This is a genomic window from Streptomyces sp. NPDC006326, assembly GCF_040612915.1.
Classification (GTDB): domain Bacteria; phylum Actinomycetota; class Actinomycetes; order Streptomycetales; family Streptomycetaceae; genus Streptomyces.
The window spans coordinates 1-56,917 of record NZ_JBEXRC010000010.1 but is presented as its reverse complement, the minus strand read 5'-3'; the positions used below and the strand labels follow the sequence as shown (position 1 = coordinate 56,917).

Genomic DNA, 56,917 nt, shown 5'->3' with positions numbered 1-56,917 from the left:
TTCGCCTGGACCACGGCACCGCCCTGATCGGTCGGCTCGCCGACTCCATCTCGGTCCTCGGCGGGGCGCGCCCCGGCCGCCAGTGGAGCAGGGCCGTCACGCTCTACAGCGTGCTGCGCGGTGCGATGTCCCGGATCATCGACTACCAGCGGGTGGAGCTCCACTCGGTCTCCGAGGTCGCCGTCGTCGGCCCCGTCGTCGAGCCGTTGATCCACACCCTGGCCGAGCTGCTCGACAACGCCACGCGGTACTCGCCGCCGCACACCCGGGTCCACCTCACGGCCGTCGAGGTGCAGTCGGGCGTCGCCGTGGAGATCGAGGACGGCGGTCTGAGCATGAGCGAGGAGGCCCGTCGGCGTGCCGAGACGATGCTGGCGCAGGCGCAGACCGGCATCGACCTCAACGACCTCGGTGAGACACCGCGGCTGGGCCTCGCGGTGGTCGGCCGGCTGGCGCAGGCGTACGGGTTCCAAGTATCCCTGCGCTCGTCCGCCTACGGCGGCGTCCGCGCCGTGGTCATCGTCCCGCAGCACCTGATCACCACGGCGTCCGCGGCGACCGGTCTCGCCCACGGCATCGGTTCCTCCTCGGGCCCCCGGGCCGTCACCCCCGCGTCACGCGAGCACCCGGTCGATCGCCTCTCCCCCGGCGTGTCCGCACCACGGTCGGCATCTGCACCGGCACCGGCACCGGCACCCGCACAGGCTCACGGGCCGGCACCCGCACAGGCTCCGGCACCGGGGCCGGCGCCCGTCACCGGCTGGCCGTCCGAGGAACGCACGGCGAACGGGCTGCCGCAGCGGCGGCGGAAGGACCGTGCCACCGCCTCCGACACCCCGCCGCCGGTGGAACGGCAGTCGGCGGAGGATCCCGGCCCCGGCATGTGGCTGGAGGCTTTCCACAGCGGACTGTCCGGCGCGCCCGGCCAACCCCACCAGGACGCCCAGGATGCGTCGGGTACAGCGACCAAAGGGGCGTGAACGATGATGACTCAGCGAAGCAGTATGGACTGGATGCTCAAGGACCTGGCCGTCGGAGTGCCGCAGACCCGGCACGTGATCGTCCTCTCCGCGGACGGCCTCTGCGTGGCGCAGTACGGAGCCGAGACCGACACGGCCGACCGCCTGGCGGCGGCCTGCGCCGGTCTGCAGAGCCTCGCCGGAGCGGTGGCGGCCGAACTGCCCCGCTCGGAGGGCAGAATGCGCCTGGTCGTGATCGAGATGGACGGCGGGTTCTTCTACCTGATGGCCGCCGGTGACGGCTCCTACTTGGCGGTCCTCGCCGACGAGGGTGTCGACGCCGGGCTGATGGGTGCCCAGATGCGGAACCTGGTGACCCGGATGGGGGACCACCTGAGCAGTCCGCCCCGGCACGACGGGCAGCCGGCGTGAGTGAGCCCCCGACAAGCTGGGAGGACGGCAGTCCGGAGCGGCTCTACGTCATCACCGGCGGACGCAGCGGACCCTCCACCACCGTCCCCCTCGACCTCGTGACCCTGGTCGTGGCCAAGGCACCCGTGAGACCCGAGATGCAGCCCGAGCAGGCGGCCATCCTGCGGATGTGCCGGTCACCGCTGTCGGTGGCCGAGATCGCCGCGTACGCGGGCCTGCCCGTGAGTGCCGTCACCGTGCTGATCGGAGACCTGATCGCGGGCCAGTTCGTCCATGTCCGCCCACCCGTCCCCGCCGCCCAGCTCCCCGACCTAGCTCTGATCGAGGCAGTGATCGATGGACTTCAGAAGCTCTGACCCGCAGGCCGGGCCGCGCCAGGCGGACATACTCCCGCAGACTGCTGCGGCCGCCGTCAAAGTCGTCATCGTCGGCGGTTTCGGCGTGGGCAAGACGACGATGGTCGGCGCGGTCAGTGAGATCAAGCCGCTGACGACCGAGGAGACGATGACCAAGGCGGGCGTCGGCGTCGACGACACCCGGGGCGTGGCGCGCAAGACGACCACGACCGTGGCCATGGACTTCGGCCGCATCAGCATCAACCAGGAACTGGTGCTGTACCTGTTCGGGACACCCGGTCAGGAGCGCTTCTGGTTCCTGTGGCGCGGTCTGTTCGAGGGCGCGCTGGGGGCGGTCGTGCTCGTCGACACCCGGCGGCTGGAGATCAGCTTCGACGTCATCGGCCGGCTGGAGGAGCGCGGCGTGCCCTTCGTCGTGGCCGTCAACTCCTTCCCCGGCGCCCCCGAGCATCCGCTGGCGGAGCTCCGTGAGGCCCTCGACCTGCCCCCCGACGTACCGATCCTCGTCTGCGACGCCAGACGACGGGACTCGTCCCGCGATGTCCTGCTGACCCTCATGCGCTACCTGTACTCCCAGGCAGCCACCCAGGAGGCAATGTGACCACCCACCCCACCCCGCCGCCGGAGTGCCCCGCCCACGCGGCGTCCGCCCCGGGCGGCTTGTACCGCCTCCACGGACCGGAGGCCCAAAACGACCCACTGGGCCTGTACGAGAAGCTGCGGGCCGAGTACGGGCCGGTGGCCCCCGTGCTGGTCCCGGGCGACCTGCCGGCCTGGCTGGTCCTCGGCCACCGGGAGAACCTGGACGTGGCGCGCACCCCTTCGCGCTTCGCCCGCGACCCCCGCGGCTGGCGCGACATGCGCGAGGGCCGGGTGCCGGCCGACACGCCGCTCGGTCCCATGGTCTCCTGGGTACCGGTGTGCAACTTCACCGACGGGCCCGTCCAGGAGCGGCTGCGCGGAGCCGTGGTGGAGTCCCTGGAACGCTTCGACAAGCGCGGCATCCGCCGCTACGTGACACGCTTCGCCAACCAGCTGGTGGACCGGATCGCCGACGAGGGGTACGCCGACCTCGTGTCCGACTTCTCGGACCAGCTCCCCATGCTGGTCATGACGCAGCTCGTCGGGGCGCCCGACGAACACGGGCCCAGACTGGTCAACGCGGCACGCGACATGCTCCAGGGAACCGAGACGGCTCTCCAGAGCGACCGCTACGTCACCCAGACGCTGGAGCAGCTGGTCGTGGAACGCAAGGCCAAACCTGCCCACGACCTCGCCTCCTGGCTGATCGAGCACCCCGCGAACCTGACCGACACCGAGGTGCTGATGCACCTGCGCGTCGTCCTGATCGCGGCCTACGAGACCACCGCCAACCTGATCGCCAACACCCTGCGGACCGTACTGACGGACCCGCGGTTCCGAGCGAGTCTCTCGGGAGGGCAGATGACCCTGCCCGACGCCCTGGAGCAAGTGCTGTGGGACGACCCGCCGATCAATACGGTCATCGGGCGCTGGGCCACCGGGGACACCGAACTCGCCGGCCAGCACATCAAGGCCGGCGACATGCTCCTGCTCGGCCTGGCCGCGGGCAACGCCGACCCGCAGATCCGTCCCGACCGGAGCGTTTCCGTCTACGGCAACCGCTCCCATCTGGCGTTCAGCAGCGGAGCCCACGAGTGTCCGGGCCAGGACATCGGCCGGGCCATCGCCGACACCGGGATCGAAGTCCTGCTCGACCGGTTGCCGGACCTGCAGCTGGCCGTCGGCGCGAGCGAGCTCCAGTGGCGCGGCACCCTCATGTCGCGCCATCTGCTGTCACTGCCGGTACGGTTCACTCCGCGCTCCGTGTCCTCTGCGCAACCGGGCCCCGAGCAGGCGTACGGGTACCCGCCGGTTCCGCCGCAGCAGTCCGCGGTGCCCGCGGCTGCCGGCTACCGGCGCCGCGCCGGCTGGTGGCGGCGGCTGTTCGGGCTCCGCTGAGCCGATCTTCCGGGCGGAAGGCCCCCGGCCGCGCCGCCGGGGGCCTTCGGCACGTCGCTCAGTCCCGCAGCCACTGCCACCAGGCGGCGAGGGCCGGCAGGTCGGGCGGTTCGGTCGCGGCGTCGCTGGGCACATCGGCGAAGCGGATCGTGAACCGGGCTTCCCCGACGGGAAGACCGTACCGATTGCGGGGGCTCGCGTACCGGGGTGCCTGGCTCTGCCACGCGATGCAACCGGCCACGTAGTGGTCCAACGCCTCCAGGTAGGAGCGGAGTTCGTCGTCCGCTCCCTGCGCCAGCCGGGCCCGGAGCCGCAGGTAGAGGACCATGACCCGGTCCCGCAGGGCCACTGTGGGCGGGACGGCCTCGGCAGGCGTGCAGTTCTCCTGGTGGGCGAAGACGTTGACGAGGTTGACCTCCTTCGGCTCCAGGTGGTCGTCCTTGTCGTAGGAGAACAGGTCGTTGTCCGCGCTGACGATGAACCCCGCCGCATCCGTCAGCGCGGTCAGGGCGGGCGAGCAGAGCAGCTCCACGGGCAGCCGGCCCCCGCGTGCGACGTCGGACCACGTCATCGAGAAGCGGGTGCCGTTCGCCAGCGGCCCCATGGCGACGAAGTCGTTCAGCCCTGGCATCCTTCCGGCTTCGGCGCGGGCCGCCCGCCAGGCCGCACCGAGCAGCCAGTCCCGTGTCCCCTCCGCGAACCTGCGCAGCTCGAACGCGGACAGCATGGCGTGGGTACGGCGCACCAGGTCCACCAGCGAGCGGGTCATGGGCCCCTCGGGAAGCACGGACGCCCCCGGGTTCTCGATGGTCCGCAGCAGCCGCACGCCGTGCTCGACGACGGCACCCGCCCCCACCTCGTCGGAGCCGGAGTCCTGCCAGTCGTCGACGGCGTTGGCCCAGTAGTTCCACTCGGTGAAGAGCAGCACGGCCTCCACGTCCCCGTCGGGGATGATGCGGCAGGAGAAGTCGGCGCTGTGGGTGGCCAGCCCCCACGCACGCTCGACGGGATCGGGGTACAGGCCGAAGGAGTCGACCCATTCGACCGCCCGTGCCTCTATCTGCTTGGCCTCCGGATGAAGGAGGTCGCGCTGCAGGGGACAGTAGAAGGCGGGGAGTTGCGCACCGAGGAGCGAGGGACGCGGGGAGGTGGTCATCGGCCGCCCCCGGTGCGGAAGCGCATCAGCCGCGTCTCCACTGCATGCTCACGCCAGAGGCGGAAGAGCCTGCTGTGCGCGATCGTCGACTGCTCCAGCCGTGCCCTGCTCCAGGCGCCGGGTTCGCCGCCCGCCCGGAGCCGATCGAGTTCGGCGGTGTTCCATGCCATGGACTGCACCCAGAACTCCGCCACCCGGTCGGTCACGTCCTCGTCGTGCGTCAGCTCGAAGCCGGACGCCTCGGCGGCAGCCAGGTACTCCTCACGCGTTCCCAGTCGCGTTCTGTAGTAGCCGTCTATGAACTCGCGGTGGCCGGGGCGGCACAGGAAGTGCTCCTGGATGCCGAACCATCCGCCGGGCATGAGCGCCTTGGCGACCACGTCGAAGAGGCGCGCCCGGTCGGTGTAGCCGCTGCTCTCGTTGGCGTACGCGGCGTCGTACGCGTGGGTGACGTCCAGGTCGTGGACGTCCACCTGGAGGAGGTCCACGAGCTCCTCGACCCCTGCCTGGCGGGCGAAGCGACGGACGATGGGGATGTGCTCCGCCGCGACGGTGAGGCCGGTGACTGCCGCCCGGTGCTCCTGCGCCCAGTACAGCGAAGTGCCGCCCAGGCCGCAGCCGATGTCAAGGATCCGGCGGGGTGGTTCCTCGTACGCGCCCCAGGAACGGGCCGCGTGCTCGACTATGCGTTCCTGTGCGTCGAGCAGGTGCTGCTTCAGCGTGCTCTGGGAGACGGCGGTATGAGGTGGGAGCCTGTCGGGGAACAGCCCCACATGGAAGTGCACGCGGGGACCCGGACCGTACTTCTGGAGGATGTCCTGCGTCTTGCGGCTGTAGTAGAGCCGCACCTGTTCGTCCTCGACTGAGCCCCGGCCGCTGCCTAAGAACGCTCCACGAGGTGTAACGCGCATGGGATGTCCGCCCTTTCGTGGCGTAGGGCTGGTCTCGGCGACGCGACGTCACAGCTCTCCCCGCGTCCCGAACCGGCACACTGTTGAAGCACGGATCATCGTGGCACTTCACGCGTCCCACGTCAGCCCGCTGGACCGGTGCAGATCATCCGAGGGCGAGGGCACATGAGTTCTGTCCGGCCGAGGCGCACAACCCCCGCCCGCCGCGCTGCCCCCCGGGGGCGGGGTGAATCATCTGCTGGTGGGCCTCCTGGACGGTCACCCCTCTGCTCGTGGTGGCCTCCCGACTGCACCTACGACACCCCGCCCTGGCCAGGGCACGCCGATGGGCCGGATGGATCGCGCCGCTCCCACCCACGATCACGATCCTGTTGAGCCTCAGCCTGTAGACGATGGCCTGTCGGCGGCTCCGGTCGCCGCCGATCCCAAGGGCCGCCGTGTCCTCGGCCGATCTTGATCGTTTGAACCGGTGTGGGGATCAGCGCTGAGGTACGGGCGACAGGTTTGACCTGGTCGGCGGCGGGGGCCGTGGTGGCGGTGCTGCTCACCGGAGGCTGCTCGTCCACGACTCGGCTGGAGCTCCCCGCGTCGGAGCAGGGCCGTAGCGACCTGATCAAGGCGGCCCAGCAAGTGCTGGTGGACCGGTGTTTGACGACCCGTGGTGCTGCCGGGCCGCCGCCGCGCCAGGATGCGCTCTTCGGTACCGGCCCGGCCGAACTGTCGATCACCCTTGCCACCGGCTACACCGTCCGCATGCACACGGACGGCTGCCTGGCCGAAGCCCACCGCTTCCTCTACGGAGACCAGGCCCGCTGGTTCCGCGCCGAGGTCACCGTGAACAACCTGCGCCCCGAGGCCCAGGCCCGACTCGCCGACGACCCCGGCTACCGGGCCGCCCTCGCCCGCCGGGCCGCCTGCCCCGACGGGGACACCTCCTGTGCGCGGGCGAGCGGCCTGGAGGAGCTGCGGGCCCGGCTGGAGCCCGTCCGGCTCGCCGAGGTCCGTACCGCGCACCGCGAGGAAATCGCCACCTACCTCCGTCTACGAGACCGCGCCCTGCACCGCTCTGCCGGACTGCTGGCCGGCCGACCCACCCCCCACAAGAAAGGCCATGTCCCCTCATGAAGAAGAGCAGGCTGCTCACCGCGACCGCCGCGGTGTTCCTCGTCCTCACCGGCGGCCTCGCCGCGGCCGGTCCGGCCGGCGCGGCCGACTGCCCCAGCGGCGAGTTCTGCGTGTGGGAGAACGCCGACTACAAGGGCCAGCGCGCCAACTGGTCGGGCGACGACCACTGGTGGGAGAGCTGGATCGCCGACGAGGACTCCTCCTGGGCCAACCACGGCATCAGTGGCCCCGGCGTCAAGGACCACGTGAAGGTCTACTCCCGGGCGAACCTGGGCGGGGAGATGACCATCTGCCTCACTCCCGGACAGGAGGTCAACTACAACGGCGTGGCCAACGACAACGGCGACTCTCACACCTGGGCAATGACCTGCTGAGTCGTGGCGCCCCCTCACGCGAAAGGGTCGTCCCGGGCCTGCCGTGCACCACGGCCGGACTCCCCTGACGCGACGCTGCGGCCCGGCACACCTGGTGGGTGCCGGGCCGCAGCGAGTCGTCCGGACCAGGGTGGCCTTGGGCAGCTCTCGGAGCCGTCGGGGAGGACGGGGGTCGTGCGCTGCCGGCGGGCGGTCGGTCAGGTGATGGCGGGGCTGCGGCGTTCGGCGACGACGTCGCGCCAGGTGCCGCGGTGGCAGCCGATGCGCTCACGGGTGCCGATAACGCGGAAGCCGGCCCGCTCGTGCAGGGCGAGGCTGGCGGTGTTCTCGGGCGAGCAGGGCGGTCAGCAGGGCTAGGCCCACGCCGTGGCCGCGGGCGTCGGGGTGGACGTAGACGGAGTGCTCTTGCAAGGTCGACTGTATCGACACCAGTCGAAACAAACCGTCCTCGGATGGGAGCCCGCCATGTCCCGTGTCCAGCTCGCCCTGCGCGTCGCCGACCTCGAAGCGTCGATCGCCTTCTACTCCAGGCTCTTCGCCATCGAACCCGCCAAGCGTCGCGAGGGCTACGCCAACTTCGCCGTCACCGAGCCCCCGCTCAAGCTCGTTCTGATCGAGGGTGAGGCCGGCGAGGAGACCCGCCTGGACCACCTCGGCGTCGAGGTCGCGACCACCGACGAAGGCCGGCGCCGGATGCGCCTGCACCGACTGACCCGAACCGGCCCGGCCCACTTCGGGTCGGGTTCGGCCGTCGATGACGTTCTTCATGACGAGTGCGACTGCAGGACGCTGGGCTCCGGGGCCGCCGCGAGGCCGGCTCGGCAGCCACCGCAGGAGCGCAATCCGACGCGGTGGCGTCCTGGCCCCCACCGTCAGTTGTATCCGCGTGGTTCGTCGGCTGCTGTCTTGACCTGCTTGCGGTAGGCCCCCGGCGGCGATCCGAAGTGTCGCTTGAAAGCCTTGGCGAACGCGAACTCCGACGTGTACCCCGTGTGCTGCGCGATGATGCTCAGCGGGGCCGGCGATCGGTGCAGCAACCGCGCCGCGGTGGCCATCCGCCAGTTGGTCAGGTACGTCAACGGCGGCTCGCCGACCACCGCGGCGAAGCGGCGGGCGAACGCCGCGCGGGACAACCCGGCGCGGGCGCCCAGAGACTCCACGGTCCAGGGATGGCCGGGGTCGTCGTGGATCGCCTTCAGGGCGGGGGCGACTGCCGGGTCGGTCAGCGCGGCCGTCCAACCCCTGGCCCGCTCCTTCGGCAGTTCGGCGTACCACGACCGGAGGATGTACAGCAGCAGCAGATCGATGAGCGCCGTGACGACCGCGTCGGAGCCCGGCTGCGGCGCGTGGAACTCGGCGCACAGCTGATCGACCGCCGAGCGCAGCACCGGGTGGCGGCCGGGAACCGCGGGGAGGTGGATGACCTCCGGTAGATCGCTGAACAGCGGATGCGGGCGTTCGACGTCGATCGCGTACGCGCCGCACACCAGCACCGTGCGCGGCCCCGGTCCGTCCACGGTGACCTGGCCGATCGGCGAGGAACGGTCCACGCGCTCCGGTACGAAGTCCACCGGAGCGCGGCCCGGCACGTCGCACAGGGTGTGTCCGCTGCCGCGCTGCAGGAACACGATGTCGCCGGGTCCGAGCGCGAGCGGTCGGCCGTGCGGTGGCAGCAGGTGGCAGTGCCCTTCCACGACCACGTGGAATCCGGCTCCTGAGATGGGTTGGAACTTCAGGGCCCACGGGGCGTGCGCGTCGGTGCGCGTCACCATCGGGCGTCCCGTGCGCAGGACTTCGAGGGTGTCGCTCAGGATGTCCATGGCGCCACTCTAGTGCCTGTTTGGTGAGACGATGTGACAGGGAATCGAGATCCGAAGTCATTCATCGTCTCGATGTGCAGGCGTACGTTCTTGCCATGGCGGTTGCCGAACCCCGGCACTGCATGGACGAAGGAACGGATCCCATGTCTCTGGTTGGCAAGAAGATCGTGATCATCGGTGGAACCTCCGGCATCGGCTTCGCGGTGGCCCGACAGGCCGCGGCGGCCGGCGCGGACGTCGTGGTCGCCTCCAGCAATCAGGACCGCGTGGACGCCGCGACGAAGCGGTTGGGCGAGCAGGCCGAAGGCCGCCGTCTGGACGTCGCCGACGGCAACGCCATCGCCGCGTTCTTCGAGCAGGTCGGGGAGTTCGACCACCTCGTCTACACCGCGGGCGAATCTCTGCTGATCAAGCCGTTGGTCGAGACCACCCCGCAGGAGGCCAGGGCCGTCTTCGAGCGCCGGTTCTGGGGCGCGTTCCTCTCCGCCAAGTACGCCGCACCGCGACTGCGCGACGGCGGCTCGATCACTTTCAGCTCCGGCGTCCTCGCGATCCGCCCCCTGTCCGGAACCGCGCTCACGGCAGGTATCACCGGCGGCATCGAGGCCCTGTCCCGGGCACTCGCCGTCGAACTCGCCCCTCTGCGCGTCAATGTGATCCAGCCCGGTGTGATCCGTACCGAGCTGTGGGACGGCAGTGTCCCGGACCCGGAGGCCTTCCTCCAGGGCGCCGGGTCCGAGCTGCTCACGCGGCGTGTCGGCACTGCCGAGGAAGCCGCGGCGGCCTATCTCTTCGTCCTGGCCAACGCCTATGTCACCGGCACCACGCTCGCGATAGACGGCGGCGCGGCACTGGTGTGACATCGGTGCCCCCGCACGACAGCGTCGGGGACTGAATGCGCGGGCGAGACCTGCGCCTTCCCGCACGCCGGGTACGGCCCACGCGGGGGGGCGGGGGGCGGGGACGGCCTTCAGCGCAGCCGGTGATCCGGCGGGACTCGGGCTGCCACCCCGCTGAGCCGCACCGGCTCGTCCGAACGTCTGGCGTTTGATCATCTTGATGTGATGGCCGCGGCTCTCACGGGGCCTGAGTTGCGGCGTGCGCCCACGCCGTGGGGCACGGCATGCCCGTCCCCCACGGCTTACTTCCGCAGAAGGACTTGATTGACATTCCCAACCATGCTGACTTACGTTCTGCACATTACTTGATGACATGAATCATTCAGCTCTTAAGCATCCCTCTTGAGGCAGAACCGTGCAGTCACCGCCGCGCATACGGGAGTCCCGGCTGTCTGGGACCCGAGCGGGCCGGGATGCGGGGGCGTCACCTCGGAAAGGACATCGGCTTGAACCCCGCCGACCATGGCGCGGCCGTCGCGGCCGAGACCGCCAGATTCGCTGCCGCGGTCAAGGCAGCCGACCTCTCCACCCCGGTGCCTTCCTGCCCGGGCTGGACCCTGACCGACCTCACCCGGCACACCGGACACGTGCAGCGCTGGTTCACCGACCTGCTGCGCCGGCGCATCCAGCAGCCGCCGACCAGCCGCGAGGTGGACCTGCGCCTTCCCGAGCAGCCCGACGGCTACCCGGACTGGCTGGCCGAGAGCGCCGCGCAGGCCGCCGAGGTCTTCGCCGTCATCGACCCGGACGCCCCCATGTGGGCCTGGGGACCCGACCAGCACGCCCGGTTCTGGATCCGCCGCATGCTCTTTGAGACCCTCGTCCACCGCGCCGACGCCGAACTCGCCCTCGGACTGACACCCCACATCGACCGCACACTGGCGGCAGACGGCATCGACGAATTCCTCACCAACCTGCCGTTCGCCTCCCCCTTCGCGCCGCTGACAGCCGAACTGCGCGGCCCTGACCAGAGCATTCGCTTCAGCTGTACCGACAGCGACGACGACTGGCTGATCCATGTGCGCCCCGACGGCTTCGCCCTGGCGACCGACAGCACCGAAGCGGGCACCGCAGACGCCACGGTCCAGGGCGCGGCAGCAGACCTGCTCCTGCTCCTCTACGGCCGCTTCGACCGCACCAGCGGCGCCTTCCACCTCCAGGGCGACGCCGACCTGCTCACCCACTGGTTCACCCACTCAGCCTTCTGAGCACCCCGGCACGGACGGCGGCCGCCGGCCATCCGCGGAATCAGCGGCGGCGGCACATGCCCCTACCAGCCACCAGGCCGTTCCAGTCGGACCGCAGTGAAAGGCGCCGGGCAAGAGCCGGCAGATCGCTATTCGGCCGGCGACGGAGTTCCGCTGTGCCCGCACCGCCCGGGCGCCGCGGAGCCGCCGGCGCTGTCGCCCGCCACGCGGCGCCGGACCTGGTCCTCCTGGGCGAGACGCCGCAGCAGCTCGAACACCGGGGCGCAGATCGCGAAGACGATGACCGCCCGCTCCGCCAGGGCCACGGGGTCGTCGAGGCCGGCCGCGCGCTCCAGGTCCAGCCGGGCCACCGACTCGGCCAGTCTCGCGTAGGCGGCGAGCTCGCCTGGGGCGTAATCCGCGTCCAGCCGCCGCAGTTCCTTCAGCGCCACCGTCAGCCCCTGCACATGCGGTGACGTGTCGGGCGCCCGCCAGTCCAGGGCCGCGAGCAGCTCCGCCACCTCGGCCCCGGCGGCTTCGTCGGCCTCCGCCTCCTCCTCGCCGCCCGCCGGGCCCTGGGCCGCCACCGGCACCGGCAGGGCGTAGCTGACCGCGCCGAGAGCGCCCTCGGAGGTGTCTGCCTGGTCGACCGCCCCGAGCACGTCACGGGTGGCCGCGATGGACAGGCCGCCGAGCGTGGTCAGCGCCTTGATCAGCCGCAGCCGCTCCGCATGCTCCTCTCCGTACTCGGCCAGGGTCGCGGCGGTCGCCCGCCCTGCGGGCAGAAGCCCCTGCCGTCGGAAGTACTTGATGCTGGCCACCGGCACGCCGGTCCGCCGGCTGAGCTCCGAGATCTTCATACGGCTTCCCTGCTGGTCACGCGGTGCGGATCCGTCATGGGCGATTGGACATCACCACAAGATACTGCCACTATCCAGTACTGGATACCATCAGTATCCAGTACCGAAGCGCCGCCGCACCGGAGAATCGATGCCCCACCCCACGCCCCCCTCCGTGCTCCGCCGACCCCAGCTGTGGATCGGAACGGGACTCATCGCCGCAGTGGTCTCGATGTTGTTCGCCCTGCTCTACGTCGGCGGCAACGTCAACCCCAGGGGCAACCTGCGCGACCTGCCCGTGGCCCTGGTCAACACCGACGGCGGCGCCGACGCGGGCGGACGCCACGTCAACCTGGGCGAGCAGATCGTCGCGGGCATCCAGAAGACCGCCCAGGGCGACAAGAGCATCGACTGGCAGGTCGTCAGCCGCGAGGAAGCCGACAAGAGGCTGGGCCGCGGCAAGGTCTTCGGCGCCCTCGTCATCCCCAAGGACTTCAGCGCCACGGTGACCGCGCTCAGCGCCCCGCAGCCCGCCCCCCAGAGCAAGCCCGCCCCGCCGACCCTGACCGTGCTGACCAACCAGGCCGCCGGCAGCATCGGCTCCTCCATGTCCTCCCAGGCCGCCCAGAAGGCCGCCCACGCCGCCTCCGCCCAGCTCGGCCAGGAACTCCTCAAGCAGGCCACAGCCCAGAAGGCTCCGCTCCCGACGGCCGCCCAGCTCAAGCTGGCCGACCCGGTGACCGTGACCGTCGCCGACGGCCACCCCCTCGGCTCCCGCAGCGCCATGGGCCTGAGCGCCTTCTACTACGCGCTGGTCCTGGTCGTCTGCGGCATGCTCGGTGCCAACGTGGTGAACTCCCAGGTCGACACCGCCCTCGGCTACCTGCACACCGACTTCGGCCCGTTCCGCAAGCGCGAGCCCGTCCAGCACACCAGCCGCGTGCGCACCCTGGCCATCGGCATGGCGCTCATGCTCGGCCTGTCATTGGTCATGGGCACCCTGGTGGAGGTCGCCACGGTCGGCATCCTCGACATGGACGCCTCCCACCTGGGCCTGCTGTGGCTCTACTCGGTCGCCACCATCGCGGTCGTCGGCATCGGCAGCCTGGCCCTGTTCGCCGCCTTCGGCACCCCCGGCATGCTGCTGGCCACCATCGTCTTCGTCGCGATGGCCGTCCCCTCCTCCGGCGCCACCGTACCCGTCCAGGCGCTGCCCGGCTTCTTCCGTGCACTCGCGGAGTTCGAACCGCTGCGCCAGATCACCGAGGGGCTGCGCTCCCTGCTCTATTACGGAGCCCAGGCCGACGCGGGCCTGACCCGGGCGTGGGCCGCGATGGGGATCGCCCTCATCGCCGCGCTGGGCTTCGGCTTCGCCGTCACCCGCCTCTACGACCGCCGGGGCCTGCACCGCATCCCCCGGCCTGCCGTCGGGACCGAGGCCCCCGCGGAGACTGCGGAACCCCCTGTCTCTGCCGAGGGCGAGGCGCCCGCCACGGCCTGAGTGGTCTCGACGCGCCGAGCTGAGGCGGCCAGCCACTCCGCCCCCTGGCAGGCGGCCTACCCAGGCTGCCTGCTGAGGGCAGAGTGGAGCGTGAACATCTATCTGACCCGCCTCGCCACCGATCGCCCCGACCGGGCATGGCAATCGCTCGTGGGTGGGTTATCTGTCGGCTTTGTTTCCGGGGCGCCGTACGAGGGGCTGCGCGATAGAGCCGGCTATCAGCCGGGTGAAACCGTACCGACGCCGTCGTCAGCGCACGGCCGTTGGCCTCGTGGGAGGTCTGGCACCTGCCCGTCACGCGGGGCGGGGCGGCTCATGGCCAGTTGCCGGCCTCACCCGTCCGGATGCGCCCAACGCGCCGTTGCCGGGCGAGGTCGGCTTACCTGGACGGTGGCAGCGCATTCCCTCGACTCTTTCGAGGAGGCGACATGTACGTGATGTGCGCTGGACTCGCGTTGGACAATGCCGGCCGCCTGGTCTGGCACGTGATGGCCAAGAACGACACGATCACCCTGTGCGGGCAGCCCGCCCCCGCCGATGACGGGGGCGGGGAAGCCGGGCGCAACTGCGCCACCTGTATGGCGAGAGTCCGCGAGAAGATGCAGGTCCGCTCGGCCTGAAACCGTGCCGCGGTCACGTCCGGGCTCAGCCGGGGCCGCCCGCCCCGCCAGATGGAGCCGACAACACGGCGTGGCGCGGCATGGCGGCGTTGTCCTGGCTTGTCTCAGCGACGACAGCCGGGCCCGAGCCTCAGGGCGCAGGACACCGGCCTCTCCGAGCTCAGACGGCGCCGTGCGTCACAGGGCGCTCTTCGTCGCGCTGACGATGACGCATTCCTTGTACTCGCTGCCGTCGCCCTTGCCGCTGTACGTACTTGTGGCCTCGGCCTGCTGAGAGGCACCTGCCTTGACCGTGAGGCCGGTGACATTAGCCATGGCGGTGTTCGTGCCGGAGCCGGCGTCCGGACGGAATTTGACGGTGATGTTGTACGTGTAGTCCAACGAGCCGCTGTTGGTGACGGTGAGCCGGGCGACCAAGTTCTTGCCCGCGTCGTTCAGCCTGCACTTGTCGATCTTGATGTCGCGCTCGGCCTTGTCGTTGCTGCGGGAGCCTCCGGGGGCGGAGACACCGCCCGAGCCGCCGTTGGTGTTGTCGTTGTCGTGGCTGCCACCGGTGCTGCTGCCACTGGAGTTGCTGTGGCTGGAGCCGTGGCTGCCGCCCCCGCAGCCGGCGCCGTGGGAACCACGGGCTCCGGTGAGTGCGACAACTGCGATACCGAAGACGGCGACCGCGCGAACATGACGAAGCTTCACGTTCAACCCCCGTTGAAGTGTGTAGGAAAGAAGGCCCGATTGACGGGCGCACGTCACCCTAACAGCGATACGGAACTACCCGTTCAGCACGCCTCCGCGTGCAGGTCGCGGGCCCTGGGCCGACCTCAGAAGCCGCGGGACCTCGATCTTGTCGTGGACAAGCCCTGGCGGGCCGGCCCGGCGCGGGCCTCGCCGGTTAAAACATCCATCCCACGTCGCCAGCCGGAGCGGTTGGGGGCCTGGCACGGCGTTCTTGGCCTTCGGCTCCTATTCCATGCAAGACGTGGAGAGCGATCGCACGTAATGAAATGATGGACAGTCACATGGCGTGCACTCTGGGCTATTTCACTATTTGACGGCGCGTCTAATGAAGGGCAGCCCACCATCAAGTTTGAGTAAAGTCCACGCGTTCGTCGGGTCGCCGCGATGGCCTGGACCAACGAGTCGCCGTCAGTTAACTAGCCTGCAGCTTAGGTAGATTGACGGTACGTCACTCTATTGCGGCTGATGGTTGAATAAGCGACATCTTTGCGCGTAGAGCACCGGCGTTTAAATCCCCCCTTTCTCTCTGGCAGGATTCCCGCACCCCAGCCACTCAAGGAAAGCGGTGCCGTCATGTCTGGTCGTAGAAGCGGGTCACGTCGCGGCACATCCCCCGTGTGCGGCCGGCCGTAGCAGCCTTCGCGGACGTTCGGACCTCACCGGCATGTGCCTCGCAGGTGACGCGGCACCGGCGTCCGAGCCCACGCAGGGCGAGGCACCCCGAGCGGTGGCTCCGATACCTCAGCTTCGCCACCGGCCCTCGGCCCCGGACTCGGTGTCTTGACGTCGGGCTGCCGCCACCGGACATGAGTCAAGTCCCGGCGGAGCCCTTCTCGTGCGCGCCGCCCGTCCCGCAGCCCGGTCGACCGGCCGGCCGGCGACCGAGCGAGCTCTCGCAATTCCCGGATCAAGGAGCATGATGCACAAACGTCGCACGTCCCGCCGCAAGAAGGCGCTGATAGCCGCGGTCACCGCCGTACTCTCCGGTGGTCTGCTGTTCGGCTTCGGTGCCCTCGCCCAGGCCGATGCGGTCAGCGGCACGGTCATAGGCGGGCAGGGCAACTACAGCACCGTCAACCATCGCGCCAAGCCCTCCCTCTCTGCCCAGGTCAACGGCTCCTCAAGGGTCGGCGACAGGATCCTGATGTCCTGCCGGACCACCGGTGACACCGTGGAGAACAACCCGCGGTGGATCTACACCGGCTCGTACTACATCGCCGACGCGTTCATCCGGGAGAACACCACCGGCCTGCCCGTCTGTGGCTCGAACCCGAAGCCGACCCCCACGACCGCGAAAACGCTCCGCATCGACATGCAGAAGCAGGTCAGGACCCAGTGGTGCTGGGACGCCTCCGGCGTGACCATCGCCAAGTACTGGGGCCGCAGCGTCAGCCAGGAGCAGTTCTGCCAACTCGCCGCCCAGGGCGGCTGGGTGAACTGCAACAACCAGCCCGCGACGCTGGAGGACATGGCCAACGGCCTGGCCAGGCTGGGACTGGGCAGCAGTGGCCGCAGTCTCTACCGCAACGCCTCGTTCAGCGAGTCGACCGCCGAGATCGCCTCAGGCAGGCCGTTCGCCGTCCGGATCGGCTGGCGCAGCGGCGGCGGCCACATGAACGTCATCTACGGCTACGACAGCACCAGCAACATGATCGCGGTCGGCGACCCGTGGCAGACGACCCAGACGTATACGTGGTGGAACTACTCCATCTACGCGAACAACAACTCGTTCCAGTGGACGCACTCCCGCGTCGGCATCCAGGGCTGAGGAGAAAACCCACCATGCAGACCATGCGACGCACCAAGCGCACGGCAGTCCGGGCCGCCGTCCTCGCCACGACCGCGCTCGCCGCCACCTTGTGCGGAAACGTTTCCGCACAGGGTGCGGACGGCGACGGCATCGCGGGTTACCAGTCCGCCCAACAGACCCTGCGGAGCGACCAGCTCCGGGGCGCCGTCTCGCGCTTCCTGGTCTCGACCCGGCAGCCCGGCAGCGCCGCCGCCGCGGACGGCGGCACCGTCGGCACGCCCCGAAGCGCACCCTCCGCAGCCGCCGCGCCGCCCAGGTTCGATCTCAAGGACCCCGTGCCGATGTTCGAGATCAGCCCTGAGTTCGTGGCCGGCAAGACCCAGGCGAGCCCGCAGACCGCTCTGCGGCTCTCCTATCTGGCTTCCCGGGTGACCGCCTCCGACGGCCACCAGGCCGCCGTGATGCTCTCGCCCCAGGGAAACCCGGCTGCGACGGGAAGCGGCGGGCAGGGCGGGCAGAACGTCGGTGCCGAGGGCTGGCAGCTGGCCGGCATCCGGGACGGGGACGCCGAGCTCCGGCTTGCCGAACGCGGCACCCCCCAGGCCCGCACCTTCACCGAGCCGCAGATCCACGCCTGGTACCGGCTCACCGCCGAGGGGTCGGTCGAGCCCCTCAACGAGGAGGCGACCACCAGCCTCGGTGGAAAGCGCTCCCTCACCCTCGCCGCCTACCAGAAGCTGGTCACGACCCGTTACGGGGACAAACTGCCCGGCACGGAGTACGACCGCAAGGGCCTGGCCGGCGGATACGCCGACCTCGTGGAGGACCAGCCGGCCCCGCCCCCGCCCGCGTCCGCTTCTGCGGGACATGCGGCCGAGGCGTCCTGGCAGCCGGCAGCCGTAGCCGGGGCCGCGGCCCTGGCGGCGGCCGGCGGTGCGGTGGTGTACGCGCGCCGCCGAAGGACGGCCGCCACTGGCTGATTCGGGGACGGATGCGGCAGGCAACGCGATCGGCCGCGTCGAAGCCGCGCTCGGCGTTCGAGGGCGGCTGGACGACCGCAGGCCCCCAGATCAGGACCGGGACCGCGTCGATCACCTCAGGTGATCGAGCCACCGCCCACACCTCGGCGCCCGGTCTGGTGGCCTTGCGGGAGGGTTGCGGTCAGGGCCGGACTGCCGTTCGCCCGTACGTCCTCCCTCACGAGGCTAAGCGGACCTGCGGCGCAGGACACGGCTGATCCCGTAGACGACCACGAGCAGCAGGACGACGACGACCGCGACGATCACGAGCTTCTTGATGAACCCGCCGCTCTTCTTCTTGCTCTTCTTCTTGGGCTTCTTGTCTGCGGTGGTGACCCGTACCGGGGACGACACCGATGTACTTGAGGCAGCCGTCGAGTGGGTACGTGCGCTGGGCAGTTCGCCGGGCGTGAGCACCGTCGAGGCTGCCGGCGCCTGTCGGACGACCGGTACGGCCGCCGATGCGGTCGCCGCAGGGCCCAGGAGCAGTCCGGCCAGTACGAGGACCGGAAGGAGCGCCGAGGCTGCGGCTGCTGTCGGGAACGGCTTCACACCGTGGTGTCTCTTCATGTTTTCCCCTTGTTCTGCGCTGACTCGACCGCAGTCTCCGAGCATCGTCGGTGACTTCGACCGCCCCGGCAAGGACATCGACCACTGGGAGCAGTCGGTCAAGGCAGGATCTCCACGTACCCGTCGGTGCCGTGCACGCGGATCCGCTGCCCGTCCCGGATCAGCCGGGTTGCCCCCTCCACACCCACCACTGCGGGCAGGCCGTACTCCCGGGCGACCACCGCGCCGTGCGTCATCAGGCCGCCCACCTCCGTCACCAGGCCCGCGATCCCGACGAACAGCGGTGACCAGCTGGGGTCGGTGAAGGGGGTGACCAGGATGTCGTCCGCTTCGAGATCGGCCTGTGCCATGTCGAGGACGACGCGGGCCCTTCCCTCGACGGTCCCGGCGGAGACCGCCACACCGATCAGGGCGTCGGCTGGAACGTCGTCTCGCCGGTAGGCGCCGGTGAGAGCCTCACCGTCCGAGGTGAGCACCCGGGGCGGTGTGAGCGCGTGGTAGCTCTGGAATGCAGCCTTCCGCTCCTGGATGAGCTGCTCGTCAACCTGGTGCGAGCGCACGGCGTCGTGAAGTTCCTGGAACGTGAGGTAGAAGGCGTCCTCCGTTTCGCGGAGCACCTGGGCGTGCACGAGGCGCTCAGCCTCCGCCAGCAGGGCCTGCTTGTAGAGGAAGTAGCGGCTGATGACGCCGTACTTCGGGTACTCCCGGTAGCCGATGAAGGTGCGGACCCGGTCGACCATCCGCTTGGTCTCGTCGGCCTTCTGCTCCCCGTCCGGCAAGGCGCGCAACCGCGTCAGTACGTCCTCTTCCTTCTCTTGTGCCCTCCGCCGTCCTTCCTCGAAGCGCCGCTCGGCGGCGCCCGGCGCGAAGTTCCGTGCGTGGTCGAGGAGCACGGGCACGAGCGCGCTGGGGCGCTCGCGCCAACGCGGCCTCGTGATGTCGATCTCGCCGACGCAACGCATGCCGTACCGGTCGAGGTAGTCCTCGATGGCGTCGCGCACTTCGGTCCCGCCGGGGAGCTTCGCCAGCTGGTCCAGGTAGGCGTCGTCGTCCCGGACGCCCTGCAGGAAGGCCACCACCTGCGTGTGCGGGCGGATCACGTCCGCGACGTCGAGCAGGGCCAGTCCCATCTCGGAGGTGATGTTGCCGGGGGCGGACAGCGTGAGGACGTCGGCTCCGTTCGTCTCCCCCAGCCATTCCAGCAGCTTGTCGTTCAGCCACCAGGTGGCCTGCATCCCCGCCATGATCGCCTGCATGCTGAGGGGATCGCCGAGGACCCTCTTGTGCTCCTCGAAGGCTTCCAGCAGGAAGTCGAACAGCGCCGGTCCGGTCTTCGTCCGGATGTCGCGCTCCAGGGTGGCGACGGACCGCCGGCTGCGCTCGATCAGCTCGGTGACGATGGCGGGGTCGGTTTCGATCGGGGTGGGCGCAGCACCGGGCGGCGGCCCGCCGGGACTCGTGTCCGGAAGCGACGCAACGAAGTCGTCGCGGTCGAGGACGGTCTCCAGAGCATCCCTGGTCAGCGGATCACCCCTGCCGATCAGGTCCAGGAGGCCGGCGCGGCTCGCGGGCGAGGCGAGCCGCGGCGTGACGTCCACGAACAGCCTCCCGCCGGCCTCGTGCATCGGCACCATGGCCGTCCGCCGCCACATGGACAGCCCGAGCGGCTTCATGGGATCGGTCATCATCTGCCCGTGGCCGACGGAGACGTAGACGTGGTTCTCCTGGTCGCCGCTGTCGGGTACGGGGAAGAGCGTCGTGATCGGCCTGCTCTGAACGATCTGGAAGCCGTCATCGGCCAGACACCATTCGATGTCCTGCGGGCGGCCGAAGTACGCCTCGATCCTGCGCCCGATCCGGACGAGCTCAAGGACCTGCGCATCCGTCAGCGCCGGCTGCTCCTGCCGGTGCGGGTCGACCTGGACTTCCCGGGTACCGCCGGCCGGCAGCGCGTACAGGGCACGCCGTTTGGCGGCGATCGTCCTGGCGACGATCGTGCCGTCCCGGACGGTGAAGACGTCCGGGTTGACCAGGCCGGAGACGAGGGCCTCGCCGAGGCCGAATCCGGCGTCCACGGTGGCCGTCTTGCGGTGGCCCGAGACGGGGTCGGCCGTGAACAGGACGCCGGCCGCCCGGGGCAGTACCATCCGCTGCACGACCACGGCCATGTGCACCGTACGGTGGTCGATACCGTTGCGCCGCCGGTAGGTGACCGCCCGCTCGGTGAACAGCGAGGCCCAGCACCGGCTGACGTGCCGGAGGACCGCCGCCGGGCCCACGACGTTCAAGTAGGTGTCCTGCTGGCCGGCGAAGGAGGCCGTCGGCAGGTCCTCGGCCGTCGCGCTGGACCGGACCGCGCAGGCGGTCTGCCCGCCGAGCCGGTCGAGCGCGCCGGTGATGGCCGCCGCGACGTCGCCCGGGACCGGGACGTCTTCGATCGTGCGGCGGATCTGCGCGCTGAGCGTGCCGATCGCCTCCCGGTCCTCCGGGGACACATGCGCCAACTCGTCGAGCAGACCATCGATCGACGGAGTCTCCTTCATGACCCGGCGGAAGGCGTCCGTCGTCACGCAGAAGCCGCCCGGCACGTCAACGCCTTCGATCCTCGACAGCCCGCCCAGGTGCGCTCCCTTGCCCCCGACGACCGCGCCCTGCGTCTCGTCGGTCTCATGGAGATCCAGCACGTACTGCTCACTCATCGCGCCACCTCCGCAGGGGCGGCGATCGGTCGCACCGGGGTGGCCGACCGGGTCATGGGCGCCGCCGCCTCGGTCGCACTGCTTATCGAGCGCCTTCGCATGGCTGGATGTCCTCTCCGCAGGTGGTGGCACAAGGCGACGATTCTGCGCTGCGACCGGGGCCTTGTGGCAAGCCCCCCAGTGCGCTATAGGTTGAGAGAGGCAAGGAGATTGGCCTCCTTGCCGTGGGCGTCGGCGCTGAAAGCCTTTGTCACCAGCGCCGTTGACCGGGAGCACGCCGTCGAGGCCGGCCCGGGCAAGAAGGCCGGCGCTCCCCGGAAGATGCCGCCGCTCTCGGCGAGCTCGCCACCCGCGTTCCCGACGCCAAGTCCGGCAGTCCACCGCTGCGCCTTCCCGTCAGGGCCGGTCCGGCCGCCGTAACTTCTGGTGCCGTCCGGGCGATGTCGGCTCGTACAGGGGCCGGCACGGCTTCCGTTCGGGCGCTGCGCGGGGTGTCGGCGGGCCTCGTGCCCAGGACGTTCACGGCGGTGATGGGGCCCTCGGGCTCACGGACCGGGTGCTGGACGCGCTCGCCCGGGTGGGGCCGGCCGGACGCGAGCTGCACCGGCCCGGCAGCTGTCCGGCGGGCAGCAGCAGCCGGTGGCTGTCGCCAGGGCGCTGGTCTGGGGCGCCCCCGGTGCTGTTCGCCCGACGAGCCGACCGGCGCGCTCGACCGGACCATCGGCCACGAGATCCTCGCCTTGCTGCGGGCAGGTGTGGCCCGGGACGGCCAGACCTGCGCGGTGGTGACCCACGACCCGGTCGCCGCCGGAGATGCGCGCGCCTGGGCAGCACTCGGTCCGCGGCCGTACATCGGAAGCATGCCTCCACGAGGCCCGTATCCGAGCGACCGGTCCCACGCGTCCGCTTCCGCGACGATCTTCTTCTCGGCATGGATGCCCTGGCTCGCGGCGGGTACCCCGCTCGACTCGCGCCGACGGTGTGAGGCGCGACAGCATGGAGGGAGGGCGGTCGACCGGGCCGGCCCGCGTAAGAGAGCGTTACAGAGTGTGACCAGGCAGCGCTTTGCGTTCTGCGGGGCCGAGCTGGCCGCTGTCTACGTGGTCGCCGAGGGCCGCGGAGAACTGCACCTGGCCGAGATGACCGGAAACCGCTCCATGCTGTACGGGCTGCCCGCGGTCCTCTCCGTGGAGGGGCACTCCCCGGCCGCCGAAGCCTACCGCTCGGGCCGCCCGCTGTGGCTGAACCCGAAGGAACTCGCCGCATACGTGGAGGAGGACCCGCACCACTTCCCCGGGCGGGTGCGGGACGACTCCGTCCAGGCGGCGCCGGCCAGTCTCTCGCTCGGTGCCCTGCCGCTCGGGCACGGCTCCCAGGAGCTGGGATGTCTGATCGTCGCGGGCAAGGTCCCCGACGGGTTCAGCGGCGACCGCCGCAGCCTGCTGGAGCTGTACGCCGACCAGGTCGCCGCCGGAGTGGAATCGGTGGCCGCGCACACGTCCCGGCGCACGGCTGCACGCCCCGTGCTGGGACACACCCTGGTGCCGCTGCGGGGCGGCGCGTTCATCCTGGACCTCGGCTCCGGCCGTATGGAGGCGCACGCGCGCGTGCTGGAGCTGCTCGGCATCCCGCCCGACCAGTTCAGCGGCAACGTGGAGATGCTGCTCGCGAGTGCCGTGCCGGACGACATCCCCGCACTGATGGCCATCGTGGAACCCGACAGGCTGACATCGGAGCCGCAGCAGCTGGCGTTCCGCGTCCGCAGGCCGGGAGGTGAACTGCGCTGGCTGGGCCTGCGGTGCCGGGTGATGACGGACGACGCGGGCAGCCCCGTGCGGGTCCTCGGCGTGGTGGCCGACGCCTCTTACCTCCGCCCCAGTGCCGACGAGGTCTCCATCGTGCAGCGGCTGTCCACCAAGCTGGCCGGGGCGACCACCATCAGGGACGTCAGTCAGATCGTCGTGAACGCCCTGCGCACCCCGCTGAACGCGAGCCGGGTGGCGGTCGCCGAGCTGGAGGGCGACCGGCTCGTGGTCACCGTGCTCGACCCTCCCGAGCCGGGCGCCTGGCCGGGTATGTGGCGTTCGGAGTGGCGGTCCGAGTGGCCGGACGCCTCGATGCACGACCTGCCCACGCTGCAGAACGCACTTCGGGAGGGCCATGTGAGCCTGTGGCCGCCGGGTGCGGACCTCGAACCCCCTCTCGCGGGGATCGGGCCCGGCGGGCTTGCGATCCTGCCGCTGCCGGCCGACGGCCGGATGGTCGGGGTCTGCCTCGTCGGGTGGGACGGTGAGCACCGGTTCGGACCGGAGGAGCGGTCCCTGCTGACCGCCACGGCGGCGCTGGTGGGGCAGGCGCTGATGCGCGCGCACGCGCTGGACGCCGGCCATGAGCTCGCCACGATGCTCCAGCGCAGCCTGCTGCCGCGCAAACTCCCCTCCCTGCCCGGTGGAGTGGCCGTCGCGCGCTATCTGCCCGCGACCGTAGGGCTCGAAGTGGGCGGCGACTGGTACGACCTCATCCCGCTCGGCGACGGCCACGTGGCGCTCGTCATCGGCGACGTGCAGGGGCACAGTGCCGGAGCTGCGACCCTCATGGGCCAGATACGAACGGCCGTGAGGGCCTACGCAGTGGAACGCCACCCGCCCGACGTGGTCATTGCCCGGGCCAACCGGCTGCTCGTCGACATGGAGACCGACCTGTTCGCCACGTGCCTGTACGTGGATCTGGACATGGAGGAGGGCATCGCCTGGTGCGTCCGCGCCGGTCACCTGCAGCCGGTCCTGCGCAGCCCGGACGGCAGCACCGAGGAGATGACGGTCGAAGGAGGACCGCCCCTGGGAGTGGTCACGGACGCCGAATTCCCCATGACCGAAGTCGACTTGCTCCCCGGGACCGTCCTTGCCCTGCTGACGGACGGCATGGTGGAGTCGTCCAACGTCCGTCTGGAGGACGGCATGCGCCGGGTGTGCGACGTGCTGGCCACGGCGGACCCGGAGGACCCGGGGAGAGTGGCCGACGAACTGCTCGCGCGGGTCAACCGGCGGGACGACGACGTGGCGCTGCTGCTCCTGCGCTACGACGGCACCCGCGTCCGGCCGATGCGGACCAACTGGACCGTCTGGCGGCTCCCCAACGCCGTCCATCACGCTCGCCGTTTCACCGCGCGCACACTGCGCTCGTGGGGCGTGGAGGAGGAGATCGATGTCGCCCTGCTGGTGGTGTCGGAGCTCGTCACGAATGCGGTCGCCCATACGCAGGGAGAGGTCCGGCTGGACCTGACGCTGTCCGCGGACCGGCTGCGGATCGCCGTGAACGACGCTTCTCCCCGCAGCCCGGTCAGGCCTGCGGACGTGGACTGGTCGGCAACGGGCGGCCGCGGGCTCCTCATCGTCGAGGCGACGACGTCGTCGTGGGGCTCGGTACCGCTCAGCGGCGGCAAACAGGTGTGGGCCGAGGTGCCGCTGACCACTGCACGCGGCTGACCAGCCGGAACCAGACCGGGGGCGTTCGCACCCACGTCGGAGCAGTCACGAGGAGTCCAGGCAGGTGAAGAATCCGGCTCGTGCAAGCCGTCCTGCGTGGGGGCGCCCGCGTGCAACTCCAGGCTTGCTCCATGACCTCGGGTGACACAGCAGGTGGCCGGGCTCGACGCGGGCGGCTGGAGGCGGCCCATGTGTGGACGGCCACCCTGACCGGTGTGGTGGCGTTGGGTATCTCGTTGTTCAACCTCGCCGAGTTGCAGCGGGGCCCGGATGTGGACGTCACCTTGCCCCACGTGATTCGGATCGAGCCCCACGCGCCCGGGGGGACCGTTCACTTGTTCGTTCAGCCCACCATCGCCACCCGCTTCCGCGCCGAAGACGTCGAGATCATTACGAACATCGGTCTGCATCTGCTCCCCGCCGGGAAAGGCCAGCAGCCGCTGTTCCATTGGAACGAGGTCGGAGCCTGGACGTACGACTTCGCCTCCAACCGGCTCAACTACAACCGGACGGCAGACCCCTCACCTCTCGTGGTCAACCAGGACAAGCCACAGCAACCCACATTCCTTTTCCACAGCAATGACTGGCATCTGCACGCCGGCCGCTATGACGGAACTCTCGTCTTGAGCCGGTCCAGCGACCGGGCACCGGTGAAGAAGCCCTTCTGTCTGGACATCTCCAAAGACGCTCTGCAGACTTTCGCCAAAGCGCCGGAACGCCAGTTCTACGAGCTGCGCAACGACGTCAACCCGGTAACCGGGCGTCCCCAAGGCGAGTCCAGCTGCTACGCCTTCTGAAGGCAACGCCTCATGGCCGGCCGGCTTGCACGCCCCTGCCCCGCTTCAAAGGACGCTGCCCGATCCGCAGTGCCGTGCGCGCACACGGGCACTCCGAGGTGGACACCACCGGCCAGGGCTGCCGCCTGGCCGCCGACGGCGACTGCCGGAGAAAAATCTCGTGAGCCTTGCCCGCTCCGCGGTTATCCTGCGTTGCCCTGAACAAGCGGAGGTCCCCACCATGAGCAGCACCACGTCGTCCTTTCCCGAGCGGATCGAGCTCACGGGGAAGGGGCTCGTCCTCCGCGACTGGACGGAGGCGGACCTGGAGGCGATGCCGGAGCTGTTCGACCACCCCGACATCGCCTACTGGACACCGATCGTCTCCCCCTTCGACGAAGCGGCCGCCCGCGCACGGCTGGACCGGGACCGGCGGTTGCGCGCGGAGGGCACGACCCTCCTGCTCGCCATCACCGTCGACGGCGGCGCACCGCTCGGCGAGGTGATGCTGCGGCGTGCCCCCGAGGGGATGGAGATCGGTTACGCGGTCGGCCCGGCGCACCGCGGTCAGGGGCTGGCGGCGCGGGCCGTGCAGGTGATGGCCGCTTACGCCTTCGAGGAGCTGGGTGCGGAGCAGGTGATCCTGGAGCTGGAGTCCGAGAACGCCGCCAGCGTGGCCGTAGCCACCAAGACGGGCTTCAGACTGCTCGACGTGCCGCTGATCACGGGTGAGGAGAAGGGGCGGCCCTACGCCCTGCAGACCTGGGCTCTGGACCGCCCCTGACCGCTCCGGTCGTTCTCGGGTCGCTTCGCCGTCCGGCCCGCGTGACGGAGGCGATCAGCATGGAGAGGGTGAAGGTCGCGATGAGGCTTACCGTCATGACCATGCCTACGCCGACCATGAAGAGGCCGCTGGCGTCGTCCGACCAGTCGTAGGAGGCGGCGGCGGTCAGACCGGTCGTGATGCCGAGCACGGCCTGAGGAACGCGACGCCGGGACGCAGCCCAGTAGACCGGTGCCAGGAGGGTCAGCGCCAACCCGATCACCTGCCAGGCCGCATAAGGGCCGCTCACCGAGCCGTCGGGGTGGACGTCATGATGCTGGTCCCAGCCCAGCCAGGCGCACCACGCCGCCACAGATATGCACGGCATCAGGTACGGGGTGAGTTGCAGTGATCTCTGGCGCATGGCTCAAGCATCCCGGCCCGCCCCGGTCCTGCGGCAGAGCGCACCTACTCACCTCCCTTTGAGTAGCCGGACGCCCACAGGGCCGGCGGTGACCTCAGCACCCACCGGCCGCCGGCCCGGTGGTACGGGTGACCAGGACGAGTGGGATCTCGCGGCCCGCCGAGGCGCGGTAGGCCGCGTACGAGGGCATGGCCGCCACCACTGCCGGCCAGAGCCGTTCCGCCTCCGCGGCGGTCGCCCGCCGGGCGACCGCCGGGAAGGTCAGGGTGCCGACCTGGAGCGTGACGGCCGGGTCGGCCGTCAGGTTCAGGTACCAGGCCGGATGACGCTCGGCCCCCGCGTTCGAGGCCGTCAGGACGTACGCGTCCCCGTCCCGTACGTACGCGAGCGCCGTGCGCCGCAGCACCCCGGAGCGGCGCCCTCGCGTGGTCAGCAGCAGGTCGCGGATGCCGGGGCGCGGCACTCCGCCGGTCTCCTCGAAGCGGCGGATGTGCTCGGCGACCCAGGGGTCGGGGCTGTCCGTCACGTGTGCGGTCACGCCGCCCGCACCCCCGCATGCGTGGCGTGCACGGTCGGGGCCAGCGCCTCGTCGAGCACTGCCCGTGCGAAGTCCGCATGGGTGATCCGGTCGTCGGCGTCGGCGTCGGCGGCGCAGAAGGCGTAGCCGCCCGTGGATGCGGCGGCGGCGAAATCACCCGACGGGCTCAGGACCGCCCAGTCGAGGCCTTGGGGCGCAGCCGCCCGCAGGGCCTCCGTCCCGGCTGCGTGGCCGGCGTAGAACGGCCGCCACTCCTGCGGGTAGCCCGGTGTGTCCATCAGCAACGCCCCGGCCTCGGTGGGCAGTACGGACGCCAGCCCGACGGACACCAGGCGCCGCACCCCGGCCCCGGACAGGCCCGCCGCGAGGGCGCGTGCGGCTGCGGGGAAGAACTCCCCCGGGTCTGCGGCCAGGTCGTACACGGCGGCCACGGCCAGGTCGTGCCCGGCGGCGAGGCGGGCCACGTCCGCCGCCGACGTGATGTCGCCGTCACCGCGCCCCGCCTCGGTGACTTCCAGGCCCCGCGCCCGCGCCTCGGCGACGACGGCCCGGCCGACGCGGCCGCGGGCGCCGAAGACGACTACCTTCTGAGTGGTCTTTTCCTGCTTCTTCCCCTGGTTCGTCATGCCCCCGACCTTAGGAGGAGGGCTGGTTACCGATCGGATACCGCACTACGGTGGTGATCATGACGCAGCCGCCGCTGAACCCGCCGCCCCTGGACCCGGAGATGTTCGACCCCGTCTGCCCTTCGCCTCTGGTCCCCTTCCGGATCGGCGACAAGTGGGCCACGCTGATCCTGCGCTGCCTCCAGGACGGCCCCCGCCGCTTCTCCGAACTCAAGGTCCCGCTGCGTGAGATCACCGCCAAGTCCCTGACGCAGTCGCTGCGGGGGCTGGAACGGGACGGCTTCGTCGCGCGCACGGAGTACGAGGGCCCGGCGCGGCGCGTCGAGTACGCGCTCACCCCGCTCGGGCGGGGACTCCTCGGGCCGCTGGACGCGGCGTGCGAGTGGACGCGGGAGCACTGGGACGAGCTGCTGGACGCCCAGGAGGCGGGGCTCGCGGGCGCCCGCCCGGGCGACGCTTCAGGCGGATCCTCGGGCAGGCCCTCCTGACGGAATGTCGTCGGGCAGGCCTCGGGCGACCGCTCGGACCCTTGGTCGAGCTGATGACGGCCCTCGAAGGCCGGGGTGTCGCCGGTCGCCTTGTACAGTGCAGGAAGCCGGTAGGGGGCCCGGCGGAACGGGGGGTCCGGTGGCTGCGGTACCGGAGGAGAGGTCCGGGGTGGGTGCGTACGAGGAACTGACCCCGAACCAGCGGATGACCAACCGGTTCCACCTCGCCTGCCTGGCGACCCTGATCCCGTACCACCAGCGGCCCGCCGCCCTGGACGCCTGGCTGGACGTCGACCCGGCCCTGTTCTTCATGGGGTTCGACCCGCCCACCCCCGTCACGGAGGCCGTCTTGCGGCTGGGCGGCACCCGGCTACGGGCCGCCCTCGCGCACACGGCAGGCAACGCCGCCACCCAACGCGCCCTGTTCGACCTCGACGTCCCCGAGATCGATGCGGCGCTGCTGGACAACCACCGGCTGGGGTACGAGACGCGCTGCCTGTTGCAGGTACGGGACCCGATCGCTGCCGCGACCGGCCGTTCGTACCACCAGGACCACCACCGCCGGGCCCTGTTCTCCGGCGACGCGGACCTCGCGGCAGCCGCCCTCCTCGACCGGCGCGGCGAGCACCCGCCGACGGCTCGCGCCACCGCCTGGGAGACCGTACGGGCCGCGGGCGGAGCGGCCCGGGTACGGGCACTTGCCGCACTGCTGCCCGATTGTGGTGACCCGGCCGACGCCGACGTCGTCGCGGCCTGCGCCGAGGCTGATCCGGAGCCGTTCCTCGACTCCGCGGCCGAACGCCGGCTCGGTACCGGCGCGCTGCTGCGCCGCCTGCGCGCCGCACACCGCACGGACTCCCCGCCCTGGGAGGTACGGCGCGTCATGCGGTCGGTCCTCAAGGAGCCGTACCGGATCGACTGGCGGCTGGTCGCGGCGGCCCGGCTCGGCCGTCGGCTGCCGCGTACGGCAGCGGAGGTGCTGCGCTCGCGCCCCGACTGCCCGCCCGAGGTCGCCTTCGTCCTCAGGACCGGCCGGCCGGCCGTCCCCGGCCGCCCATTGCCTCCTCCTGCTCCCGAGCCGGAGGCACCGCAGCCGTACCGGCGCCCCAGCAGCCACTGGGTCCCCCCGTGGCAGCCGCCCGGCGACACCGGGCCGTTCGGCGACACGGCCGAGTCGGCCCGCCAGGCCCTGCGGACCATGACCGTCGTCTACGACGCCCACCGGGATCCGGCCTCCCCCCACCTCGGCCACCTCGGTGCGGTCCTCGAACGCGGGCAGTTGTCGGCGGCGGAGGCGGTCGCCCTCATACGCCCCGCGAGCCTGCTGACCTCGTGGGTCGGCCAGCAATCCGGCTGGACCGACGTCTCGCGCGCGGCCTGGAGCGGCCGCTCCGCCCTCCACGTGGAGACGGCGGCCCTGCTGGCCCGCTGGAGCGCGGGCGGTGTGCCCGCCGAGCGGTGGGCCGCGCTCCTGCCTCGGCTGTGGCACTTTCCGGGCACGCTGCCCGAGCTGCTCACCGAGGTGTCGGCTGCGCAGCCGGACGAGCCGGATCGAGCCGGACGAACACGATGAGTCGGACGAGCGCGATGAGTCGGACGGACCCGCAGGCTCACGTACGACGTGCTTGGCCCGGGTGCACGGCTTCTTACACGTCAGGAACCGGTTCGGCGCCGGTGTTACCTGCTCGCCGAGCCGGCCACGGCCCGGGCTGATGCAGGGGGGTACGAAGCGGATCAGATCGGCAGATGGAAGACGTCGTCCTGGATGTTCGAGATCTGCGTGTTCCGCTTGATCACGTCCGACATCTTCGTGCGCTTGATGGCGGCGACCTCGGCCGGCGTGAGGGCCGGGTCGTTCTCGAACCAGAGGCGGTCGCCGGCTCGCGTCCGCGTGAGCTGGTCGGTGATGACCGCGGTGAAGAGCGGACCGAAGGCCGTGCCCGGGACGTGGGGTTCGGCGAGCCCACCGATCAGCGGGTCGACCAGGTGGATGTCGCCGTACGCGGCGCTCAGCTTCGCCTGTACCACCGGGTCCGGCGTCAGTTCGGCGAAGGTGCGGCGCGGGGACAGCCCGTACGCCTCGCGGCACCGGTTGTAGTCCGGGACACCGTGGTCGCGGGCGCGCTGGATGTCCACCGCCACCAGGTCCAGCGGCGGCGCGCCCGTCAGCTGGATGCTGCGCATCGCCTCGATCACCGAGACGTCCACCTCCTGCATGATCTGCGACGCGAAGCCCTTGAACACCGGCCCGATTCCGTACTGGTTGACGATCCCGATGTTGAGCAGCGCCTTGGCGTGCGGCACGGTCTGCAGGACCTGGCCGCCGTTGTCCACGATCAGCAGGTCGGGCGAGAGCATCGAGTGGCCGAACCGGAAGCCGAACGTGGCGAACTCGGCGCTCATGGTGGGGTCCACGTGGGGGTCGTAGCCTGCGTACGGCCCGATCGCGTCGGGGCCCAGGATCGCCGGGATGAACTCCTGGAAGGTGATCGACCCGATCAGCGCGCCGACCCACTTGCGGGCGTGCTGGTAGACCTGCTCGGCGCCGGCCGAAGGGCGCTCGGCAGCGATCAGCGCGGCCAGCCGGTTGTGCTCGCGGACGAACAGCGAATGGATGCTCATCAGGCCGTACCCGGTGTTGGCCCGTTCGTCGCCGGCCAGGAAGAAGCCGGCCGCCGGCCCGACCGTCTGGTTGAACAGCCCGGCCGTGTTCAGCGGCAGGACGGGTCCGTCGACGCCGGCGCTGGTCTTCAGCCCGCTGGTGTAGGCGGCTATCGGCCCGAAGTTCTGTATGGCGCGCAGAGCCGCGGCCCGGCCCTCGTCCGGGCCGTACACCTGGCTGCCGTCTAAGTACGAGTTGGAGCTGTCGATCTGCTGGCGTGGGTTGTGCGGTCCGGTGCCGGTGGACGGGTCGTACGCCGAGCGCGTGAGCGGGATCTGGCTGCCCGGCGGGAACGCGGTGTCGTCGGCGGGCACGGGGATGCCGAACGTCTCCAGGGGATCCGCGGCCGCGACGAGGTTGACGTCGTGGTTGAGGAACTGCCCCCACATCCACGTCAGGTCCGTCAGGCGCTGGGCGTTGAGCGTGCCGGCCTCCTGCCGGCACACGATGTTGCTGACCACCCGGGCGCTCGGGCGTCCGGCGCCCGCCGGGGCGCTCACGCCGTCTTCGTATCCGACGGGCGCGCGCCGCAGGAACGCAGAGCCGGTGGCCCCGCGCGGGGGGTGTTGGAGGTTGTTTCCGTAGCCGCTCACCGACCGGTTCGTCGGCGGCTTGGGCCCTGCCGGCGTGCCGCCGCCGGTCGGGACCGCGCCGCCTTCGACCTCGATGGCGGCGCTTGCCGTGGTGTCCGGTGCGGCCGCGCCGAACAGTGGGGCCGCGCGACGGTTGCCCTTGGGGTTGAATCCTTCCATCGGGGAACCTCCCGAGAATACGAGGAGCGTGACCGCCGATCGTCCGGACGGCTACCGGCGGTCGGCCAGGGGATGAGCCATCGGCTCGGGGACGAGCAGGTAGTGGTTCCCGACCACCCTCGATTTCGAAACTGCGGCGCTCCGAGCCTGCGCGGCCGCGACGGCGCCTCCTCCGAGACGCGCGCGCCGGCAGTCGGCCTCCGACTCCCGGATGTCGACGCCCGAGGGAACGGCACCACCTCCTACGACGCTACGTCCGCCCGCGCCGGGCGGCGAACGGTATGGAGGCGGGCGGGCAGCAGTTACTGCTCCTGACCACCCAAGCGGAGCCACGAAGTCGGCCGACCCTGGCGGTGGTTCATCCCTTTCCCGTAAGTCGGACAGGTGGCAGTGGCCGGGATGACAGCCGGGACGGGGATGCCCCGGAACAGGCCGTCGGGCCACGCGCGGCCCCGGAGCGACGAACGGACTCTACGTGCTCCTGTCAAAGTCATTGAAAAGCCATGTCACATGTGCCATTTTACAGCGCAACCCGTCGCGGACGGGACCGCCAACTCCCCTCCCCAGGAGTGACTCTTGCGCGCCATGGCCGTCGCCACAGCCCTGCTCATAGCCGCCGTCGCGGCTTCTCCCGCCCAGGCCTCCCACGCCGATCCCAAGCCGGACCACGTCTTCGCGGACCCGGGCCAGCGCCCGGCCCACGGCAACCTCAAAGGCGCTCCAGGCGCCACCGGAACCACCGGCAGCAGGCTGGAATCGCGGATCCTGCCGATCGTCCACACCTGCAGCACCACGCTGCGGATCCGCGCCCAGGAGATGACCGCCGCCCAGTTGACCGCGACCTGCGCGAGCCTTGCCAACCAGGACGCCTACTTCCACAGCACCGTCAAGGACTCGGGGCCGGTCGCGAACGACTACAACACCACCCTGGAGGTCGATGTCTTCAACTCAAGCGCCGACTACAAGGCCTACGCGGGGAAGATCTACGGCATCGATACCAACAACGGGGGCATGTACCTGGAGGGAGACCCCGCCCGGACGGGCAACCAGCCGCGCTTCATCTGCTACGAGCGCACCGACGTGAGCCCCGGCTGGCAGATCTGGAACCTCAACCACGAGTACACCCACTACCTCGACGGCCGCTTCGACCTGTACGGCGACTTCGACGCCGGCCAGACCACTCCGACGGTGTGGTGGGGCGAGGGCATCGCGGAGTACATCTCCTATTCCTACCGCGGTGTCACCTACTCCAATGCGCTGGCCGAGGCAGGCAAGCACACGTACTCGCTGCGCACGCTGTTCGACACCACCTACGCCAACAGCGACGTCAACCGCACCTACAACTGGGGCTACCTGGCGGCCCGCTACATGGTCGAGAAGCACCCGGCCGACGTCACCACCGTCCTCGGCCACTACCGCAGCGGAAACTGGGCCGCCGCCCGTTCCTTCCTCACCTCCCTGGACTACGAGAGCGACTGGAACGCCTGGCTGACGACCGTGGCGACGGTCGCCTGACCCGTACGCCCAGGCTGACGATCACGCTTCGGGCAGCGCGGGCCCCTGCCGATCGGCAGGGGCCCGTGGTGTGCAGAGCCGGGGAGAGCCGGGACAGGACCCCGGCCCGGCAGCCCGGCAGCCCGGCTTGAACAACACAGAGGCAAGACCCGGTTCCCAGGGTGCCCGGCCATCGGACGCGTGATCTGGGCCGCCGGCCGCCTGGAACGTATGATCAAGCGATGTCTGACATGACGGAAACTACGCCCGGCTGGCTGACCAGCGACGAGCTGGACATGGCCAGGGCACGGATGCCGATCCTGTACGTCGAGGCCGTTCCCGTACGCGTGGACGACACCGGCGAAGTCACCAGCATCGGACTGCTCCTGCGGATCGGCACGGACGGAACGATCAGCCGCACTCTGGTGTCCGGCCGTGTCATGCACCACGAACGGGTCCGTGACGCGCTGCTGCGCCACTTGGAGAAGGACCTGGGCCCGGTGGCGCTGCCCCGCGTCCCTGCTTCCCTGCAGCCCTTCACGGTCGCCGAGTACTTCCCCACAGCAGGTATCACCGCGTACCACGATCCTCGCCAGCACGCGGTGTCACTCGCCTACGTCGTGCCGGTGACGGGTGATTGCCGTCCCCGGCAGGACGCTCTGGACCTCGTCTGGTTCAGCCCGCGGGAAGCAGCCTCACCAGCCGTGCAGAACGAGATGCCGGGCGGCCATGCAGTGCTGCTGAAGCAGGCCCTCGCGCATGTCGGACACGCCTACTGAGCTCGCCGCGCACCATTCACCGGACCTGGTCCGCGACCGTCGCCGGGCACCTTCGCAGGCGGTGTTCGCTTCCTCGCGGACCTTCTCGATCCGCGCCCGCAGGTCCTCGGCGGCTGAGGGCGTGCGGCACGCGTGGCCGCCGCATCGACCCGCGAGACCGCCTCACACCAGTTCGGGTTTCCGTTCGCCTCGCGGTTCCGGCACGTGCACCGACGCGGCCACCCGTTCCCACTGCTTGGTGGTCCGTACGAAGCCGTAGGCCACTGAACTCATCGCCAGGATGAGCAGTGGCCCGAAGACCCACGGATACGTGGCCATCTCCAGCGACAGACAGCGATACGACGCCAAGAGCGCAACGAAGACCCCGGCACCGTAGACGGCCAGCTGGATTCCCGACCGGTCCCAGCCGCGGTCGAGCGAGCGCAGCGCCGCCTCGATCGTGATGGTGAACACCACCCCGGCGATGATGTCGGCGCCGTAGTGGTACCCGAAGCCGAGCGTTGCGCCGAGCGTGGCGATCAGCCAGAACACGCCGGCGTAGCGCAGAGCCCGCGGGCCCCTGCGGGAATGAATGAAGATCGCGGTGGCCCACGCCGTGTGCAGACTGGGCATGCAATTGCGCGGGGTGATCCCGTCGAAGAGCACCGGACGCGGGGTACCGACCGGCGGCGGCGTGTCGGGCCAGAGGTCGGCCACGGCCCAGTGCCCCCCGTCGCCGCCGAAGGCGAAGATCGGTCCGACGACCGGGAAGAGCATGTAGATACCAGGCCCGAGCAGGCCGATGACCAGGAAGGTGCGCACCAGGTGGTGCCTCGGGAAGCGGCGCTCGACCGCCACGTTGCGCAGCTGGTACAGCGCGACGGCCACCGCCATGACCGCCAGCTGGATGTAGACGAACTCAAGGACGCGGAAGCCGACCGTGCCGGTGGCCTCCACGATCCGGCCCGCCACCCATGACGGGTTGCCCAACGCGTGGTCGGCGGTCGCCACGTACTGGTCGAGCACCGTCGGGCGCGTCTTCGACGTGATCAGCAGCCAGGTGTAGCCGGTCTTGCGGCCGGTCACCAGCAGCAGGGCCAGCCCGACGCCCTTCAGCAGCAGGGCGCGGTCCCGGCCTGTGCGGCGCGTGACTGCGATGACGGCACAGGCCAAGGTCACCCACAGCGCACCGTTGCCGAACATCATCTCGGCGCCGACCGCCCGACGCACAAGCCAGAAGACGCAGTCGATGCCGATCGCGGCACCGACCGCGATGAACCGCCGACGCCAGCTGAGCACCACCATCACCAACGCCATGCCGGCGTACAGCACGGTCCCCGACCGTGGCGCGAAGATCACCTCTCGCGCCTGGCTGGTGAGCGGTCCCGGTACTCCGTAACGGCGGGCGGCGATCTCCAGTGCGACAAGGAACCCAAGGGCCAGCACACTCACCGCAGCCCACAGCCCGACCCGTGGTTGACGCCACGCAGCGGGCTTTATGCCGCCGCCCATGTTAGAAAACACTCGCGATACCGTTGCTACTTCTTCAGTCGATATTCATATTTACGGCTGGTCACTCCTAAATCGAACATGGTAGCGGAGCGGATTCCTTCCGCTGTTCGCGGGTACCTCGAAGCACGCAGGGACCGCGCCCCGGGGCGAAACCCGGCGGGAGCCGGTGCTCTCGCGGGTCACGGCGGCTGGGACCGGGGCCTCGCGGGCAGCCGCCGCGGACGACTGCGCCTCACGTCGTGGCGTACTGGACCTGCGCTGCTCGGGTCGCCGGGAGGACGCGGCGGCGCCGGGTGGGGAGGAGCATCGTCGGGTGGGCCAGGCCCCAGGCCGTGGACGCGCAGATGAACTCCTTGATGCGGGCGCCGGCCCGGCCGGTGATGACGGTGGACGTCATCTGGTCCTCGTGGGTCACGCGCTGGAGGATTCCGTCGCGGCGTCCGAGGCTGATGCACTGGGCGGCATAACCGATCGGCTTCCGGGGGACCTTGCGGCCGGTCAGTCGCGCGGCGAGGGCGTCGGCGGCCTGCCACGCCATCGGGGTGGCCGTGGCGCAGGCCATCCGCAGGGCCTTGCCGCCCGCGCCCTCGGCGAGCGCGGCGTCGCCGACGGCATACACGTCGGGGTGCGAGACCGAGCGCATGGTGCCGTCGACGACGATCCGCCCGGTGTCCGACACCTCCAGGGTGGTGGCGGCCGCGATCGGGTGCACCGTGAAGCCGGCGGTCCACACCGTGAGCTGGGCCGGGATCTCCCCCGCTGCGCCGGTCACGACCCGGTTCGCTTCGACGCGGGTGATGTCGGCCCCCTCGTGGACCGTGATGCCGAGCCGGTCGAAGACGACGCGCAGGTGGCGCTGCGCCTTGTCGCCGAGCCAGCTGCCGACGCCCTCGCGGGCGGCGATGGCGACGTCGAGGTCGGGTCGTGCCTCGGCGATCTCGGTCGCCACTTCGATGCCGGTCAGGCCGCCGCCGACGACCACTACGGCCTCACCCGCCTGCAGTTCGCCCAGGGCCCCCCGCAGCCGCAGCGCGTCCTGCTTTCCGGCGACGTTGTGGGCGTACTCGGCGACACCGGGGACGTCGTGCTCGGCGTTGGTGCTTCCGAGGGCGTACACGAGGGTGTCGTAGCCGAGGCTCTCGGCACCGTTCTCGCCGCTGAGGCCGACGGTCTTGCGGTCGGCGTCGACCGCGGTGACCCAGGCGGTCCGGACCTGCACGCCGGTGCCTTCGTACACCTCGCGCAGCGGGCGGCGCGGCAGGTCCTGGCCGCTCGCGAGCTGGTGCAGACGTATGCGCTCGACGAAGTCGGGGTCGCCGTTGACCAGGGTGATCTCGACGTCGTCGCGGTGCAGCCGCCTGGCGAGGCGACCGGCGGTGACTGCTCCGGCGTACCCGGCTCCCAGGACGACGATGCGGTGCTTCATGGCTGGCTCCTATCCGGTGGGACTCACCTCCTGAACCGGACAGCCGCACGATCCCTGACAGGCATCGACTGTGACGTGGGTCACGCAGGGTTCACCAGATCTCCGTGAGGGGGCGGTGGGGGCCGGCGGCCGCCCACTGGCGCGTGATGCGCTCCAGTTTGTCGGGGTTGACCTGGATGTGGAGCGCCTCGACGCCGTCGGGGGTCGCGGCGAGGCAGATGACGCCGAGGATCCGCTCCTCGACCGCGATCAGTACGGCAGGAGAGCCGTTGACGACGGCGGCATGGAGGGCGACCGGGCCACCGGCAGCCGCTCGCTTGGCCGGGTGCGGCCGGAACAACCCCCGCAGGTAGCGCGCGATGCCGAGCGCACCGATGACCGGCGTCCTGCGGGCCTGAACCCGTGCACCGCCGTCGGCCACGCTGACCGCGTCGTCGGTGAGCAGCCGGATCAGCGGCTCGGTGTCGCCGCTGAGGGCCGCGGCGAGGAACTCCTCGACGACCTTGCGCGCGGCGGCCGCGTCGACCTCGGTGCGGGCCCGGTCGGCGGTGAGGTGCTGCTTGGCGCGGCGGTAGATCTGCTGGCAGTTCGACTCGGTGAGGTCGAGGATCTCCGCGATCTCGCGGTGCCCGTACCCGAACGCCTCGCGCAGCACGTACACGACGCGCTCGTTGGGCGACAGCCGCTCCATGAGGGTGAGCATCGCGAGGGAGACCGACTCGCGCTGCTCTGCGGTGTCGGCCGGCCCGAGCATCCGGTCGCCCGCCAGGACCGGCTCCGGAAGCCACTGCCCCACGTACGTTTCGCGCCTGACCCGCGCCGAGGTGAGCTGGTTGAGGCAGATGTTGGTGAGCACCTTCGTCAGCCACGCCTCGGGCGTCTCGATCCGCTCCCGGTCCGCGGCATGCCACCGCAGATACGTGTCCTGCACGGCGTCCTCGGCGTCGCCGGCCGACCCCAACAGCCGGTAGGCGATGGCCTCCAGGCGGCCCCTGGAGGTCTCGAACACATCGGTCTCGTACGTGGGGATCGACATGGTGCCATGATCGGCTACGCGCGCCCGCTCCGTCCACCGCCCCGTGACCGCCGGGGCGTTGGCCCCGGTCTCGGCGGCGAACGCGGGGGCGGCCTGCCTGAGCCGCATGCCGTGTGCCCCTCGAAGAGCGGCCCGAGGGTCGCTTCGACGGCTCGTGCGTCCAGGCGGCTGCGCCGGGGAGCAGTCTCACGTACGGAGGTAAGAGGCCCCGTTGAGGTCCAGAACCGTCCCCGAGGCCCATTCCGCCACCGGTGATGCCAGCCACAGCACGGCCGCCGCGATCTCGTCCGGCGACGCCACTCGCCCGAACGGGCTCTGGGCACGGATCGCATCGCCCTCCGCCCCGCTCAGCCGGTGCGCGACCCGCTCCGTCTCGAAGAACCCGGGTGCGACGGAGGCGACGCCGATTCCGTACGCGGCGAGGTGCACGGCCAGGGACTGGCCCAGCGCGTGCACCGCCGCCTTCGTCGCCCCGTACGCCGGGTGGTCGGGCTCACCGCGAAAGGCCCCGCGCGAGCCGACGTTGACGATCCGGCCACCGCCGCCCTGCTCGATCATCCGGCGGGCCGCGAGGTGGCTGAGGTTCGCCGTGGCCAGGAGGTTGACGGATACGTGACCCTGCCAGGCGGCCGCCCAGTCCTCGTACGAGGTCGTAGCCAGCGGATGCGGCAGGTTCACCGCGGCGTTGTTCACGAGCACGTCCAGCCCGCCGAGCCCTCCGGCCGCGGTCTCGGCAACAGCATGCGCACCGTCGGGTGTCGACAGGTCGCCCCCGGCGAGGACGTGTCCCGTACCGACGAGAGAGGCGAGGGTCTCCTCTGCCTCCCCGCGCCGCGAGCCGAAGTGGACGGCCACCCGGTCCCCGTTGGCGGCGAACGCCTGGGCGAGCGCACGGCCGAGTCCGCGTGAGGCGCCGCTGACCAGCACGCGACGGCCGGTCGACGGAAACCCGCGTGCAGAAGGGCACGTGTCAGCGGAAGGGGGAGGCTCGGTGGAGGGGAAGTGCTCCGCGGAAGTCATGTGGATCATGATGCCGCTCGCCCCGCGCGGCCGGATCAGCGCCCCGCCGCCACGCGGCACTGCGGACCGCGCAGCTGGACGGCGAGTCCGTTCCCGCAAGGGTCCGGGACGTGGTGGAACGCGGGCCGTGCAGCGCCGTGAACGGCCGTCGCGTGGAGGCACGAGCCGGTGCTCTCCGTGCAGTCATGCCTGACCGCCTGCCGGTGTCCTCCCGGCGCGGCGTACGGGAAAGATCGTCGGGATGGGGTCGTTGGTGAGGAAGTCAAGAATGAGCCGGTTGACCTGCCCGGGCTTCTCCATCGGCAGCCCGTGAGAGGTTCCGGGGACCACGGCGAGTTCGGAGTTGGGGATCGCGCGGTACAGGGCGACGGTGTGTTCCAGGGTGACCAGGTCGTCGTCACCGGCCAGGACCAGCGTCGGTGCGCTGATCCGGGCGAGGGCGTCGGTCGAGATCGTCGGCTGCGTACGAATCATGTCGGCCACCTTGGCCACCACGACCGGCCAGTGCTCGGCGCCGTCAGGTGACACGGCCTGGTACGCCTCGCGGAAGAACGCCAGGTCGTCACCGTCCGCCGCCATGTCGTCCAGCGCCTCCGGTGCCGCAGTGCTTTGGGGAGCGGGGAGGAAGTTGGCCCCGATGGCCACGACCTTCCGGACCAGATCGGGGCGGCCGATGGCGACCAGCAGGGCGACGATCCCGCCGTCACTCCAGCCGACGAGATGCGCGGGGCCGCCGACGACCGACTCGATGAAGGCGATGGTGTCGTCGGCCATGGCCTCGTACGAGAGCGGTCCGGCGACGTCGGGAGTACGCCCGTGTCCGCGACGCTCGGGCAGGAACACGTGGTACTCGGCAGCGAAGTCCGGTCGCTGGGCGCCCCATGTCTCGTTCGTACAGAACCCGCCGTGCAGGAGCAGCAGAGGGTCACCGGCGCCCTCGGCCTCGTACCACGTCCTCACACCGGGAAGCTCGACGTAATCGCCCACGGTTCCAGGCCTCTCACGAGTGCCGCCCCGCCGTCAGTGTCAGTGTCCCCAGCGATTCGGTGGCCCGCAACGCGGTGGTGCAGCCGTGACCCGGGCGCCGCTCGGCTCGGTGGGCGCGGTGTGCTTGTCGGAGACCGCGTGGTTGAGGCGGCCCGGCGCCTGACCTCACGGCCGGGCTTGGCGGCGGTGTCCTTCGTCGAGGCGGTCATGGCCTCCGCCGGCGGGCTTGCCCTGGCGTACGGCGTCATGGGCGGCCAGCGCGGCGCGCAACGTCAGTACGTCGGCGCCGCGGGAAGCGTCGAGTCCGGTGAACTCCGTCGCCTTGCGCAGCCGGTAGTCGACCGTGTTCGGGTGCACCTGGAGCCGGGCGGCGGCCCGGCGCCGGTCGAGGCTGCACGCGAGGAAGACCCGTAACGTGACGAGCAGCTCCGGGCGCGCGTCCAGCGGGTCGAGCAGCGCGGCGAGCCCATCCCTGGCCGGGCTCGGGCGGCTCAGCTGGTACTCAAGCAGCACGTCGTCGAGCAGGTACAGCCCGGGCCCGCGGCCGGACGCCTCCGCCACCTCCCGTACCTCGCCGGCCAGCCGGGCGGCCTCCGCAACGCCTTCCGGTGCCGCGGCCGCCGCCGCGGCCAGCAGCTCGGCACCGCACATCTGGCCGAGCTGTCCGACCAGCAGCGAGAGCCGGTCCCGGTCCGCGCGGCCGAAGTCGGCGGGCGGCGTCTCGTAGGGGATCAGCACCAGCCCGCCGTCGCCGGACAGCACGGACAGCGGGACCCCCGTCGTCCGGCGCTGGAGCTCGTTGCGCAGCCGCCGGAGTTTGCGGCGGGCGGCGACCGCATGGTTCACGTCCGGCACCAGCTCGTCCGGGTGGGGCCCCACGGTGATGCTCAGCACCAGGTAGCAGGGCGGCAGACGGATGCCGGCTCGGTCGGCCGCGACCTGCGGGCTGCCGCCCTCCAGCAGCCGGGACAGCAGTGCCTGCAGGGCGACCTGCTCGTCACTGAGCGCCGTCTGCCGCTCCTGTACGTACCCGGCCGCGACCTCGCAGCTCACCAGCCGCAGGTATGCGAGCAGTTGGCGCTGGACCAGCAGCACGTCGTCCAGGTCACCCGGTTCGGCCGTCGAGAACACCTGGGCGGCGCACTCCTCCGCCCCCAGGTGGTAGGCACCGACCACGGCCTCCAGCGGCACGCCCTCGTCGGCACGCCGGGCCGAGGACTCGCGGATCGCCGCCGCCTCGGCCTGTCCCGGCAGTTCGCCGGTGCTCAGGACCCCGGCGAAGCTCCGGATGCCGCGGGTCACCTGCTTGGCGATGTCACCGCCGAGGTGTTCCGCCGGCAGCGTTCCGTAGACGGGCAGCCGCTCGACGAGCCGGGCCATCACCGCACGCTCCAGCGACCCGGCGGCGTCCTGGAGCCGTTTGTGGACCGGAACACCACCGAACTGCGGTACCGCGCCCCGTTCCACGGCATTGGGTCCGGTCACAATCCACCTCGCACATCTCTGTTCCCCACCCCGGAGACGCGGCCGTACAACGGCCCTCATGATGTTTCCGGGACATCACCTACTGGTTGGTAACACGACTGGCCGGTGAATGGCCAGATGCGGCGGACCGCGGCCGCATCGTTCACCGCACTCCCCTGCCGGGGACCACCCGCCCCGGCCTGGCGCGCCGGTGCACGCGACCTCGTGCCGATGCGTCAGCCCCCCCACCCAGAAGTCGAGGAACGCATGTCCAAGGCAGCCGTCCGCCTGATCTCCGTCGCCGTCGCCACCGCGGCGGCCATGACCGCCGCCCCCGCGGCCACCGCCGCCCCCTTTACGTCGCCGACAGCGGCGGCGACGGCAAGCGAATCGTTCTACACCTACGCCGGCAGCGAGCCCCTGTCCGCGTTCGCGCCGGGCACGGTGCTGAAGACGCGGACGCTGCAGTACCACCTCATCGGCATCCCCACGCCCCTGAAGGCGGTCCAGCTGCTCTACCGCACCACAGATGCCCAGGGCCGCCCCGCCGCCAACGTGACCACGGTGGTGCGCAGTCCGACGGGCGACCGCAGCAAGGCGGTGTCCTACCAGTCGTTCTACGACTCGCTCAACCCGGAGGACGGGCCGTCCCGGGCGATCGCCGGAGGCGTCACCCTGGGGGGCGTCATCCCCAACGTCGAGGCGGTCTTCCTGGCACCACTCCTGGCGCAGGGCTACGACGTCGTCATCCCGGACACCGAGGGCCAGAAGGCGAACTTCGCGGCGGGACCGGAGTACGGGACCAACACGCTGGACTCGATCCGCGCCGCTACCAAGTCTGCGCAGACCGGGCTGAATCCGGAGACCGCATTCGGTCTCATGGGCTACTCCGGTGGTGCCATCGCGACCAACTGGGCGGCCGCGCTCGCGCCGGGCTACGCGCCGGACGTACAGCGCAAGCTGGTGGGCTACGCCGAGGGCGGTCTGCTCGTGGACCCGGCGCACAACCTGAAGTACGTGGACGGCTCACTGGCGTGGTCGGGCGTCATCCCCATGGCGGTCATCGGGGCCTCCCGCTCCTACGGCATCGACCTCAAGTCCTATCTCAACGACTACGGCCTGGAGGTGTACAAGGAGCTGGAGCACGGCTCCATCATCGACGCACTCGGTCACTACCCCGGGCTGACCTGGAAGAAGATGGCGAAGTCGCAGTACGCCGACCCGAACTCGATCCCCGCGTTCGTGGAGACGATGAACAAGCTCAACCTCGGCTCGGCCCCCACCCCGGCCATCCCCGGATTCATCGCCCAAGGCGACGCGGGCGTTTTGGAGGGCACGTTCGGCAACCCGCCGGGAGTCGGCACGGGCGACGGCGTCATGGTCGCCGGGGACGTGCGGGCGCTCGCCCGGCAGTACTGCGCCACCGGCAACTCGGCGGTCAAGTACAGCCAGTACGAGCTGCTCAGCCACACCGGCGCGTCCGCCGTCTGGGCACCCGTCGCGCTGGGCTGGCTGGGTGACCGCTTCGCGGGCAGGACCGCTCCCTCCGACTGCGGCCGCATCCCCGCGGGCAACTCCCTGGCAGCGGAGGAGCCTGCGTCGCTGTCCTGACGCCCGCCGGGGCGCCGCCCGCGAGCTGCCGCCCCGGCGGGTCAGGCGCTCGCGGCGGTACGCGCCTGGGCGATGACCACGTCCAGCAGGGACAGCAGGGCGTCGCGGACGTCCGTACGGGAGCGGGCGTCGAGCAGGAGGACGGGCGTGGCAGGGTTGCGAAGGTGCAGCGCGGCGGCGATCTCCTCGGCCGTGTACGGCTGCTCGCCGTGGAAGCAGTTGGCGCCAACCACGAAGGGCAGTCCCCGGCTCTCGAAGAAGTCGATGGCCGGAAAGCCCCGGTCCAGGCGCCGCGTGTCGACGAGTACGAGTGCCCCCAGAGCCCCGTTCAGCAGGTCGTCCCACATGAACCAGAACCGCTCCTGGCCGGGTGTGCCGAACAGGTACAGGACGACTCCGGCGTCGGCGAGGGTGATCCGGCCGAAGTCCATGGCAACGGTGGTCAGGGTCTTGGACTCGATGCCGTCGAGGTCGTCGACGCCGACCCCCGCGCTCGTGAGGCGTTCCTCCGTACGCAGCGGCTCGATCTCGGAGACCGCCTCGACCAGGGTCGTCTTGCCGACTCCGAATCCGCCGGCGATGAGGATCTTGACAGGGGACGCTTCCGGGGCGGGAACGTCGGGGGTGTCATATCCGGGCAAGGTTGTCCCTGATTTTCATGAGCAGGTGGACGTTGGTGGTCTGGGCCCCCTCCAGGGGCGGCCGATGGTGGATCATCCCGCGGTCCGCGAGTTCGCCGAGGAGGAGCGTCATCGGAGTGAGGCGCATGTGCATCCGGGCGGCGATCTCGGCGACCGCCAGCCCGCCCGGCGGCGGGCACATCGCAAGGATGGCCCGCCATTCGGTGGGCAGGCCGCTGTGGGCGTCGTCGTCCGCGGTGACCGCCGCCACGATCGTGGTGTCCATCGTGAGGACGGTCTGCGGGGCGGCGGTCGTACGGCCGTCGGTCAACGCGTACAGCCGTGTCCGGCGGGGGCTTCTGCGCTGCGGCTCGTCCGGCATCAGGACGTCGGCGCCGGGGTCGACGCCGGCGCCGGGGCGCGCTCGGGGGTGCCCAGCCACTCGCCGAGTGCCTGGGCCGTCCGTACGGCCTCGCCTCCGAGCTCCCCGAGCCGCGCCTTGCGGGAGGTCACCACGATGAGCGTGCTGCCTTCCCCGCACCCGACGATGCAGAGGTACCGGTCGTCCATCTCCACCAGCTGGCGGATGACCCGGCCGCCGGCGACCTCCCTGGATATCGCCTTCATCGTGGCGGCGATCCCGGAGGACGCGGCCGCGATCCGCTCCGCCTGATCCCGTTCCAGCAGGTAGGCGCTCAGCTTGATCCCGTCGTTGGACAGGAGCACGGCTCCCTGGATGCCGGCGATCCTGCTCAGGTTGTTGTCCAGGACGCTGTAGATCATGTCGTTGGCTGTCGTCGTCATGGCTGATCCTGTCTGAGCTCTGCTTCCACTTTCTGGGTCCCCTCTTCGTACTCCGCCCAGGCGTCGGCCACCTCTTGGGGGGTCGCCGCGTCCCGGCCGACGTCCGGCTCCGGGGCGCGGGGCCCGCGGAGTTGCCGGGTGAGGTGGGTCTGCGGGACGCGCTCGGGCAGGGCCGGCCGCGTGGGATCGCCGGGTCCGGAGCGAGCGGGCGCCGCCCGCTCGGCCGGCCGCGGTACGGGCATGGGCGCGGGGACCGGGGGGACCTCGGGTACGGGTGCCCGTACGGGGGTGAGCACGGGAGCCGGCTTCGGCACCGGCTCCCGCTCGGGCTCCGGCCCGCGCTCCGCCGGCCCCGGCCCCGGCCCCCTCTTCCCGTCGGTGGGCACCAGCACCTCGCTCGGCAGGATCACCACCGCCGCCGTCCCCCCGTACACCGAGCGCCGCAGCGTGACCCTGGCCTGGAGCTGGTCGGCCAGGTGGCCCACGACGAAGAGGCCCAGCCGGTGCGCGTTCTCCGCGAGCACGGAGTACGGCGGCGCCGAGTGCAGACGCCGGTTCATCTCCTCGTACCCGGCGGCCGCCACCCGCGGTCCGCGGTCCTCGATCTCGACCGAGATTCCCTCCGCGACCAGTTCGGCGCGCACGACCACCTTCGACCGTGGCGGGGAGAACCGGGTTGCGTTGTCCAGCAGCTCGGCGAGCAGGTGGCTGATCTGGCTGATCACGTGCGGCTGCACGCTCACCTCGTCCAGCGCCTGCCGTTCGATCCGCCGGAAGTCCTCGACCTCCGCGGCGGCTTCGCGCAGCAGGTCGGCGACGCGCATGGGCTCGGTGTGCGGGTCCGGGACCTCGCCGCCGGCGAGGATGAGCAGGTTCTCGGTCTGGCGCCGCATCCCCACCGTCAACTGGTCGGACCGCATCAACTGGGCCAGAAGCGCTTCGTCGTGGCCGAAAGTCTCCTGGAGGTCCTCGGTCAGACTGAGCTGGCGGCTGACGAGGTTCCCGGTGCGTGCGGCGATGCCGGAGGCGAACAGGCCGAAGCCGTGCCGCTCGGCTGCAAGCTGCCGGTGCCCGTCCACGGACACGGCGACGACCTGGGCGAAAGCGTCGCTGATCCGCCCGACCTCGTCCTCGTGCCCGCGGACGGCCGGCAATGCCTCGGCGTCGACGGCCTGCCCGCGCTGAAGCCGGGACACCACCTCGGGCAGTGTTTCCTCCGCGATGGCGACCGTACGGGTGTGCAGGCGGCGCAGGCGGCGCAGCACCGAACGCGTGGTGAGGAAAACGACCACGGTGACCACCAGCAGGGCGCCGCTGCTGGCCCCGACCAGCCAGTAGACCTCGGTCTCCAGTTGGGTGGCCTTCGCCTCGGCGTGTGCGAGCACGGTCCGCGACCGCTCCGCGTTGAGCGCGGCCAGCTGCGGCGCGAACGTGCCGTGCGCGGCACGCCAGTCGCCGACGTCGACCGGCAGCTTGACTCCGGTCGCGGTGTCCTTGTGGTTGGCGACGACCGCGTTCTCGATGCGGAACTTGGTCTGCCAGGCGTCCGAGCCGGTGAGCTTGTCGTAGGAATCCTGTTCCGCGGGCGACAGGTACGGCACGATCCAGGTGTCGTACAGGTACCGGTGGGCGCCGATGGCGTCGAGGAACTCGGAGAAAGCGGTGGGCGCCAGTTCCCTGGACGGTCCGGCCAGCGCGAGGGCCGTGTCCTCGCGCGCGACCATCTCGGCCGCCGAGAACAGGGCGATGGCGGGCCTGCTCTCCTGGGCGAGTTCGGCGTCCTCGCCGTGGCTGAATCCATCCTGGTACGCGCGGATGATGTCGCCGATCACGCCGGTGTAGTAGCCGACCGCCTGTTCGGCGCTGCCGCTGTGGGCGTCCGCACGTTTGCGGTACGCGGTGAGTCGGTCGAGCCCGTCACCCACCTCGTCGAGGTGCCCGTGGAACTGCCCGGAATGCTGCGCACCGTCGTCGCTGCTGCTGCCCGAGAGCCGCCGGAACTGCGCCGCCGCCCGGTCCGTTGCGGCCCGCTGGTCGCGGAGGTCGTCGTCGGCGACGGGGGTGCCGGCCCACCGCGCCGCCGTCATCGCCCGCTCGGCCTGCAGCTCGGCCATGAGCTCGACCAGCGGTACGCCGACCCGCTCGCCGGCCTCCAGGTCGGCGCGCAGGTGCTCCGACTGGGCCAGCAACCGCTGAGCGGTCACGGCAACCTGGGCACCCATCGCCACGGTCGGGACGACGGCCAACCAGACGAGCATCGTCCGCAGGCGTACGGTGCGGCGGCGCCGGGCGGGCGGCGGGCCGGCTGGGCCTGGGGGGCCTGGTGGGCCTTCGGGTTCCATCGGAGACATCGGTCCTCGGGAGCGGCGGAGCGGGGACGGACCCATGGACGGCCGGCAAACAGTCCTCGGGGAGGACATGGGGAACTGCCGACGCGGCCCCGTGGGGTGAGGGTACCGATCATATCCAGCCAGTCCGAATAAACGGAGAGCTTACTTCCCCACCCGTACGTGGTAGAGGCGCCGATGCCTCACCGTGCCGGCACCATCCGCATGACCCGGCAGACGGGGCCGGGCACGCGAGCGTGCGCCGGCCCCGGTGTGCGGACTGACAGGACCGTCAGCCCACCGACACGGTAGGGGCCGGAGCCGGGTTGGGGGTCAACGACCGTACCTCGAACCCGCACTGGGAGCCCAGCCGCGCCGTGAACGAGGCACGGGCTGCGGTGACCTTGGCTATCGTGCTCCAGTCCTGCGCCAGCTCGTCCCTGTAATAGGAGATGAGCATCGTCACCGTCGTGGCGTGATCGGCGCTCTCGTACGGCAGCAGGACTTCCAGGTAGTCGGCGATCTCCGCCTTGCTGAGCTCACTGCCGGATGCCGCGCTGAAGGGCTCGGCGGCCGCGCAGTACTCCGTGGGAACCGTCTGCGCGGTCACCTTCGCGTAGCGCGACACGGGGTCAAGTCCGGCGTTCTGCACCGCCGCGGGCTCGGCGGTGGCCTGCGCCAGCATGCTGGCCAATGCACTCGCGGCCTGCCCCTTGGCCACGGCCGCCACCTCCGTGGCGTCGAGGCCGGGGCCCTCGACCATCGGGGGCATGGGGCTGGGAGCCTTTTCGATGGTGACGGTCTTGCTCATCACCTCGCCGTTGCCGAGCACCGAGCTGTCGTAGGGCAGCGCGGCGCCGGAACCGGTGCGGGACCACTGTCCGTCGCCGAACCGGGCGAGCGCGATGACGTAGGTGTGCCCGGGCTCCAGCCGGGAAGCGTTCTCACGGGCGATCGGGGTGCGGGTGCTGCCCTTGAACGACCAGCCGTCCACGGTTGAGGTGACGCTGGCGGGCAGCTCGGGCGCGCCGGGGCGTGACCACAGCTTCTGCGCCACGTCGATCTTGACGGTACGGCTGATGTACCCCTCGCCGGCGGCCGTCTCCTCGGCCGAGGGCGCATCCTCGCCTTCCGATACCACGCGCACGACCGCGACGTGGTCGGCGTAGGAGACCCAGTCCCGGGCAGTGGTGGACGGGAGGGCCTCCTTGGCGTGGGCGACGATGACGGACGGACGGCGCGGGGACCCGTCGTCCGAGGTCAGGCCCGTGAGGCACAGAATTCCCGCACCGGCCAGCGAGGCTGCCACGAAGGAGCCGACGACTCTGCTCCGCTTCATGGAGATCATGCCCGTCCCTCCTAGTAGACGCTGTTGATGTTGGTGCGGTTGTTGGAGCCCAGCGAGTACACGTCGTTGTACGACATGCAGCCCACCCGGCTGTCGGTGTTGCTCACGCGGGGATTGGCGTCACCGCCGTGCGTGAGACCGACGGAGTGTCCCGTCTCGTGGCATACGTCGGAGCCGTTGATGGGCCCGACCTCGCTGACGCTGGAGTTGTAGCGGACGTAGTGCTGGTCGCACTTCTTGCTCGTCACGGCGTCGTCGCACCAGGTGATGCCGACCGTGTCGGCGGGCAGGGCGCCGGACTGGTTGATGAGGTCGGTCTCGGAGTTCCCGGTGTAGGTACCCGAGGACTGGAACGAGACCGTCAGGTCCGTCGGGCCGTACTGGTTCTTGATCGTGTTCTTGATGGTGGTCTTGACGCTGCTGGGCACATTGCCCTGTGACCACACGGTGAAGTCGGCGTTGTCCGTCTGACAGAACGTGCCGTTGCTCATGTTGCCGTCGTAGCACGTCCAGCCGTAGTTCGGGTACATGTTGTCCAGAGCCACGGCGGACTGGGCGCCGAACATGAGCACCGCCGCTGCAAGGGTGGCGGTGGTGGTTCCTCTCCGCAGAAGCGGCATGGGTCAATCCCCCCGGAAATGAGGCCAGTTGACTTGCTCAGGGGCCGCGCGGCTGCGCAGGCGCCCCGGTCAGCTGACATCTAAATGGATCAATGCCGCCCGGTGGCGAAACGTGACCAAGATCATGGTCGTCACCCGCGTCGAGCCGGACCGGACGCTTCTTCCGCCGGGGGAACGGAAGGTACCGGGCGATGGGGCGACGTCGGTCAGCCGCCGTCGCCCCACGTGGTCCGTGATCCTCAGCGCACGCGCTCGATGCGTGCCCGCCGGATCAGGTTCTTGCCCGGCTCCCGCACCGTGTCGAAGGCAGCGTTGTTCAGCAGGACACAACTGCCCGACGGGCCGTTCACCGTCACCGTCGTCGCACGACCGTTGTCCAGATTCGTCACGCGCAACTTCATCCCCACCGGGAACGTCCCACTGGTGGCCGCCGGCGCACCCGCCTCACCCGACAACGTCACCGTGGACCCCGGGCACACCACCTCCCCGGTGGCCGGCGGCACCTGTCCACCCGCGGCGCCGGAACCGGCCGCAGCACCGGCCGACACGTCACGGCCGCCGGCCACGCGCTCGATGCGTGCCCGCCTGATCAGGTTCTTGCCGGGCTCCCGCACCGTGTCGAAGGCCGCGTTGTTCAGCAGGACACAACTGCCCGACGGGCCGTTCACCGTCACCGTCGTCGCATGACCGTTGTCCAGATTCGTCACCCGCAACTTCGTCCCCACCGGGAACGTCCCACTGGTGGCCGCCGGCGCACCCGCCTCACCCGACAAGGTCACCGTGGACCCCGGGCACACGACGTCGGGGACGGCGGCATTTCCGGTCGCCACCGTGGCAACGACCCCTCCGGTCACCAGGGCTCCCGCGACGACAGAGAGCACGAGCTTCTTCTTGAGACTCATAGTCCGTTTCCGGGACATTGGCACTCCTCGATCCGATGGACGTTTTCCCTCCCGTCCTCCAAACGGGCCGCTCGACAAGCGAGTTCAGTTCTGTCGCCGGATGACAAATCCAGCCGTGAAAAGGTCTCGGGCGGTTTGCACGGCATATCCTCGGCCGTCCTGGAAGGCGAACGGCCGACCCTGGCTATGCGGCGCTCGTCATGCGGGCGAACACCACCACGTTGCTGTCGTAGTAGTGCTTCTTCGGGTCGAAGTCCCCGCCGCACGTGACCAGGCGAAGGCCCGCGTGGTCCAGGTTCTTGTAGACCTCCAGTGTGGGGAACTCGGCCTTGGGGTACTCGGCGACCCGGTCCACCGTGAACGTGACCGTCTTCCCGTCCCGTCGCGTCACCTTGACGGTGTCACCGGCCTTCATCGTCTTCAGTTTCTCGAACACGGCGGGTGCTCCGTTCCACGTGACGTGCCCGGCGATGACCGCCGGCCCCTGGGAACCGGGGCTCGGCCCCGGCTCGTACCAGCCCGCCAGCGCGGGGTCCTTCGGGGTCTGCATGGTGCCGTCCGCGTTCTGCCGCAGCGTCTCCAGGGAGCTGGACACGCCGAGGGAGGGGATCGTGATCTTCTGCGGTTCCGACCGGGCGAGGGCCGGCTCTGCCCGGCCTGCGCCCGTGCCCGTACCGCTCTGCGATCCGCCCGCGGTCGACGGGGAGTCACTGCCGGCAGGCGCCTTCCCCGTGGGACCGGCGCCGGCGGCGGCCGATGCCCCGCCCCGGGTGGCTTGCCCCTCGGCAGTGGGCTTCGCCGCGGGCCGGCCCGCGCACCCCGCGAGCAGCAGCCCGGCGAGAACGGCTGCCGCCAGTGGGACTGCGGTCCGGCCGCGGCGGGGCCGTGCGGTGGATGCGGAGGGCGCGGGGGCCGACTTCACGCGCCGCCCCTGGTGGTCTCCTTGCGGACGGGAACGGCGGTGGCCCGCCTCCGCGTGACCGCCACGGCGCCGGCCACCACGGCGAGTACGGCGATCGCAGCACTGTCGCGCACCGTCGCCGGCACCGCAGCGCGCTGCGGAGAACCACCGCCGGTCTCGATTCCGCCGACCGGAATGGATCCCACGGCCGCGCCCTTGACCTCCCCGCAGTTCGTCGGAGCCGTGGCCTCCTGCGGCAGCTTCGGGTCGAGCTCGCTCTTGCCGGCCCCTTCGAAGTCGTACTTGTCGTTCTTGTTGCGGTCGATGCCGTGCTGCACGACGTGCAGGTCCTTGATGTGGTCGACCACGTCCTGACCGACGGTGATCGTCCGCTTGTAGGAGAGCCTGCCCTGCTTGTCGGCGACGGGCATGCGCTCCACGGCGAGACCGCTGGTGGCTTCGGTGTCCCCGGACGTCGTCAGGGAGATGTTGATGTCGCCGTAGTCATGCGTGGCCTCGGTGTTACTGAGCACCCCGTCGCCGTCGGTGTCGTCGGTGGCGTCCGGGCAGTGGAAGTCGTGTCCCTTGGTGGAGCCGTGCAGGTGCTGGGCCGACGGCTGTCCGGGCACCATGCCCCGGGACTCGATCTGCACGGTGAGTTGTCTGCCCTTGAGGCTGAGCATGACCGTACCGCTGGAGCCCGATGCATTCAGCTGCGCCAGATCGATCTGGTACGCCTTTCCGCTCTCCGCGAGAGCTGTTCCGGAAAGTCCGAGGGTCAGGGACACCACAGCGGGTACGGCGGCGAGTACCGCGAGGCGACCGGTGCGCTTGACTGTCACATTCGCTCCTGTTCCATGGATTCCCAGGAGGGAATCGCAGATAGTACGGGGTGTGAACGAACTCTTGGAGAGGTCCTCACTCCTGCTTCGGCGCCCCGGCTCCGCCGGGCAGATGCCCAGGTGTGTGATCAGAAGACTGCCGCGGACGACAGCCGTCCACCGGTCATCCAGATGCGTGACATCGCATCGGCCAGGGCGGGGAATCGGGCAGCCTCGCAGAGCATTTCCGAGAGCACGAGGATTCCGTGTGCGGTGCACTTCGGATCGCGGTTCAGATGCAGCCGGATGACCGCTGTGCCCAAGGGTCCGCGCCCCAGGGAGACTTCCGTACGCCGCACGTCGGCGGCCGTCTCCAGGTCGGAGCGGTCTCCGCCGAAGGGCAGGGCTTCCGCTCGGTGGATTCCCGGGGGCACGACCGAGCCCCGCACGTGGCGGACACAGGCCTCCGGCGGGGCCTGCCCGTTCTCGAAGGTGTTGCGGAACCCGACAACGCGAAGGCCCGTGTTCTGCAGGCGCAGCTCAAGGTAGAGCTCGATGAACAGGCCCCGCTGCTGAATGCGCACCGGGAGGAAGGGCGTTCCTCGCTCCGCGCGGTCGGCTCTGCGAAAAAGTCCCTGAGCCTCGTGCGCTCTCGACCGGATGGTCGCCGTCAGAAGCCGGTACTCGTCCACCGATGCGGACGCCGAGGAAAACGACACGGGTTGCAGCACGGCAGCCCGCATCAGGTAAAAGATCCGGAACTCGGACTTCCCGAAAGTAATCTGACCGCCATCGGTTCGATCCTGCTGCACTCACGCATGCACGTCACCGCCTTCGACATCATCCCGATCGCCGATGGGTAACGTCATTCCCGCCGACGGGTTCGGTCCGGTCCGGTCCTTTGTAGTCGTCGTGGCGGTGGCCGGGCGAATAGTTGGCCTCTGATGCTAAGAATCAGCGGGGGGCCTGCGGCGGCCCGACGGCTGCCGTGAGCGTCGGCCGTCGGTGGCCGCGGCATTACGGACCAGTGCTGTGCGGCGAGCGGCGGGGCTGTGCGTCGACCACCGGTCCAGCGGAGCCGAGGGCCCCCGGCCCCGCACGGGTGCGGGGCCGGGGGCCGGTGTCATACGCGAGGCGCCGCTCAGCGCCCCTCGACGAACGTACGGCCGTTGCGGGCCCCGGCGGAGCAGGAACGCTTCTCCGCGGCGGTCATCTTCCGGCTCTTCACCACCACGGCATTGCTCTTGCCGTCGGTGCCGTTCTTGGCCGGGCTGGTGATGGTGTCCTGGAAGAACCAGTAGTAGTGGCCCCACTTGGGGCTGTCGTAGTGGGTCTGCCAGGTACCGGAGACCTTCTGCATCACCTGGGCGCGCGAGATCCAGCCCACCTCGCCCGGCTTCACCGTCATGTTGAGCGAGCTGCTCTCCGAGTGAGTGCTCGACCAACTGTGGCTGTAACTGGCGGTTATGCTCAGGTCCACGATGCCCGCGATCTTGCCGCCGGCGGTGACCGAGACGCCCAACGAGTCGGTGGATCCCACCGTGTCGTCCCACGTCATCGTCTGAGTGGCGTCGGAGGTGGTGCAGTTGAACAGCGAGTTCGACACCTGGCGGAACTCACCCAGGTAGGCCTCCCCGAGCTGGGGCGAGTTGAACGTGCACTTGCCTTCGCCCGAGCCGCAGTCCGCCATGAGCTGCTGCCGTGTCGGCTGGTCGGCAGCGGACGCCGGAAGGGTGGTTGCCGCCGCGGCCGCACAGGCCGCCACCGTCAATGTCAGCGCGCGGGCTGCGTAGCGCTTGACGGGGTTCGTTGTCATCGTGGTACCTCTCACCGTACTGGGGGGCCGGTCAATCGCCGTACGTCCGGGGCCGGTTCGGGCGCCACCGGAGGCACGTTCGATCACCGCCTCTTGCCATCCGAGATTCTCCCGATCGGCCAGAGGGATACGGTGCGAATGAGTCAACTTTCGGCAATGCACTATGTGAGGGCTTCGTTGCGGTCTGTCTCCGCCGGACGATACGGGGTGCCGAGCCGCTGCATCGCCGGCACCGCCGACAGGGCCGAGGCCGGACGGCGCGGAGGCGGTCAGTCGGTGGTGATGACGAGCTTTCCGCGGACGTGGCCGCTGGTGGATGCGGCGTACGCCTCGTCCATGGCGGTCAGAGCGAAGGTGGTCGTCTGGGCGACTTTCAGGGCGCCGGAGGTGACCAGGTCGGCGAGTTCCGCCATGTCCTGGTCGGTCGCCTGATAGTTGAAGTTGACGGCGCGTACGCCGCGAGCGGCGAGTGCGTCGACGTCCGCGGCGAATACGGTGGTGGCCACCCGACCGCCGTCACGGACCAGCGGCGTGATCTTCTGCATCAGGACGTCCCGGCCGTCGGCGAGGTCGAGTACGGCATCGACGCCGTGCGGGTGTGCGGAGCGGACGGTGTCGGCGACGTCGCTCGTGCGGTAGTCGATCACTTCGTCGGCGCCGAGTGCGCGGGCGTAGTCGTGGTCCTCACCTGCGGCCACCGCGATCACATGCGCCCCGCGGGCGGCGGCGAGCTGGAGCACATAGGAGCCGACCCCGCCTGTCGCGCCGACCAGGAGGAGCCTCTCGCCCTCGGCGAGGTCCAGCCACCGGGTCAGTGCCAACGCGGTCCCGCCGGTCATCGGCAGCGCTGCCGCCCGCACCGCCTCAAGACCTTCCGGCCTCAGCGCCAGGGCGGCGGTTTCGGCGGAAGCGGTCATGTACTGGGCGTAGGAGCCGTGCGGATGCCGCGCCGCGGTTCCCGGACGACGCATCCCGAACACTTCCTGACCCACCTCGAAGGGCGCCCCGTCGCCTGCGGCGGTGACGCGCCCGGCGACGTCGAACCCGAGGGTGTAGGGAAAGGGGAAGTCCGCTCCGGGGGGCGCGAGGGCGCCGGCCGCCAGCTTCCAATCGATCGGATTGACCGCGGCCGCCCGCACCTGGATCTGCACTTCGCCGTGTCCCGGCTCGGGCACGGGCAGGTCCTTGAGCTGCGGCGTCTGCGTGAAGGAGTCGATCGCGAAGGCATGCATGACAACACCTTTCTGCCGTTGACGACGGCTGGAGAGGAAAGGCCGCGCGGGGCACACCGCTGCGGTGTGTGGGCGCGCCGCTGCTTTTGCATAGTGCGCGGAAGAGAGACGGCCCTGGCGGCACGCTCGGACAACGAGGCGACTCCCCCTGCCGGCGCAACCGCCGCCATGGGATCGCGACGGCCTCTCACCCGAACCCCTGACCCCGGCGAGCCCGACACAGCGCGCCCGCCGACCTCGTCGCACATGTACCGGAAGGTGGAGTCGTTCCGGTCGGTCCCCGAGGTGATGCGGTCCTGCGCGTCGTCGGGTCAGCAGACTCCTACCGTTACCGTCAACCGGTGATCGGGAAGGCTCGGCCGAGGGCGGCCCCAACCCAATGGGCCGGCAGGCAAGTCCTCTCGCTTTCGGGGGCGATTGTCAGGGCAGCGGTGGCGTGCGTTGCTCGTCGGTCACCTGGGAGGCCGATCAGGTCCAGGGACTGGTCGAGCCGGCCGATCTGGGCCGAGACGCGGGCGTAGTGCTCGCGTATGAGGGCGAGGCCTACGGGCAGGGCGAGTCCGAGGAGATCGTGGGACGGGCGCTGCGGGGGCGCGCGACGACGAGGATGTCTCGGCCGCCACGTGCCAACCGCACGCCCGGCCAGGACGCGTTCGGCCGGGATCCGCCTGCCGTGAACGGTCAGCCGGCATTACGGTGGGACACGAAGACCTCCGTTGTGCGGTGAAGCCGAAACACCTCCACCACACCGGAGGTCTTCGCCATGATCAAGACCCAGGGTCCGTTGACAACGCTCGTGATCAATACACCTAGGCGGTCGGCCGCGGGCGGTGGTGGGCCAGCGCAGCGCGCATGAGGCGGCGAGCACGCCCTGCGGCGCCCTCGTCGCCGAGGAGCTGGATCTCCTGATTCGCGGCCATGGCGAGGCCCGTCAGGGTGGACACGAGCTCCTCCGGGTCGAGCTCCGGGGCGAGGTCCCCGGCGGCGACCGCGGCGGTGATCTGTTCGGCCAGGAAGCGTCGCCAGCGCGTCACCGCCTCGTAGAGGCGGGCGCGCAGATCGCCCGGCTGCCCGTCGAGTTCGCACGAGGCTGCCGTGACGAAGCAGCCGTTGGGGAACGGGCTGTCGGCCAGGTAGGCGCACCAGGAGTCGATGAGGGCGTACAGGCACGGCAGACCCGGCTCCGCCGCGCGGCCGGGTGCCACCACCGCCTCCGTGAACATCTCCACGGCCTGGTCCAGTGCGGCAAGTTGGAGCCCGGCCCGCGAGCCGAAGGGGCCGACCACCCCGGCCTTGCTCATGTCGAGCGTCTCCGCCAGGGAGCCGATGGTCAGTCCGGACAGTCCCGCGCTGGAGGCGTGGGTCACCGCGACGCCGACGATGCGGTCGCGGGTGCGACGGGCCTCCTCGGCCGATTTCCTCATGCCATCGATCTTAGCGATCGAACGTCTGCTAAGTTAGCGAACGATCGTACGGTAAATCGGTGAGGGAGAGGATGTTCGGATGCGCATGCGCTGGCTGGGCTGGGCCGGGGTGGAACTCGAAGCGCAGGGCGAGAGCCTGGTCATCGACCTGCTCGGGCGCCCCGAAGGCGTCCTGGAGGGGACGGCACTGGCGGGGGTGCCGCTGCCGAAGGTCGTCCCGCCCCGCACGGAGGGTCATGTGCTCGCCGGCCTCTGCACCCACCTCCACCGCGACCACACCGACGCCGGCGCCCTGGCCCGCGCACTGCGCCCCGGCGGCACGGTCCTGCACCCGGAGCCCTTCGGCGGCAACGACCACGAGAACCTGTGGACGCTCAAGGCCGAGGCCGAACTCACCGCCCACGACCTGCCCCGGCGACCCATGGCCCTGTGGGAGACCACGACGATCGGGCCGTTCACCATTGCCGCCGTCCCCGCCGTCGACACCCTCGGCGACCCCCAGGTCTCCTGGGCCGTCGAGGCCGACGGCAAGCGGGTGATCCACCTGGGCGACACGATGTACCACGGCTACTGGTGGCGCGCCGCCCACCGGTACGGCCCCTTCGACGCCGTCCTCACACCCATCAACGGGCCCACCGTCTGCTTCCCGCACTGCCAGCCGCCGAGTCCCTGCCCGGCCGCGCTCGACGCCCGGCACGCCGCCGTCGCAGCCCGTCTCCTGCAGGCGAGGACCGCGATACCGATGCACTACGACGGCTTCCACGCCGACGGCTTCTACACCACCCAGCCCGATGAGCTCGCCCGCTTCCTCGACGCCGTCGAGGGCGAGCCGTACGAGGTCCTCACTCCGGGTCTGGGTGAACAGCTGACCCTTTGAGCCGCCGCCCTCCGGCCTGCTGGGGCACCGCAAGACGCCCGGCCGGGAGGTCCCGGCCGGGCGTCTTCGTCTGTCTGCTTCCGCTGGTGGCTTAGTACCAGTGGTGGGCCTGCCAGAAGTTCCAGGCGCCGACCGGGCTGCCGTAGCGGGAGTTCATGTAGTCCAGGCCCCACTTGATCTGGGTGGCCGGGTTGGTCTTCCAGTCTGCACCCGCCGAGGCCATCTTCGAGCCGGGCAGGGCCTGGACCAGGCCGTAGGCGCCGGAGGAGGCGTTGGTGGCGGTGTGGTCCCAGCCGCTCTCGTGGGAGATGATCTTGTCGAAGGCGGCGAACTGGGCCGGGTCCTTGATCATCTGGTGCGCGATCGCCTTGGCGCTCGTCGGGGCCGCCTGGGCGGGAACCGTGGCGAGCATGGTGCCGGCGACGCCCAGGGCGACGATGGAGCCGGCGAGGGTCTTCTTGGAAGCGGCGA

General features: G+C 70.6%; 51 protein-coding genes and 4 pseudogenes (1 of these 55 cut by a window edge). 23 read left to right on the top strand and 32 right to left on the bottom strand.

The features are described from left to right. The 5 genes in view from ABZ128_RS10790 to ABZ128_RS10770 are tightly spaced (at most 3 nt apart) and all read left to right on the top strand, a layout consistent with a single transcriptional unit that may run on beyond the window. A protein-coding gene (locus ABZ128_RS10790) for an ATP-binding protein (protein WP_356847507.1) crosses the window boundary here: on the top strand, positions 1–980 show its 3' portion. 547 nt of this gene lie to the left of the window's left edge; the window shows 980 of its 1,527 coding nt (coding positions 548–1,527); its start codon lies off the left edge, out of view; its stop codon occupies positions 978–980. A gap of 3 nt (positions 981–983) precedes the next feature. Continuing rightward, a complete protein-coding gene (locus ABZ128_RS10785) occupies positions 984–1,391 on the top strand; it encodes a roadblock/LC7 domain-containing protein (protein ID WP_356847506.1) in 408 nt (135 codons plus the stop codon). After that, on the top strand, positions 1,388–1,747 hold the full coding sequence (locus ABZ128_RS10780; RefSeq protein ID WP_356847504.1) for a DUF742 domain-containing protein: 360 nt from the start codon (positions 1,388–1,390) through the stop codon (positions 1,745–1,747). Before ABZ128_RS10785 ends, ABZ128_RS10780 begins: the two co-directional genes overlap by 4 nt. Further along, the gene (locus tag ABZ128_RS10775) at positions 1,728–2,348 is read left to right on the top strand and encodes an ATP/GTP-binding protein (protein ID WP_356847503.1); all 621 of its coding nucleotides are present in this window, start codon (positions 1,728–1,730) and stop codon (positions 2,346–2,348) included. Before ABZ128_RS10780 ends, ABZ128_RS10775 begins: the two co-directional genes overlap by 20 nt. Then, complete coding sequence (locus ABZ128_RS10770; protein ID WP_356847502.1) at positions 2,345–3,727, top strand: cytochrome P450; 1,383 nt, start codon at positions 2,345–2,347, stop codon at positions 3,725–3,727. Before ABZ128_RS10775 ends, ABZ128_RS10770 begins: the two co-directional genes overlap by 4 nt. A 58-nt stretch (positions 3,728–3,785) precedes the next feature. Here ABZ128_RS10770 and ABZ128_RS10765 read toward each other — a convergent pair whose 3' ends face one another. Together ABZ128_RS10765 and ABZ128_RS10760 are read right to left on the bottom strand one after the other, a co-directional pair. Further along, positions 3,786–4,883: a hypothetical protein gene (locus ABZ128_RS10765; RefSeq protein WP_356847501.1), complete on the bottom strand. Its 1,098-nt coding sequence runs from the start codon at positions 4,881–4,883 to the stop codon at positions 3,786–3,788. Beyond that, a complete protein-coding gene (locus ABZ128_RS10760; protein ID WP_356847500.1) occupies positions 4,880–5,731 on the bottom strand; it encodes a class I SAM-dependent methyltransferase in 852 nt (283 codons plus the stop codon). Before ABZ128_RS10760 ends, ABZ128_RS10765 begins: the two co-directional genes overlap by 4 nt. Positions 5,732–6,265: 534 nt before the next feature. On the opposite strand from ABZ128_RS10760, the gene ABZ128_RS10755 reads away from it, so the two are divergent. Both ABZ128_RS10755 and ABZ128_RS10750 read left to right on the top strand, forming a co-directional pair. Next, entirely contained in the window at positions 6,266–6,919 is a 654-nt protein-coding gene (locus ABZ128_RS10755; RefSeq protein ID WP_356847498.1) for a hypothetical protein, read from the top strand. After that, positions 6,916–7,293 (top strand): peptidase inhibitor family I36 protein, encoded by a 378-nt coding sequence (locus tag ABZ128_RS10750; protein WP_356847496.1) that lies wholly within the window; start codon positions 6,916–6,918, stop codon positions 7,291–7,293. Before ABZ128_RS10755 ends, ABZ128_RS10750 begins: the two co-directional genes overlap by 4 nt. A 197-nt stretch (positions 7,294–7,490) precedes the next feature. On the opposite strand, the pseudogene ABZ128_RS10745 reads toward ABZ128_RS10750, so the two are convergent. Next, a pseudogene (locus ABZ128_RS10745) lies at positions 7,491–7,710 on the bottom strand (GNAT family N-acetyltransferase); the annotation flags it as partial. 48 nt (positions 7,711–7,758) lie between these two features. Here ABZ128_RS10745 and ABZ128_RS10740 point away from each other — a divergent pair. After that, positions 7,759–7,974, top strand: a pseudogene (locus ABZ128_RS10740) (VOC family protein); the annotation flags it as partial. 191 nt (positions 7,975–8,165) lie between these two features. Here the strand turns inward: ABZ128_RS10740 and ABZ128_RS10735 are convergent. Then, on the bottom strand, positions 8,166–9,113 hold the full coding sequence (locus ABZ128_RS10735) for an AraC family transcriptional regulator (protein ID WP_356847494.1): 948 nt from the start codon (positions 9,111–9,113) through the stop codon (positions 8,166–8,168). A 143-nt stretch (positions 9,114–9,256) separates the two neighbouring features. Here ABZ128_RS10735 and ABZ128_RS10730 point away from each other — a divergent pair, with 143 nt between their 5' ends. Both ABZ128_RS10730 and ABZ128_RS10725 read left to right on the top strand, forming a co-directional pair. After that, positions 9,257–9,973 (top strand): SDR family oxidoreductase, encoded by a 717-nt coding sequence (locus tag ABZ128_RS10730; RefSeq protein ID WP_356847493.1) that lies wholly within the window; start codon positions 9,257–9,259, stop codon positions 9,971–9,973. Positions 9,974–10,458: 485 nt separating this feature from the next. Next, positions 10,459–11,220 (top strand): maleylpyruvate isomerase family mycothiol-dependent enzyme, encoded by a 762-nt coding sequence (locus tag ABZ128_RS10725; RefSeq protein WP_356847491.1) that lies wholly within the window; start codon positions 10,459–10,461, stop codon positions 11,218–11,220. 128 nt (positions 11,221–11,348) lie between these two features. On the opposite strand, the gene ABZ128_RS10720 is transcribed toward ABZ128_RS10725, so the two are convergent. Then, a complete protein-coding gene (locus tag ABZ128_RS10720; protein WP_356847489.1) occupies positions 11,349–12,059 on the bottom strand; it encodes a MerR family transcriptional regulator in 711 nt (236 codons plus the stop codon). A 130-nt stretch (positions 12,060–12,189) separates the two neighbouring features. Between ABZ128_RS10720 and ABZ128_RS10715 the strand changes: the two genes are divergently transcribed. Further along, a complete protein-coding gene (locus tag ABZ128_RS10715) occupies positions 12,190–13,539 on the top strand; it encodes a YhgE/Pip family protein (RefSeq protein WP_356847488.1) in 1,350 nt (449 codons plus the stop codon). A 428-nt stretch (positions 13,540–13,967) separates the two neighbouring features. Then, a complete protein-coding gene (locus ABZ128_RS10710) occupies positions 13,968–14,159 on the top strand; it encodes a hypothetical protein (protein WP_356847486.1) in 192 nt (63 codons plus the stop codon). Positions 14,160–14,336: 177 nt separating this feature from the next. On the opposite strand, the gene ABZ128_RS10705 is transcribed toward ABZ128_RS10710, so the two are convergent. Further along, positions 14,337–14,852, bottom strand: coding sequence for a hypothetical protein (locus ABZ128_RS10705; protein ID WP_356847485.1), 516 nt, complete (start codon positions 14,850–14,852; stop codon positions 14,337–14,339). Positions 14,853–15,810: 958 nt separating this feature from the next. Here ABZ128_RS10705 and ABZ128_RS10700 point away from each other — a divergent pair. Together ABZ128_RS10700 and ABZ128_RS10695 are read left to right on the top strand one after the other, a co-directional pair. Beyond that, positions 15,811–16,662 carry a papain-like cysteine protease family protein gene (locus tag ABZ128_RS10700; protein ID WP_356847483.1) on the top strand — a complete coding sequence of 284 codons (852 nt, stop codon included), beginning with the start codon at positions 15,811–15,813 and terminating at the stop codon, positions 16,660–16,662. 14 nt (positions 16,663–16,676) lie between these two features. Beyond that, positions 16,677–17,624, top strand: a complete 948-nt coding sequence (locus ABZ128_RS10695; protein WP_356847481.1) for a hypothetical protein — start codon at positions 16,677–16,679, stop codon at positions 17,622–17,624. Between the two features lie 225 nt (positions 17,625–17,849). On the opposite strand, the gene ABZ128_RS10690 is transcribed toward ABZ128_RS10695, so the two are convergent. Together ABZ128_RS10690 and rph are read right to left on the bottom strand one after the other, a co-directional pair. Beyond that, on the bottom strand, positions 17,850–18,233 hold the full coding sequence (locus ABZ128_RS10690; RefSeq protein ID WP_356847480.1) for a hypothetical protein: 384 nt from the start codon (positions 18,231–18,233) through the stop codon (positions 17,850–17,852). A 98-nt stretch (positions 18,234–18,331) separates the two neighbouring features. Then, the gene (gene rph, locus ABZ128_RS10685; protein WP_356847479.1) at positions 18,332–20,932 is read right to left on the bottom strand and encodes a rifamycin-inactivating phosphotransferase; all 2,601 of its coding nucleotides are present in this window, start codon (positions 20,930–20,932) and stop codon (positions 18,332–18,334) included. A 1,037-nt stretch (positions 20,933–21,969) separates the two neighbouring features. Here rph and ABZ128_RS10680 point away from each other — a divergent pair. The 3 genes and pseudogenes from ABZ128_RS10680 to ABZ128_RS10670 form a co-directional block, all read left to right on the top strand. Continuing rightward, positions 21,970–24,417 (top strand): annotated as a pseudogene (locus ABZ128_RS10680) (SpoIIE family protein phosphatase); the annotation flags it as partial. A 131-nt stretch (positions 24,418–24,548) separates the two neighbouring features. Continuing rightward, positions 24,549–25,214, top strand: a complete 666-nt coding sequence (locus tag ABZ128_RS10675; protein WP_356847477.1) for a hypothetical protein — start codon at positions 24,549–24,551, stop codon at positions 25,212–25,214. Positions 25,215–25,434: 220 nt separating this feature from the next. Then, positions 25,435–25,977 carry a GNAT family N-acetyltransferase gene (locus tag ABZ128_RS10670; RefSeq protein WP_356847475.1) on the top strand — a complete coding sequence of 181 codons (543 nt, stop codon included), beginning with the start codon at positions 25,435–25,437 and terminating at the stop codon, positions 25,975–25,977. Here ABZ128_RS10670 and ABZ128_RS10665 read toward each other — a convergent pair. The 3 genes from ABZ128_RS10665 to ABZ128_RS10655 all read right to left on the bottom strand — a co-directional run bounded on the left by ABZ128_RS10665 (position 25,916) and on the right by ABZ128_RS10655 (position 27,544). Further along, positions 25,916–26,380: a hypothetical protein gene (locus tag ABZ128_RS10665; protein ID WP_356847474.1), complete on the bottom strand. Its 465-nt coding sequence runs from the start codon at positions 26,378–26,380 to the stop codon at positions 25,916–25,918. The two genes, ABZ128_RS10670 and ABZ128_RS10665, sit on opposite strands and share 62 nt — an antisense overlap. A 94-nt stretch (positions 26,381–26,474) precedes the next feature. Beyond that, the gene (locus ABZ128_RS10660; protein ID WP_356847473.1) at positions 26,475–26,918 is read right to left on the bottom strand and encodes a nitroreductase/quinone reductase family protein; all 444 of its coding nucleotides are present in this window, start codon (positions 26,916–26,918) and stop codon (positions 26,475–26,477) included. Next, positions 26,915–27,544, bottom strand: coding sequence for an NAD(P)H-binding protein (locus ABZ128_RS10655; protein ID WP_356847472.1), 630 nt, complete (start codon positions 27,542–27,544; stop codon positions 26,915–26,917). Before ABZ128_RS10655 ends, ABZ128_RS10660 begins: the two co-directional genes overlap by 4 nt. A gap of 59 nt (positions 27,545–27,603) precedes the next feature. On the opposite strand from ABZ128_RS10655, the gene ABZ128_RS10650 reads away from it, so the two are divergent. Beyond that, a complete protein-coding gene (locus ABZ128_RS10650; protein ID WP_356847470.1) occupies positions 27,604–28,032 on the top strand; it encodes a helix-turn-helix domain-containing protein in 429 nt (142 codons plus the stop codon). A gap of 169 nt (positions 28,033–28,201) precedes the next feature. Then, positions 28,202–29,605, top strand: coding sequence for a hypothetical protein (locus tag ABZ128_RS10645; protein ID WP_356847468.1), 1,404 nt, complete (start codon positions 28,202–28,204; stop codon positions 29,603–29,605). Between the two features lie 161 nt (positions 29,606–29,766). Here the strand turns inward: ABZ128_RS10645 and ABZ128_RS10640 are convergent, their stop codons facing one another. Continuing rightward, a complete protein-coding gene (locus tag ABZ128_RS10640) occupies positions 29,767–31,446 on the bottom strand; it encodes a peroxidase family protein (RefSeq protein ID WP_356847466.1) in 1,680 nt (559 codons plus the stop codon). A 747-nt stretch (positions 31,447–32,193) separates the two neighbouring features. On the opposite strand from ABZ128_RS10640, the pseudogene ABZ128_RS10635 reads away from it, so the two are divergent. Together ABZ128_RS10635 and ABZ128_RS10630 are read left to right on the top strand one after the other, a co-directional pair. Beyond that, positions 32,194–32,940, top strand: a pseudogene (locus ABZ128_RS10635) (collagenase); the annotation flags it as partial. 242 nt (positions 32,941–33,182) lie between these two features. Further along, on the top strand, positions 33,183–33,719 hold the full coding sequence (locus ABZ128_RS10630; protein ID WP_356847465.1) for an NUDIX hydrolase family protein: 537 nt from the start codon (positions 33,183–33,185) through the stop codon (positions 33,717–33,719). 162 nt (positions 33,720–33,881) lie between these two features. Here the strand turns inward: ABZ128_RS10630 and ABZ128_RS10625 are convergent, their stop codons facing one another. From ABZ128_RS10625 to ABZ128_RS10600, 6 genes are all read right to left on the bottom strand, one after another. After that, positions 33,882–35,210 carry a phosphatase PAP2 family protein gene (locus ABZ128_RS10625; RefSeq protein ID WP_356847463.1) on the bottom strand — a complete coding sequence of 443 codons (1,329 nt, stop codon included), beginning with the start codon at positions 35,208–35,210 and terminating at the stop codon, positions 33,882–33,884. A 232-nt stretch (positions 35,211–35,442) separates the two neighbouring features. Continuing rightward, positions 35,443–36,636, bottom strand: a complete 1,194-nt coding sequence (locus ABZ128_RS10620; RefSeq protein WP_356847461.1) for an FAD-dependent oxidoreductase — start codon at positions 36,634–36,636, stop codon at positions 35,443–35,445. A gap of 91 nt (positions 36,637–36,727) precedes the next feature. Further along, on the bottom strand, positions 36,728–37,672 hold the full coding sequence (locus ABZ128_RS10615) for an RNA polymerase sigma-70 factor (RefSeq protein ID WP_356847662.1): 945 nt from the start codon (positions 37,670–37,672) through the stop codon (positions 36,728–36,730). Positions 37,673–37,858: 186 nt separating this feature from the next. Next, a complete protein-coding gene (locus ABZ128_RS10610; RefSeq protein ID WP_356847459.1) occupies positions 37,859–38,692 on the bottom strand; it encodes an SDR family oxidoreductase in 834 nt (277 codons plus the stop codon). A 183-nt stretch (positions 38,693–38,875) separates the two neighbouring features. Beyond that, positions 38,876–39,679: an alpha/beta hydrolase gene (locus ABZ128_RS10605; RefSeq protein ID WP_356847457.1), complete on the bottom strand. Its 804-nt coding sequence runs from the start codon at positions 39,677–39,679 to the stop codon at positions 38,876–38,878. A gap of 165 nt (positions 39,680–39,844) precedes the next feature. Then, entirely contained in the window at positions 39,845–41,164 is a 1,320-nt protein-coding gene (locus tag ABZ128_RS10600) for a helix-turn-helix domain-containing protein (protein ID WP_356847455.1), read from the bottom strand. 246 nt (positions 41,165–41,410) lie between these two features. On the opposite strand from ABZ128_RS10600, the gene ABZ128_RS10595 reads away from it, so the two are divergent. Then, a complete protein-coding gene (locus ABZ128_RS10595; protein ID WP_356847453.1) occupies positions 41,411–42,754 on the top strand; it encodes a lipase family protein in 1,344 nt (447 codons plus the stop codon). Positions 42,755–42,795: 41 nt separating this feature from the next. Here ABZ128_RS10595 and ABZ128_RS10590 read toward each other — a convergent pair whose 3' ends face one another. The 13 genes from ABZ128_RS10590 to ABZ128_RS10530 form a co-directional block, all read right to left on the bottom strand. Continuing rightward, the gene (locus tag ABZ128_RS10590; RefSeq protein WP_356847452.1) at positions 42,796–43,395 is read right to left on the bottom strand and encodes an ATP/GTP-binding protein; all 600 of its coding nucleotides are present in this window, start codon (positions 43,393–43,395) and stop codon (positions 42,796–42,798) included. Then, on the bottom strand, positions 43,382–43,816 hold the full coding sequence (locus tag ABZ128_RS10585) for a DUF742 domain-containing protein (RefSeq protein WP_356847451.1): 435 nt from the start codon (positions 43,814–43,816) through the stop codon (positions 43,382–43,384). Before ABZ128_RS10585 ends, ABZ128_RS10590 begins: the two co-directional genes overlap by 14 nt. After that, complete coding sequence (locus tag ABZ128_RS10580; RefSeq protein ID WP_356847449.1) at positions 43,756–44,178, bottom strand: roadblock/LC7 domain-containing protein; 423 nt, start codon at positions 44,176–44,178, stop codon at positions 43,756–43,758. The genes ABZ128_RS10585 and ABZ128_RS10580 overlap by 61 nt, the downstream gene beginning before the upstream one ends. Continuing rightward, complete coding sequence (locus ABZ128_RS10575; protein ID WP_356847448.1) at positions 44,175–46,436, bottom strand: nitrate- and nitrite sensing domain-containing protein; 2,262 nt, start codon at positions 46,434–46,436, stop codon at positions 44,175–44,177. The genes ABZ128_RS10580 and ABZ128_RS10575 overlap by 4 nt, the downstream gene beginning before the upstream one ends. Positions 46,437–46,797: 361 nt before the next feature. Then, positions 46,798–47,853 (bottom strand): hypothetical protein, encoded by a 1,056-nt coding sequence (locus ABZ128_RS10570; RefSeq protein ID WP_356847447.1) that lies wholly within the window; start codon positions 47,851–47,853, stop codon positions 46,798–46,800. Between the two features lie 11 nt (positions 47,854–47,864). Beyond that, complete coding sequence (locus tag ABZ128_RS10565; RefSeq protein WP_356847446.1) at positions 47,865–48,473, bottom strand: hypothetical protein; 609 nt, start codon at positions 48,471–48,473, stop codon at positions 47,865–47,867. Positions 48,474–48,712: 239 nt separating this feature from the next. Continuing rightward, entirely contained in the window at positions 48,713–49,375 is a 663-nt protein-coding gene (locus ABZ128_RS10560; protein WP_356847444.1) for a hypothetical protein, read from the bottom strand. A gap of 184 nt (positions 49,376–49,559) precedes the next feature. Then, positions 49,560–50,297, bottom strand: coding sequence for a class F sortase (locus ABZ128_RS10555; protein ID WP_356847443.1), 738 nt, complete (start codon positions 50,295–50,297; stop codon positions 49,560–49,562). After that, positions 50,294–51,118 (bottom strand): hypothetical protein, encoded by an 825-nt coding sequence (locus tag ABZ128_RS10550; protein WP_356847442.1) that lies wholly within the window; start codon positions 51,116–51,118, stop codon positions 50,294–50,296. The genes ABZ128_RS10555 and ABZ128_RS10550 overlap by 4 nt, the downstream gene beginning before the upstream one ends. A 128-nt stretch (positions 51,119–51,246) precedes the next feature. Then, positions 51,247–51,909, bottom strand: a complete 663-nt coding sequence (locus tag ABZ128_RS10545) for a ribosome-inactivating family protein (protein WP_356847441.1) — start codon at positions 51,907–51,909, stop codon at positions 51,247–51,249. Positions 51,910–52,238: 329 nt separating this feature from the next. After that, on the bottom strand, positions 52,239–52,913 hold the full coding sequence (locus ABZ128_RS10540) for a hypothetical protein (protein ID WP_356847439.1): 675 nt from the start codon (positions 52,911–52,913) through the stop codon (positions 52,239–52,241). A 269-nt stretch (positions 52,914–53,182) separates the two neighbouring features. Continuing rightward, a complete protein-coding gene (locus ABZ128_RS10535; RefSeq protein ID WP_356847437.1) occupies positions 53,183–54,145 on the bottom strand; it encodes an NADP-dependent oxidoreductase in 963 nt (320 codons plus the stop codon). A gap of 809 nt (positions 54,146–54,954) precedes the next feature. Further along, positions 54,955–55,569 (bottom strand): TetR/AcrR family transcriptional regulator, encoded by a 615-nt coding sequence (locus ABZ128_RS10530; protein ID WP_356847435.1) that lies wholly within the window; start codon positions 55,567–55,569, stop codon positions 54,955–54,957. 79 nt (positions 55,570–55,648) lie between these two features. Between ABZ128_RS10530 and ABZ128_RS10525 the strand changes: the two genes are divergently transcribed. Next, positions 55,649–56,446, top strand: coding sequence for an MBL fold metallo-hydrolase (locus tag ABZ128_RS10525; protein WP_356847434.1), 798 nt, complete (start codon positions 55,649–55,651; stop codon positions 56,444–56,446). Positions 56,447–56,537: 91 nt separating this feature from the next. Here the strand turns inward: ABZ128_RS10525 and ABZ128_RS10520 are convergent. Next, positions 56,538–56,917 (bottom strand): transglycosylase SLT domain-containing protein (locus tag ABZ128_RS10520; protein WP_356847432.1); only part of this gene is annotated, 380 nt, incomplete at its 5' end.

Bases quoted from the DNA above. Each gene is read 5' to 3' on its own strand.
- ABZ128_RS10535 (WP_356847437.1), bottom strand. From the start codon at position 54,145: ATGCATGCCTTCGCGATCGACTCCTTCACGCAGACGCCGCAGCTCAAG.
- ABZ128_RS10610 (WP_356847459.1), bottom strand. From the start codon at position 38,692: ATGACTTCCGCGGAGCACTTCCCCTCCACCGAGCCTCCCCCTTCCGCT.
- ABZ128_RS10650 (WP_356847470.1), top strand. From the start codon at position 27,604: ATGACGCAGCCGCCGCTGAACCCGCCGCCCCTGGACCCGGAGATGTTC.
- ABZ128_RS10670 (WP_356847475.1), top strand. From the start codon at position 25,435: ATGAGCAGCACCACGTCGTCCTTTCCCGAGCGGATCGAGCTCACGGGG.
- ABZ128_RS10580 (WP_356847449.1), bottom strand. From the start codon at position 44,178: ATGACGACGACAGCCAACGACATGATCTACAGCGTCCTGGACAACAAC.
- ABZ128_RS10710 (WP_356847486.1), top strand. From the start codon at position 13,968: ATGTACGTGATGTGCGCTGGACTCGCGTTGGACAATGCCGGCCGCCTG.
- ABZ128_RS10775 (WP_356847503.1), top strand. From the start codon at position 1,728: ATGGACTTCAGAAGCTCTGACCCGCAGGCCGGGCCGCGCCAGGCGGAC.
- ABZ128_RS10565 (WP_356847446.1), bottom strand. From the start codon at position 48,473: ATGCCGCTTCTGCGGAGAGGAACCACCACCGCCACCCTTGCAGCGGCG.
- ABZ128_RS10570 (WP_356847447.1), bottom strand. From the start codon at position 47,853: ATGATCTCCATGAAGCGGAGCAGAGTCGTCGGCTCCTTCGTGGCAGCC.
- ABZ128_RS10615 (WP_356847662.1), bottom strand. From the start codon at position 37,672: ATGTCGATCCCCACGTACGAGACCGATGTGTTCGAGACCTCCAGGGGC.
- rph (WP_356847479.1), bottom strand. From the start codon at position 20,932: ATGAGTGAGCAGTACGTGCTGGATCTCCATGAGACCGACGAGACGCAG.
- ABZ128_RS10785 (WP_356847506.1), top strand. From the start codon at position 984: ATGATGACTCAGCGAAGCAGTATGGACTGGATGCTCAAGGACCTGGCC.
- ABZ128_RS10715 (WP_356847488.1), top strand. From the start codon at position 12,190: ATGCCCCACCCCACGCCCCCCTCCGTGCTCCGCCGACCCCAGCTGTGG.
- ABZ128_RS10700 (WP_356847483.1), top strand. From the start codon at position 15,811: ATGATGCACAAACGTCGCACGTCCCGCCGCAAGAAGGCGCTGATAGCC.
- ABZ128_RS10625 (WP_356847463.1), bottom strand. From the start codon at position 35,210: ATGGGCGGCGGCATAAAGCCCGCTGCGTGGCGTCAACCACGGGTCGGG.
- ABZ128_RS10765 (WP_356847501.1), bottom strand. From the start codon at position 4,883: ATGACCACCTCCCCGCGTCCCTCGCTCCTCGGTGCGCAACTCCCCGCC.
- ABZ128_RS10695 (WP_356847481.1), top strand. From the start codon at position 16,677: ATGCAGACCATGCGACGCACCAAGCGCACGGCAGTCCGGGCCGCCGTC.
- ABZ128_RS10735 (WP_356847494.1), bottom strand. From the start codon at position 9,113: ATGGACATCCTGAGCGACACCCTCGAAGTCCTGCGCACGGGACGCCCG.
- ABZ128_RS10655 (WP_356847472.1), bottom strand. From the start codon at position 27,544: ATGACGAACCAGGGGAAGAAGCAGGAAAAGACCACTCAGAAGGTAGTC.
- ABZ128_RS10575 (WP_356847448.1), bottom strand. From the start codon at position 46,436: ATGCTCGTCTGGTTGGCCGTCGTCCCGACCGTGGCGATGGGTGCCCAG.
- ABZ128_RS10665 (WP_356847474.1), bottom strand. From the start codon at position 26,380: ATGCGCCAGAGATCACTGCAACTCACCCCGTACCTGATGCCGTGCATA.
- ABZ128_RS10630 (WP_356847465.1), top strand. From the start codon at position 33,183: ATGTCTGACATGACGGAAACTACGCCCGGCTGGCTGACCAGCGACGAG.
- ABZ128_RS10730 (WP_356847493.1), top strand. From the start codon at position 9,257: ATGTCTCTGGTTGGCAAGAAGATCGTGATCATCGGTGGAACCTCCGGC.
- ABZ128_RS10750 (WP_356847496.1), top strand. From the start codon at position 6,916: ATGAAGAAGAGCAGGCTGCTCACCGCGACCGCCGCGGTGTTCCTCGTC.
- ABZ128_RS10595 (WP_356847453.1), top strand. From the start codon at position 41,411: ATGTCCAAGGCAGCCGTCCGCCTGATCTCCGTCGCCGTCGCCACCGCG.
- ABZ128_RS10560 (WP_356847444.1), bottom strand. From the start codon at position 49,375: ATGAGTCTCAAGAAGAAGCTCGTGCTCTCTGTCGTCGCGGGAGCCCTG.
- ABZ128_RS10530 (WP_356847435.1), bottom strand. From the start codon at position 55,569: ATGAGGAAATCGGCCGAGGAGGCCCGTCGCACCCGCGACCGCATCGTC.
- ABZ128_RS10640 (WP_356847466.1), bottom strand. From the start codon at position 31,446: ATGGAAGGATTCAACCCCAAGGGCAACCGTCGCGCGGCCCCACTGTTC.
- ABZ128_RS10720 (WP_356847489.1), bottom strand. From the start codon at position 12,059: ATGAAGATCTCGGAGCTCAGCCGGCGGACCGGCGTGCCGGTGGCCAGC.
- ABZ128_RS10620 (WP_356847461.1), bottom strand. From the start codon at position 36,636: ATGAAGCACCGCATCGTCGTCCTGGGAGCCGGGTACGCCGGAGCAGTC.
- ABZ128_RS10540 (WP_356847439.1), bottom strand. From the start codon at position 52,913: ATGACAACGAACCCCGTCAAGCGCTACGCAGCCCGCGCGCTGACATTG.
- ABZ128_RS10675 (WP_356847477.1), top strand. From the start codon at position 24,549: ATGACCTCGGGTGACACAGCAGGTGGCCGGGCTCGACGCGGGCGGCTG.
- ABZ128_RS10525 (WP_356847434.1), top strand. From the start codon at position 55,649: ATGCGCATGCGCTGGCTGGGCTGGGCCGGGGTGGAACTCGAAGCGCAG.
- ABZ128_RS10690 (WP_356847480.1), bottom strand. From the start codon at position 18,233: ATGAAGAGACACCACGGTGTGAAGCCGTTCCCGACAGCAGCCGCAGCC.